Consider the following 55,251-nt stretch of genomic DNA (forward strand, 5'->3'; position numbering starts at 1 on the left):
GCCGGGGCCCGCACCTTGGGTGCGGGCCCCGGCTCTCCGCCGTTCCCGGCCCGGTGCACCCCGCCGACTCGGCGCCGACGGGCCCGGCTCCCCGCCGCCCGCCCGGTGAGTCCGGACGGCGCCGCCGTCGCACCGCCCCGCAGCCCGGTCCCCTTTCCGGCACCGGGCTCCATCCGTTTTCCGCCGGCACGTTCCTGCGTTTTCCCGTTCGTTTGTCTCGGTCAGGGAAATCCTCGATGCGCGCCGTTTCGAGGAGGTTCCGCATGAACCGCGTCACCCGTACGAACGACCGCCGCTCCGTCACCGGAAAGAACGCTTCCGCCGGCTCGGGCCGGAGCGGTGGATTCCGCTCACGGGCCCCCGGCCGCTCCGGCGTCTCCGGGCGTTCGAACGGCTACGGGCGCCGGCCCGCCGCGCCGCAGGGGGAGTTCGCGCCGCCGGTCACCGTCACCCCCGCCCTGCCCGCGGTCGCCTCGTTCGCCGAACTGGACATGCCGGCCGCGCTGCTGAGGACGCTCGCCAAGCTGGGCATGAACGAGCCGTTCCCGATCCAGGCGGCCACGCTGCCGAACTCGCTGGCCGGCCGGGACGTCCTGGGCCGGGGGCGCACCGGCTCGGGCAAGACCCTCGCCTTCGGGCTGGCCCTGCTCGCCCGCCTCGCCGGACAGCGCGCCGAACCGCGCCGCCCCCTGGCCCTGGTCCTCGTGCCCACCCGGGAGCTGGCCCAGCAGGTCACCGACGCGCTCACCCCGTACGCCCGGTCGCTGTCCCTGCGAATGGCCACCGTGGTCGGCGGCATGTCCATCGGCCGCCAGGCGAGCGCCCTGCGCTCCGGGGCCGAGGTCGTGGTCGCCACACCGGGACGTCTCAAGGACCTCATCGACCGCGGCGACTGCCGGCTGGACCGGATCGGGGCCACCGTGCTGGACGAGGCCGACCAGATGGCCGACATGGGCTTCATGCCGCAGGTCACCGCTCTGCTGGACCAGGTGCGCCCCGACGGCCAGCGCATGCTGTTCTCGGCCACCCTGGACCGCAACGTCGACCTCCTGGTCCGCCGCTACCTGACCGATCCTGTGGTCCACTCGGTCGACCCCTCGGCGGGCGCGGTCACCACGATGGAGCACCACACCTTGCACGTCCACGGCGCCGACAAGCACGCCGTCACCACCGAGATCGCCGCCCGCGACGGCAGGGTGATCATGTTCCTCGACACCAAGCACGCCGTGGACCGGCTCACCCGGCACCTGCTGAACAGCGGTGTGCGCGCCGCCGCCCTGCACGGCGGCAAATCCCAGCCCCAGCGCACCCGCACCCTCGCCCAGTTCAAGACGGGCGACGTCACCGCGCTGGTGGCCACCAACGTCGCGGCCCGCGGCATCCACGTCGACAACCTGGACCTGGTGGTCAACGTCGACCCGCCCAGCGACCACAAGGACTACCTGCACCGCGGCGGCCGCACCGCCCGCGCGGGCGAGTCCGGCAGCGTCGTCACCCTGGTCACCCCCGACCAGCGCCGGGACATGGACCGCCTGATGGTCTGCGCCGGCATCGTCCCGCACACCGCCCGCGTCCGTTCCGGAGAGGCCGAACTGAGCCGCATCACCGGCGCCCAGGCCCCTTCCGGCATCCCCGTGACCATCGCCGCGCCGGTGCCGGAGCGCGCCGGGCGCGGCGGGACCCCGCAGCGCCGCCGCCGGAACCGCGGGCGCTGAGCGTCCGGCAGCCGTCGCCGGGCCCGGGTCACTCGCGCGCGACCCGGTCGCCCCTCATGGCGGCCTCGCGCTGTTCGAGGGCGGTGTGGCAGGCGCAGGCGCAGACCAGGTACACCAGGCCCTCGACGGGGCGGACCGGCGGCCGGCCCTCGCCGCACTCGGCGCAGCCGCCGAAGCGGCAGGCCGCCGAGTAGTAGTTCTCGGCCGTGCGCGGCCTCATGTCCGCTCCCGGGGCCCGGCGGGAGGACGGTCGCGCCGCCCGGGCGCGGAGCGGCGCCCGGCGGTCCGCCCGGCGCACTCGGGGCAGGCGACGACGGAGACGCCGGGACCGGAGTTCTGCACCATGAAGGCGATCTCCACCGTCGCCGCACGCCCGTCGTCGTGGGCGCAGTACGCGGCACGGACGCTGCCGGCGCCGCTCACACCGCCACCCGCCCGCCGTGGGCGGCCGGCGCCCGGCGGCGCTCGGCCTGCTCCCACTGGACGATGAACGGCCGCACCAACGGCAGTTCGTCCGCCTCCGCCGCGACCAGTTCGCACAGCACGGCCCGGCCGGTGCGCACGATCCTCCGTCCCGGCGCCGGGCGCGGCCCCGGTGCGCACGGTCCGGCGGCCCGGCGGTGACGGCCGCACGGCGGCCACAGCCGGGCCAGAAGGGCAGCGAGTATCCTCGCCATGTCGGTCACTCCTTCGCAGTGATCGGCCACGACCCCCGGACAGTTGCCGCTGTCGCGGGGGTTTCTCGCTGCCCAAGCATACGCGCATTCGCGTATTCGCGGTCGCACGATTTCGCGCACACGCATACGTTCGATCCATGGATCTTGATCGGGGCAAGCCCGTGTGGCCGCAGGTGGCCGACGAACTGCGCCGCCGCAGCGATGCCGGTGCCTACGCGCCCGGCTCGCGCTTCCCCGCCGTGGTGGAGCTCGCCTCCGAGTTCGACGTGGCCGCGTCCACCGTCCAGAAGGCGGTGGCCGCGCTCCGCGGGGAAGGCAGACTCCGTACCGTGCTGGGCCAGGGCTCCTTCGTCACCGGGCCGGACGAGCGGCCGTGAACCCCGGCCCGGGCCGGGTGCCCCGGGGCCGCTTCGGGCGGGCGACGTGCGGACGTCGCCCGCTTTCGCGTCCCGGTGACGGTTTCGGCCATTCGATCACCGGCCGGGAATCCGCCCCGCCGCCCCCGCACCCCGCCGCACCGGCGGGGTGCGGCGGTTTCACACCCGCCCCCGTGATGTCCGGATGCGCTCGACCGAACGGGGAACGCACTTGGAAAGGAACCGGAGAAACCCTAGGTTAGGTTCCCCTAAGTTGACGGACTCCCGGCAGGATGGTCCGCACGACGTGCACCCGGAAGGAGGGCCGTGAGCGCTTCCGCCGACGGGTGACGACCGCCCGGACGACCGACCGCACCGCTCCTCCCCCTGCTCGCCCGTCTCCCGAGGTAGGGCCCGTGTCCATCGTTCTGCCGCCGTCCGCCTATCCGCGCTCCGCCTATCCGCCCGACGTCGTCCCCGCCAGGGTCCGGCACCGTCTGCTGGAGCTGGCGGAGGGGCCGGAGCCCGTCTCCGCCTACGTGTACGACGGGGAGGTCGCCGCCGGGCGCGCACGCGAACTGCGCGAGGCGCTGCCGGAGTGGGCGGCCGTCCACTACGCGGTGAAGGCCAACTCCTTCCCCGGTGTCGTCAGGGCGCTGGCGCCGTACGTGGACGGGTTCGAGGTCGCGTCGCGGGCCGAGCTGGAGCTGGCACTGGCCGCCCTGCGGGAGAGGGACCGGGAGGACGTCCCCGTCGTCGCCGCCGGACCGGCCAAGTCCGTGCCCGTGCTGACCGCCCTGGTGCGCGCCGGGGTGGAGGCGATCAACGCCGAGAGCGCGCTGGAGCTGCACCGCATCAGCCGGATCGCCGTCGCCGAAGGCACAACCGCCCGCGTGGCGCTGCGCGTCAACCCCGCCGGCATCCCCGTCACCGGCTCGCTCCGCATGGGCGGCGAGCCCTCGCAGTTCGGCGTCCCCGAGCCCGACGTGCCCGCCGTGCTGGCCGAGGCGCTGCGGCTGCCGGGTGTGGAGGTGACCGGGTTCCACATCCACGCCGCCTCCAACAACCTCGACGCCGACTCCCAGGCCGCCTACCTGCGCTGGTGCGTGGAGTGGAGTGCGCGGACGGCCCGTGCGGCGGGGTTCGCCCTGCGCCACGTGGACGTCGGCGGCGGCATCGGCGTGGCGTTCGAGGAGCTCGCGGGCGAGAAGCCGTTCGACGTGGCCCGCTTCGGCGAGCTGGCCGCGCGGGTGGAGCCGCCGCCCGGGGTGAAGGTCGTCCTGGAGCCGGGCCGCTTCCTGGTGGCCGACTGCGGCTGGTACGCGGCCGAGGTGACCGACGTCAAGCACAGCTACGGCTCCGCCTTCGCCGTGCTGCGCGGCGGCATCAACCACTTCCAGCTCCCCACCTCCTGGGACCTGGTGCACAACGTCGCCGTCCTGCCCGTGGACCGCTGGCCCGAGGGCCTGCCCCGGCCCGAGGCGGCCGGTGCGCGCGTGACGGTCGTCGGCGAGCTGTGCACCCCCGAGGACACGCTGCTGCGCGATGTCCGGGTGGACCGAGTCCGCGCGGGCGATCTGGTCGTTTTCCCCTACGCGGGCTCCTACGGCTGGGAGTTCGCGATGCACAGCTTCCTCGGCCACCCCGTCGCGGAACGCCACCTGCTCTGACCGTCCCGGCACGGCCCCGGCCCTGCCGCCGCACTGCTGACGGAGCGTCACCACATGACCGTGTCCACCACACCACCCGTTCCGGCCGCCCCCGCGGAGGCCGGGACCGACGCCGGGGCCGTCCTGCGGCGCCAGCGGGAACGGGAGTCCTCGGCCCGCACCTACGCCCGCTCCTTCCCGATCGTCCCCGTCCGCGCGCACGGCATGACGGTCGAGGGCGCCGACGGCCGCCGCTACCTCGACTGCCTGGCCGGCGCGGGCACCCTCGCCCTGGGGCACAACCACCCGGTGGTGACGGAGGCGGTGCGCCGCACCGTGGACGGCGGCGCGCCGCTGCACGTGCTGGACCTGGCCACACCGCAGAAGGACGAGTTCACCGACGCCCTGTTCGCCTCCCTGCCGCCCGCCTTCGCCGACCGGGCCCGGATCCACTTCTGCGGCCCCGCCGGGACGGACGCGGTGGAGGCGGCGCTGAAGCTGATGCGCACGGCCACCGGACGGCACGGCCTGCTGGCGTTCACCGGCGCGTACCACGGCATGACGGCGGGCGCGCTGGCCGTCTCCGGACGCGCGGGGGCGGTGCGGAGCCCGGCGCCGGGCGCGGGGGCCGGGGTGACGCGGCTGCCGTACCCGTACTCCTACCGCTGCCCGTTCGGGGTGGGCGGGGAGCGGGGGGCCGCGCTGTCGGCCGCGTACGCCGAGCGGCTGCTGGACGATCCGGACGGCGGTGTGGAACCGCCCGCCGCGATGATCGTGGAGGCGGTGCAGGGCGAGGGCGGCGTGGTGCCCGCCCCGGACGGCTGGCTGCGGGAGATGCGGCGGATCACCGCCGAGCGCGGGATCCCGCTGGTGGTGGACGAGGTGCAGACCGGGGTGGGGCGCACGGGCGCGTTCTGGGCGGTCGAGCACAGCGGGATCGTGCCGGACGCGATGGTGGTCTCCAAGGCGGTCGGCGGCAGTCTGCCGCTGGCGGCGGTCGTGTACCGCGAGGAGTACGACGTCTGGCCGCCCGGCGCGCACACCGGCACCTTCCGCGGCAACACCCTGGCCATGGCGGCCGGGGCGGCCACCTTGCGGTTCGTCGCCCGCGAGGGGCTGGCGCGGCGGGCCGCCGAGGTCGGGGCGCGGATGACGGCCCGGCTGGAGGCGCTGGCCGCCGAGGTCCCCGCGGTCGGCGACGTACGGGGGCGGGGGCTGATGATCGGCGTGGAGCTGGTGGACCCGGCGGGCGAGCCCGACGCGTGCGGCGCCCTGCCCGCCGCGCCGCACACAGCGGCGCGGGTGCGGGCGGCGTGCCTGGAGCGGGGGCTGATCGTGGAGCTGGGCGGGCGGCACGGCGCGACGGTGCGGCTGCTGCCGCCGCTGGTGATCACCGACGCGGAGGCCGGGGCGGTGCTGGACCGGCTGGCGGACGCGGTCGCCGAGGCGGCGGGCCGCGGGGACCGGGCCGCCGGCGCGCAGTCCGGTGCCCGGCCGGGTTCGGGGCGTTCCGCGTGACGGGCCGGGTCCGGGCGGCGGACGCGGCGGACGCCGCCGACGGAGCGCCCGGCGTCCCGCCGGCGCGCGGCCGGGCGTGTGCCGACGCGCGCGGTGGGGCGCGTGCCGATGCTTTGCGCGCCGCCGTCGACACGGTGGCCGAGACGCTCGCCGCGGGCCTGCCGCCGGCCGGCGGCGCCTCGGACGCCGCCACCGCCCTGTCGGGGTCCACGGCCGGCCCCGGGGCTCTGGAGCCGCTGGTGCGCGCCGTGCTCGCCGCCCTCGGCGAGGGCGCGGCGCGGCGCGGCGGGCCCGTTCCCGCGGGCCCGCCCGGCGCGCTGGCCGAGCGCGTCGCCGCCGAGTACGCGGCGGCCCGCGGCGACGGCGCGCTGGCCCGGCTGACGTCCCTGCTGGCGTACGGCAGCGCCGATCCGGCCGATCCGCTGTGCGCCGCGCACCTGCACTGCCCGCCGCTGGCCGTGGCCGTCGCCGCCGACCTGGCCGTCTCCGCCCTCAACCCGTCCCAGGACTCCTGGGACCAGGCCCCGGCGGCCACCACCCTGGAGACGCTGCTGCTGGACGAGATGGCCGCTCTGGTGGGCTACGGCGACGGTGCCGCCGGGGTGCTGACCTCCGGCGGCACCGAGTCCAACCTGATGGGCCTGATGCTGGCGCGCGACCGGGTGCTGGGGCGCGCGTCAGGGCATCAGGTCGAGCTGAGGGGCGTGCCCCGCCACGGCCCGCGCCCCCGTGTGTTCACCTCCGCCGCCGCGCACTTCTCCGTCCAGCGCGCCGCCGCCCTGCTGGGCCTGGGCGAGGACGCGGTGGTGCCCGTCGCCGTCGACCGGGACCTGCGCATGGACCCGGACGCCCTGGCCGAGGCCCTGGACCGCTGCGCGGACGCCGGCGGGCTGCCGGTCGCCGTCGTCGCCACCGCCGGGACCACCGACACCGGCGTGGTCGACCCGCTGCGCGCCTGCGCCGACCTGGCCGCCGAGCACGGCGCCTGGCTCCACGTGGACGCGGCCTACGGCGGCGGCGCGCTGCTGTCGGACCGCCTCGCCCCCCTGCTGGACGGCCTCGCGCTCGCCGACTCCGTCTCCCTGGACTGGCACAAGCTGGGCTGGCAGCCGGCGGCGGCCGGCGTGTTCCTCGTCCGCCGCGCGGAGACGTACGCCTCCCTGGCCCGGCGCGCGGTCTACCTCAACCCGTCCGACGACGAGGAGGCCGGTTACCCCAGCCTGCTCGGCCTGTCGCTGCGCACCACCCGCCGCGCGGACGCCTTCTCCGTCGCCGTCACGCTGCGGACGCTGGGCCGCGAGGGCCTGGGGCGCCTGGTGGACGCCTGCCACGACCTGGCGCGGGCCGGGGCGGAGGCCGTGCGCGCCCACCCCCGGCTGGAGCTGTACTCCGAACCGGAGTTGACGGCCTTCCTCTTCCGCTACCTGCCCGCGCGCGGCCCGTACGACCCGGCGCGGGCGGACCGGATCAACGCCTCCCTGCGGCGCAGGCTGCTGCGCGGCGGGCGGGCCGTCGTCGGCCGCACCGAGCTGCCGGGCACGGGACCGGGCCGGGTGCGGCTGAAGCTCACCCTCCTCAATCCGCACGCGACGCCCGCCGACGTCGAGCACCTGCTGCGCGCCGTCGCCGAGGCGGGCCGGGCCGAGGAGGCGGCGGAAGAGGCGGCGGAGAAGAAGGCGGAGAAGGCGGAGAGAGCCGCAGGAAGCGGACGGGAGGCGCCGTGAACCCGGGACCGCGGGACGGGGACCCGCTCGACCACCCCGACGCCCGGCGCGCCGCCGACGCCGCCGCGACGGAGCGGCTGGTGCGCGCGTACGTCCGCGACACCGGCACCGAGGTCCCGGCCGCCGGGCGCTCGCTGCACCTGGTCCTGCCCGTCAGCCGGACGACGCTGCGGGTGCCGGTGCGGTACCGCTCGGCCACCGGGTGGCACCGCTTCGGCCCGGCGCGCGTGGTCACCTCCGAGCGGGGCGGCAGCCTCCCCGCGGACACGGCGCTGGTGGCGGCGGTGCTGGTGCGGGAGGCCACGCTGGGCCGGGGCCTGCCGCCCCACACGGGCACCGACGCGGTGGGACGGGTGCTGGACTCCGCCCGCCGCACCGCCGTCCACCTCGCCCGGCGCCGGGAGGAGCCGCCCGGCGCGGCGGGCCCGACGCCGTTCCTGGAGGCCGAGCAGGCGCTGCTGCTGGGCCACCCCTTCCACCCGGCCCCCAAGAGCCGCGAGGGCGCCTCCGACGCCGAGCTGGAGCTCTGGTCGCCGGAGGTGCGGGGCTCCTTCCCGCTGCACTGGTTCGCCGCGCACCCGGACGTGGTGGTCGGCGAGAGCGCCGACGGCCGTCCGGTGGCCGGGCTGCTGCGCGCCCTCGCCGCGGGGCCCGGGGGCCCGGACGTCCCCGACGGCATGGTCCCGGTGCCCGCCCACCCCTGGCAGGCGCGCGAGGCCGCCGGACGCCCGGAGGTCGCCGCCCTGCTGGACGCCGGGCTGCTGCGCCCGCTGGGCCCGGCCGGTCCCGCCTGGTGGCCGACGTCCTCGGTGCGGACGGTGCACCGGCCGGACGCGGGGGCGATGCTGAAGCTGTCGCTGGGGATGCGGATCACCAACTCCCGCCGCAACAACCTCCGCGGCGAGCTGCGGCTGGGGGTGCGGGCCGCCCGGCTGCTGGCGGCCGGGCCGGACGGTCCGGCGGCGTGGCTGCGCGCCGAGCACCCGGAGTTCGGCATCCTGCGGGACCCCGCCTGGGTGTCGGTGGACCCCGGCGGCTCCCCGGACGGTCCCGAGACGGGGCTGGAGACCGCCGTCCGCGACAACCCCTTCCGGGGCGGGGCCGGCGACGCCCGGTGCGTGGCCGGGCTGCTCTCCGAGCGCACCGGGCCCGGCGACGGCTCCCCTCCCGCGCACCGGGCGGCGCTGTGCGAGGCGGTGGAGCGCACCGCCCGCGCCCACGGGACACCGGTCGCCGAGGCGTCCGCGCGGTGGCTGGCCCGCTACCTGGAGGTGCTGGCCGTCCCGCTGGTCCGGCTCCAGGCCCGCTACGGCGTCGCCCTGGAGCCGCACCACCAGAACACCCTGGTCGCGCTGGACCGCGACGGGCTGCCCGCCGCCGGCTGGTACCGCGACAGTCAGGGCTACTACGTGGCCGCCTCCCGCGCCGGGGAGCTGGAGCGGCTGCTGCCCGGCGCGGCCGAGGGCGTGGAGCTGGTCTTCGACGACGCCTTCGTCGACGAGCGGGTCGCCTACTACCTGGGCGTGGCCAACCTCCTGGGCCTGGTCGGCGCCTTCGGGGCGTACGGACTGGCCGACGAGGAGGAGCTGCTGCGGGTGCTGCGCGGCGCGCTGGAGCGGCTGCGCGCCGCCGAGCCCGGCGCCAAGGGCCTGCTGGAGCTGCTGCTGGACGCGCCGGTGCTGCGCTGCAAGGGCAACTTCCTGACCTGCGTGGACGGCCTCGACGAGCTGGTCGGCGATGTCCACACCCAGTCCGTCTACGTCGACCTTCCCAATCCCCTCGCGGAGGTGCACCGGTGACCCACCATCCCCCTTCCGTGCCCGGGCGGGCGTCCGGCGGCGCGTCGGGCGGCGGCCCGTCCGGGAAGGCGTCCGGCGGCGTGTACGACCTCGTGGGCGTCGGCATCGGCCCGTTCAACCTGTCGCTGGCCGCCCTCTGCGACGGCGTGCCGGGGCTGCGCACCCTCTTCCTGGAGCGCGGGCCCGCCTTCTCCTGGCACCCGGGCCTGCTGCTGGAGGGGACGGTCCTCCAGGTGCCGTTCCTGGCGGACCTGGTGACGATGGCCGACCCGACCAGCCCCTGGTCGTTCCTGAACTACCTGCGCGAGCACGAGCGGCTGTTCCCGTTCTTCTTCTCCGAGCGCTTCCACATCCCGCGCCGCGAGTACGACCACTACTGCCGCTGGGTCGCCGAGCACCTGCCGTCGTGCCGCTTCGACGCCGAGGTGACGGCCGTGGAGTGGGACGCGGCCGAGGAGGCGTTCGCCGTCCGGCACCGTCCGGCCGGCGGCAGGGGCGGCCGGCGCGTCCTGGCCCGGCAGGTCGTCCTGGGCGTCGGCACGGCCCCGGTGGTGCCCGAGCCGCTGCGCCCCCTGCTGGGCGGGGGGCGGTCCGGGCCCGTCCTGCACAGCTCCGACTACCGCGCCCACCGCGCCGCCCTGGCCGCGCTGGACGACGTCACCGTGGTCGGGGCGGGCCAGTCCGGCGCCGAGGTGGTGCTGGACCTGCTGCGGCACCAGGACGGCCAGGGGCGCGGCGGCCCGTACGTGCGCTGGCTGGCGCGCACCCCGGCGTTCGCGCCCATGGAGTACTCCAAGATCGGCCTGGAGCACTTCACGCCCGACTACGTCGACTACTTCCGCGCCCTGCCCGAGGCCACGCGCGACCGGCTGGTGCGCGAGCAGTGGCAGCTCTACAAGGGCGTCAGCGAGGAGACGCTCGCCGACATCCACGACGAGCTGTACGAGCGGACGATCGGCGGCGGACGGCCGCGCGCGGACCTCCACCCCGGCGTGGAGGTGGTCGCCGCGCGCCCCGACAGCGGCACCGGCGGCACCGGCGGTTACGTCCTGTCCTGCCGCCACGCCGGGCAGGGCGCCGCGTTCGAGGTCCGCACCTCGGCGGTGGTGGCCGCCACCGGGTACGCGCCCGTGCGCCCGGCCTTCCTGGAGCCGCTGGAGAAGCTGGTCGACTGGGACGAGCGGGGCCGCTACCGCGTCGACGGCTCCTACCGCGTCGCCCTCGACCCGTCCGTCACCGGCGCGCTGTACGTGCAGAACGCCGAGATGCACACCCACGGCGTGGGCGCGCCCGACCTCACCCTGGGCGCCTGGCGCGCCGCGGTGATCCTCAACGCCGCCGCGGGCCGCACCGTCCTGCCCGTCCCCCGGCGGGCGGCCTGGACGACCTTCGGGGTGCCCGGGCAGCGGCCCGGGGAGACATCCGGGCCCGGGGAGGCCGGGACGACCGGGGAGGCCGCCCGATGACCGCGCCCATATCCCGCGGAGCCTGGGCGGAGGCGGGGCGCAGGCTGCTGGCCAAGGCCGTCGAGGAGTTCGCGTACGAGGAGCTGCTCGTCCCCGAGCCCGATCCCGGGTCCGGGTCCGCTCCCGATTCCGGGTCCGGGGCCGGGTCCGATCGCGGATCCGGGCACGGGAGCGGGCGCGCCCCGGGGGCCTGGCGCCTGGACCTGGGGGAGGGCGTGCGCTGGACGTTCCGCGCCTCCCGCGGCACCTTCGGCACCTGGCGCCTGGTTCCCGGCACCCTCCGCCGCTCCCCGGAGCCCGCCCCCGGCGAGGAGGCCGGGCCCGAGCGGCTGCTGCTCGACGCCCGCCGGGTGCTCGGCTGGGACGGCCCCACCACGGCCGAGGTGCTGCGCGAGCTGACCGCCACCCGCCTCGCCCAGGCCGGGACCATCGCCCGCGACCTGCCCGCCGCCGCCCTCGCCGACCTGGACCACCTGGAGCTGGAGGCCCACCAGGACGGCCACCCCTGCATGCTGCTCAACAAGGGGCGGCTGGGCTTCTCCGCCTCCGACGCCGCCGCCTACGCCCCCGAGTCCGCCGGGGAGGTGCGGCTGCGCTGGGCCGCGGTGCACCGGGACCTGGCCGCGTACGCGGGCATGCCCGGCCTGGACGCCGCGGCCCTGCTGGCCGAGGAGCTGGACGGCGCCGTGCGCGGGCGCTTCGCCGCCGCCCTGGGGGACGCCTGCGCCGGCGGTCCCCGCGCGCCGGAGGAGTACGTCTGGCTGCCGGTCCACCCCTTCCACTGGGACGAGGCCGTGGTCCCCCTCTTCGCCCCCTACCTCGCCGACGGGCGAATCGTTTCCCTGGGCGAGGGCCCGGACCGCTACCGCCCCCTCCAGTCCGTGCGCACCCTGGCCAACCTCGACCGCCCCGACCGCCGCAACGTCAAGGTGCCCCTGCTGATCCGCAACACCCTGGTGTGGCGGGGGCTGTCCACCGCGCCGACGACGGCCGCGCCCGACGTCAGCGCCTGGCTCCACGCGGTCCGCGACGCCGACCCGTACCTGCGGGACGAGCTGCGCTTCCACCCGCTGGGCGAGGTGGCGTCCGTCGCCGTCCACCACCCGCTGTACGAGTCGGTGCACGACGCCCCGTACCGCTACCACGAGCTGCTGGGCGCGGTGTGGCGCGAACCGGTGACGGGGGTGCTGCGCCCGGGGGAGCGGGCCCGCACCATGGCGGCCCTGCTGAAGACCGGCTCGGACGGGCGGGCGCTGGCGGCCGAACTGGTGGCGCGCTCCGGGCTGGCGCCGCGCGCCTGGCTGGCCCGCTTCCTGGCCGCCCTGCTGCCGGGGCTGCTGCACTACCTCTACCGGTACGGCGTCGCCTACTGCCCGCACGGCGAGAACACCGTCGTCCTCTTCGGCGCCGACGAGGTGCCCGTGGGCGTGGCGCTCAAGGACTTCGCCGAGGACGTCAACCTGCTGCCCGGGCGGCGGCCCGAGTACGCCGGGCTGCCGGAGCGCGCCGACGCCGTGCTGCTGCGCTGGCCCGCGCACGAGCTGGCGCACTCGCTGCTGAGCGCCGTGTTCGCCGGGCACTTCCGCTTCTTCGCGCCCCTGGTGGAGGAGCACCTGGGCGTGCCCGAGCGGGAGTTCTGGGCGCTGGTGCGCACCGAGATCGACCGCTACCACGCCCGCTTCCCCGAACTGGCCGACCGCTTCGAGGAGTTCGGACTGCTCGCGCCCGTCTTCGACCGGGTGGCCCTCAACCGCGAGCAGCTCCTGGGCGGGGCGTTCCACGACCGGGCCGAGCGCGACGAGGGATTCGACGTCGTCCACGGCACCGTCCCCAACCCGCTGGCCGACGCGGCCCCCGCACCGGCACCCGCCGCCCGCCCCGCACCGGAGGAGCCCTCATGACGACCGCCGACCCGTACGCACCGCTGCGCGCCGAGGCCGAGGCGGGACGCCTGGAGGAGGTGGTCGTCGCCGTCCCCGACCTCCAGGGGCGGCTGATGGGCAGCCGCCTGTCCGTCCCCCACTTCCTGGACGAGGCCGCGCGCCGGGGCTTCGGCGCCTGCGTGTACCTGCTGGCCGCCGACGTGGAGATGGACACCGGGCCCGGTTACGCCATCGACGCCTGGGGCAGCGGCTTCGGCGACTTCGTGCTGCGCCCCGACCCCGCCACCCTGCGCACCCGCCTGCCCTGGGACGACGGCACCGCCCTCGTCCTCGCCGACGCCGTCTGGCCCGGCGGGGAGCCGGTCCCCGTCGCCCCCCGGCACCTCCTGCGCACCCAGCTCGACCGGCTGGCCGAACGCGGGCTGACCGCGTACGCCGGCACCGAGCTGGAGTTCATCGTCTTCGCCGCCTCCTACCGCGAGGCGTGGGAGCGCCGCTACGCCGGTCTGCGCCCCGCCGCCCGCTACAACACCGACTACTCCCTCCAGGGCCTGGAGGAGGTGGAGCCCGTGGTGCGCCGCATCCGCCGCGAGATGGCGCGCGCCGGGCTGGAGATGGAGACGGCCCGCGGGGAGTGCCACGCGGGCCAGTACGAGATCGTCTTCCGCTACGCGGAGGCGATGGCCACCTGCGACAACCACGTCTTCTTCAAGAACGGCGCCAAGCAGGTGGCCGCCGCCGAGGGCGCGGCGCTGACCTTCATGCCGAAGTTCGACGAGGGCGAGGGCAACTCCTGCCACGTGCACCTCTCCCTGCGCGGCCGGGACGGCGCGCCCGTCCTGGCCGACCCGGACGCCGGCGACGGCATGTCGGAGCTGATGCGGCACTTCACCGCCGGGCAGCTCGCCTGCCTGCCCGACCTGACCCTGCTGATGGCGCCGAACGTCAACTCCTACAAGCGCCTCCAGCCCGGCGCGTTCGCCCCGACGGGCATCGCCTGGGGACGCGACAACCGCACCTGCCCGATACGGGTGGTGGGCGCGGGCCCCTCCCTGCGCATCGAGCACCGCGTCCCGGGCGGCGACGCCAACCCGTACCTGGCCGTGGCCGCCGTGGTGGCCGCGGGGCTGTACGGCGTCGACAACCGGCTGCCCCTCCCCGCGCCGCACACCGGCAACGCCCTCGCCGACGACTCCGTCCCCCGGCTGCCCGCCACCCTCGCCGAGGCCCTCCACCGCTGGGAGACCAGCGAGATCGCGGCCGAGCTCTTCGGCGGGGAGGTCGTCGGCCACTACGCCCGCGCGGCCCGCGCGGAGCTGGCGGCCTTCGAGCGCGCGGTCACGGACTGGGAGCGGATGCGGGGCTTCGAGCGGCTGTGACCCGCGTCCCGGTGCCCGGCGCACCGCCCCCTCCCGGTCCGCGGGGGCGAACCCGTCACCCCCGCCGGACGCCGGGGGCGGGATCCCGCCCGATGCGGCGCAGGGCGAGCAGTCCGCCGACGCCGGGCACCAGGGCGTACCACCGCGCGCTCGCGTCGGCGGCGGTCGTGGCCTGCCAGGCGGCCGCGATCGCCGCGAGGTAGGCGGTGCCGTGCAGCGGGCCGGCGAGCGAGGCGACCGCCTCGGCGTGCACGGTGAGGAGGTTGAGCAGCAGGAGGGCCAGGGAGACCGCCTCGGTGCCGGCGGCGATCCGCAGGGCGCGCACGCCGGTCACGCTCCCGTGGTGGAGCCGGGCCGGACGATCATCAGCACGACGACGACCGCCCACAGCAGGTTGAAGACGCCGGTGAGCATGGCCAGCCGGGCCGCCGCCGACCGCGTCCCCCCGGCGGCATCCCCGCCGCCGCCGGCCTCGCCGCCGGCCCCGGTGCCGGGGGCGGTCACCGCCGCCTCGATCATCCGCCGCTGGCCGGGCACGATGGCCAGCACCAGCAGGGCCGCGGCGAGCGCCGTCAGGGCCATCGACACGACCAGCCAGGCGTCGGTGAGGACGCCGAGCTGCGCGCCCGTGGCGATCCCGAAGACCGGGACGGCGACGCCGACGACGGCGTAACCGCGGCAGATCCGGTGCAGGACGGCGGCGACCCCGGCGTCCCGCTCCCGCGGTCCCCCGCCTCCGGAGGCCGCCTGCCGGGCGTGGCGCGGGAAGAGCGAGGCGGCCACGGCGATCGGGCCGACCACCAGGATCGCCGCGAGGACGTGCACGGACAGCAGGAGCTTGGTCATCGCGGACCTCCGCACCGACGGTGAATACATTGGCTGCCAATAGATAGCATGCCTACAGCCACATTGTGTAGGCTGCCTACCCATGAAGGCGGACGCGGTACGGGGACACCTCGACGGACTGCTGCTGGCCGTGCTCGAACCGGGGCCGCTGCACGGCTACGCGATCATCACGGCCGTCCAGCGGCGCAGCGGCGGCGCGCTCGAACTGCGCACGGGCACGGTCTATCCCGCGCTCAACCGGCTGGAGCGGCTCGGGCTGCTGCGCAGCTCCTGGGAGTCCGTCGGGGAGCGGAGGCGGCGCTGCTACGAACTCACCGACGCCGGGCGCCGCGCCCTGGCCGGCGAGCGGACGGCCTGGCGGGAGTTCACCGCGGCCATCGGCTCCGTCCTGGAACCCGCCGCACGTCCGGGGCCCGCCGCATGAGCGCCGCCGCCCGGCGGGCCCGCGCCGCGCAGGAGCCCTCCTCCGCGGCGGAGCACGGGCCGGCCGAGGAGCACGGGCCGGCCGAGGAGCACGGGCCGGCCGAGGAGCACGGGTCGGTCGAGGAGTACGGGTCGGTCGAGGAGTACGCCGAGGCCCTGGCGGCCGCCCTGCGCGGCCCGGCCCGGGCGAAGGCCCGCATGGTCGCGGAGATGCGCGACGGCCTCGCGGACACGGTGGCCGCCTGCGCCGGCACGGGGCTGTCCCCCGGCCGGGCCCTCGAGCGGGCCGTGCGCGAGTTCGGCACCGTCGCCGAGCTGGCACCGGCCTGCCAGCGGGAGCTGACCGTCGCCCAGGTCCGGCACACCTCCCGGGCCGTCGCCCTCACCATCCCCGTCCTGGCCGTCTGCTGGTACCTGCTGCTGACCGCCGCCCACGGCACCGGCCGGGCGCCGGGCGCGGCCCAGTGGCTGGCCGCGCCCTTCGCGGGCGCCGCGACCGCCGCCGCCCTGCTCGCCACGGTGGCGCTGGCGGTCACCGGGCCCCTCGCCCGCAGACTGCCCACACCGCGCCGGCTGCCCCTGGCGGTCGCGTGGGCCGGGACCGTCGCCGGCGTCTCCGTGGCCCTCGCCACGCTCACGCTCGCCGCGGCCTCCCCCCTGGCCACGCACGGGCCGCTGGCCGCGTTCGCCGGTGCGTTCACGGTCGTGTCGCACGTGGCGGTGGCGTCGTCGTCCCGCGCCTGCCGCGCCTGCGCCCGCGCCTGACGGCCCGGGGCCGTGCGGCGCGCCGCGCGGCCCCGCTCCGGCGGCCCTGTCAGTGGCGCCCGCTAGCTTTCCGGCCATGCGGAGCCGGGCCGGCCGGGCCCCGGCTCCGCATGGCCGCGGCCGTCCGCCGCCGGGCGCCCCCGTCCCGCGGCCGTCCGCCGAACGCCCGGCACCGCCTCCACCCCGAAGGGACGCAACCCGTGCGGAAGCTCAAGCTCCAGGTCCAGGTCAGCATCGACGGCTACATGGCCGGTCCGGGTGGTGCGATGGACTGGCTGACGTTCCCGTGGAGCGACGACCTCGACGCCCACGTCGACGCGCTCACCGAGCCGGTCGACTGCATCCTGCTGGGACGCAGGCTCGCCGAGGGGTTCATCCCGGCCTGGGCGGCCGGGCCCGAGGGCGAGGACCAGGCGTCCATCGACTTCATGAACGACACGCCCAAGGTCGTCGTCTCCGACTCCCTCACCGAGTCGCCCTGGGAGAACACCACCGTCGCCGGCGGCGACCTCGCCGAGACCGTGCGCGGGCTCAAGGAGCGGCCGGGCGGCGACATCATCACCTACGGCGGCAGCACGCTCGTCGGGAACCTGGTCGCCGGGGAGCTGCTGGACGAGCTCCACCTGTTCGTCAACCCGGTGGCGCTCGGCTCCGGGCTGCCCGTGTTCCCCGACACCGGTGCCCACCGGAGGTTCCGCCTGGTCGACACGCGGCCGTTCGACTGCGGGATCGTCGCCCTGCACTTCGAGCCGCGGCGTTCCTGAGCCGGCTGCCCGGCCCGCGCCCCCGCTCGGCGGGGCCCGCACGCGGTGGGCCCCGCCGGAACGCCCGGCCGTCACCCCCCGGCGGCCCCGCGGGCGCGGCGGCCCCGGTCGAGGGCGAGGGCCGCGCACACCGCGGCCGCCGCCGTGAGCAGCGCCAGGGCCGGGTTGACGAAGGCCGGGACGCGGTCGAGGACCGTCCCGTCCTCCCAGACGCACACCGAGCCGAGCGGGAGCAGGCTGTCCTCGGCACCGGTGAGCCGGGGGATGCCGGCGCCGTCGGGGAAGCGGAACCGCTCGTAGGTGCAGGTGTGGTAGGCGCTCTCCAGCCGGAGCACGGTGAACAGGCCGACGGTGTAGCAGGCCGCGGCCGCCGCGAGGAGGGCGAACGCGCCGGCGGCCCAGGCGCTCCCGCGGTCCCCCCTCCTCCCCCGCCGCGCGAGCCGCGCGACCGGGACGGAGAGCGCCAGGACGGCGGGCGGGCCGGCGAGGAGGAGCAGCCAGTGCAGCGGGCCCTGCCCGGTGTCGGTGGCGATCAGCACGGTCGGGGCGCTCCTGGGCGGGCTGTGGCGGTGCGGCCGTCGCACGCGCGGCCACCCTATCGAGCACCCGTCCGGCCGTCCTCCGGCCGACCGCCGTGGTTCCGGGCCGTCTTGAGCTCCCGGGTTCGAGGCGGCCCGCCGGGCGGTGCGGGCCCGCCGAACCCGGTGCATCCGGCAGCTCGTGGGCGCGCGCCCGAGCGCGGGAGCCGGCACGCGCGCGGTTTCGAGCTCGTCTGCCGACCCGTCCTCAGATCCGTTCGTAACTTTTCCGCTCACCGGCAGATATGCACGGCGGACGGCGATGGCCCGTCCACGACCGGCAAGGAGGGGAGCACGATGAACGCGAGGGGACGGGCCCTGGTGCGGACGGGCGCGGTGGCGGCGGCCGCGGTCGGCGCGGTCCTGGCGGGCGGCGGGGCGGCGTGGGCCGATGAGACCCACCACGGCTCGCACAACGGGCCGACCGTCGCGCTGATCTCGACGGGTCAGATCGACGATCCCATGGAGGACGTGCTGGAGCACGCGGCCCTCTTCCAGCGCGACCACCACACCGGCTGAGGCGGCGCACGGAGCACCGGCCCCGGTGCGAGGGAGCCGGTCCCGCCCGGCGGGTTCGGACGGAGCCGGGCGGGACGGCCGCACCGGGGCCGGCCGGGACCGGGAACGCACCGCCCCCGGTCCCACGGCCCCACGGGGCGGGGCGGGTCCGCCCCGGAACGGCCGGAGGCCCGGCGGGGAGGCGCGGCTCACAAGCCGCCTCCCCGCCGGGCCGTCGCCGTCCGGGCCCGGGGGCCCGGACGGCGGGAGGCTGCGGGCGGCCGCCGCGTCCGGCGGCGGCCCGGGGCGCCTGCGGCGCCCGTCAGGCGTGGGCCTTGGCGCGCTCCAGGGCTGCGATACCCACCGCGGCCAGCGCCACCTGGATCAGGATCTGCAGCCAGTCGACGCCGTTGGTGCCGGCGACACCGAGCCCCGCGGCGATGAACGTACCGATCAGGGCCGCGGCGATACCGACCACGATCGTCCACAGGACACCGATGCGCTGACGTCCGGGAAGCACCAGCCGGCCCAGGACGCCGATGACGACACCCACGACGATCGCGGTGAGAATGCCGGTAATCTCCATGACTTCACCTTTTCGGGTCGTTTGCTTGAGGCTCCTCCTTCCCGCTTCGGACGGGTACACACAAGGGACATGTCAAGAGGGCCCCCGGCCGGAGGCGGCCCCGGCGGCGGGGCGGCCCGGCCCCGGACGCGTGGGCACCCCGCCCGTCCGGTCCGGACGGGCGGGGTGCACGCTCACGGGCGGCTCCGCCGGGCGGCGGGGGTGTCAGACGCCGATGTTGCGTCCGTCCCGGCGCCAGACCGCCACGACCGACGGGCGGACGGCCTTGCCCTGTCCGTCGGGCCAGGCGGAGGCCGGCTTCTCGTAGCTGGCGCCGTCCACCTCGCCCGGGTGCTGGACGGCGACGAGGACGCGGCGGTCCTGCACGAGCGGGCCGCAGGTCTCGGCGCCGGTGGGCACCGTCAGGAACTGCCGCACCTCACCGCGCCGCTCGCCCGCCGTGGCGACGCCGAAGAGGCCGTCGTGCGTGCCCAGCGCGTTGCCGTCGGTGGAGATCCACAGGTTGCCGTAGTCGTCGAAGGTGAGGTTGTCGGGGCAGGAGATGGGGCTGACCTGGTCCTTGGGGAAGCCGCCGAAGTAGGTGGCGGGGTCCTCCGGGTCGCCGCAGACGAGGAACAGCCGCCAGGCGAAGCCGTCGGCCGCCGGGTCGTCCCAGTGCTCGGCCAGCTCCAGCACGTGGCCGTGCTTGTTGCCGTTGCGCGGGTTGGCCTCGTCGGCGCCGGCCTTGCCGGCCGCGCCGCGCTGGGTGTTGTTGGTCAGCGCGACGTAGACGCGGCCGGTGCGCGGGCTGGGCTCGACGTCCTCGGGGCGGTCCATCTTGGTGGCGCCCACCTTGTCGGCGGCGATCCGGGTGTGGACGTAGACCTCCTCGGCGGTCATGCCGGGCACGTGCGAGGTGTCGCCGGTGGCCAGCGGGATCCACACGCCGGATCCGTCGAACTCGCCGTCGTTCGGGAGCTTCCCGCTGCCGTCGATCTGGGCGGCCGGGCTGTCGCCGGTCAGCTTGGCGACGTAGAGGGTGCCCTCGTCCAGCAGCGTGAGGTTGTGCTCGCGGGCGCGCCGGCTGTCGCCCTTCATCATCGCCTTCGACGAGACGAACTTGTACAGGTAGTCGAAGCGCTCGTCGTCGCCCATGTAGACGACCGGGCGGCCGTCGGCGGTCAGGCGCGGCTGGGCGGCCTCGTGCTTGAAGCGGCCGAGCGCGGTGCGCTTGCGCGGCACGGAGTCGGGGTCGTACGGGTCGACCTCGACGATCCAGCCGAAACGGTTCGCCTCGTTGGGCTCCTTGGCCAGGTCGAAGCGCTCGTCGAACCGCTCCCACTTGCGCTCCGTGGCGCCGCCGGTCATGCCGTAGCGGGCGAGCTTCGCCCTGGTGTCGGCGTCGGTGACGGAGGCGGCGTTCGCGAAGTACTGGTTGAAGTTCTCCTCGGCGGACAGGGCCGTGCCCCAGGGGGTGGAGCCGCCCGCGCAGTTGTTGAGGGTGCCCAGCACCCTGGTGCCGGTGGGGTCGGCGGAGGTCTTCAGCAGGTCGCTGCCGGCGGCCGGACCGGTGAGGCGGAACTCGGTGGTCGCGGTGAAGCGCCGGTTGAGGTGGTGGCGGGGGACGGCCGTGAGCTTCCCGGTGCGGCGGTCCTCCTCGACCACGACGACGGACAGCCCGTGCGCGGCCCAGGCGATCTCGACCTGCTCGCGGGTGGGGTTGGCCGGGTCGTACCCGGGGAACATCAGCTGCTCGTCGGTGTACTCGTGGTTGGCGAAGAGCACCTGGCGGCCGCGCTCGCCCTTCAGCGGCAGCAGGACGAGGAAGTCGTTGTTGTAGCCGAACTGCCCGGCCTGCGCCTTGGCGCTCTGCTTCTCCGGGTCGAAGGCGGGGGCGCCGCGCAGGATCGGGTCGCCCCAGCGGATGACGATGTTCTGCTCGTAGCCGGCGGGCACGGTGACCTTGTCGGCGGTGTTCGGGGCGACGGGCGCGAAGCGCAGGCCGCGGGCGCCGTCGAGGGGCCTGCTCTTCTCCCAGCCCTTCCCCGCCGCGGCGGCGGCGGGGGCGGCCCCGGCTCCGGGCGCCTGGCCGAGCCCGGCCGCCCCGACCGCGGCGGCGGCACCGACGACCGCGCCGGCGCGCAGCATCGAACGCCGGGAGAGGGCACCGGCGATGACGTCGCCGGCGTACTCGTTGCCGCTGGTGTTGGGCACCTCATGGAAGCAGGCGTCGCCGCAGCGGTAGCGGCAGGTCAGGGCGGCTCTACCGCCAGGGTGCGAACCGATCAGCGGCAGCAGTTTGCGCATGGTCCCCTCCGGATGTCCCGTGTTCGTGCAGGTGAGGACGGTATGCGCGTGGGTGTGACGGGGGGCGACCATGCGGTGAACACAGGTTTAACCCGACCCGTGGGGATGGTTGAAGACCTCAACCATCCTCACCGTGCGGAGGGGCGCGGGCGCGCTCGGTCGCCCCGGCGGAGCTCCTCGGGAAGGACGCGCCGGGCGCCGCGGGAGGGACGCGCCGGGCGCTGCGTCCGGGGCCTCCCGCGGGCGTCGTCCGGACGGGCCGGGCGGTCCCGGACCGTTAGGATTTCCCCATGGCGGCCACTGGAAAAGAGCAGCAGGGGTCCAAGGCGTTCTACGTCACGACCCCCATCTACTACGTCAACGACGCTCCGCACCTGGGCCACGCCTACACGACCGTCGCAGGCGACGTGCTCACGCGCTGGCACCGCCAGCGCGGCGAGAAGGTGTGGTACCTCACCGGCACGGACGAGCACGGTCAGAAGATCATGCGCACCGCCGAAGCCAACGGGGTCTCCCCCCAGGAGTGGTGCGACCGGCTCGTGGAGGAGGCGTGGAAGCCCCTCTGGGAGCACCTGGAAATCGCCAACGACGACTTCATCCGCACCACGCAGGAGCGGCACACCGCCCGCGTCCAGGAGTTCGTCCAGGACCTGTACGACAAGGGCGAGATCTACCAGGGCGGGTACGAGGGCCCGTACTGCGTGGGCTGCGAGGAGTACAAGTCCGCCGGCGACCTGCTGGACGGCGAGGGCGAGTACGCCGGGCAGAAGCTGTGCCCCGTCCACAAGAAGCCCGTGGAGATCCTGAAGGAGGAGAACTACTTCTTCAAGCTCTCCGAGTACGGGCCGAGGCTGCTGGAGCACTACGAGAGGAACCCGGACTTCATCCAGCCCGAGTCGGCGCGCAACGAGGTCGTGAACTTCGTCCGCCAGGGCCTGGAGGACCTGTCGATCTCCCGCTCCAGCTTCGACTGGGGCGTGAAGATCCCCTGGGACGACAAGCACGTCATCTACGTGTGGGTCGACGCCCTCCTCAACTACGCCACCGCCGTCGGCTACGGCGCCGACCAGGCGAAGTTCGAGCAGACCTTCCCGGCGGACGTCCACCTGGTGGGCAAGGACATCCTCCGCTTCCACGCGGTGATCTGGCCCGCGATGCTGATGGCCCAGGGCCTGCCGCTGCCGGGGAAGGTCGCCGCGCACGGCTGGCTGATGGTCGGCGGCGAGAAGATGAGCAAGTCCAACCTGACCGGCATCAAGCCGCAGGACCTCACCTCGCACTTCGGCGTGGACGCCTACCGCTGGTACTTCCTGCGCGGCATCCAGTTCGGCCAGGACGGCTCCTTCTCCTGGGAGGACTTCTCCGCCCGCTACACCAGCGAGCTGGCCAACGACTACGGCAACCTCGCCTCGCGCGTGGCCGCCATGGTGAACAAGTACTTCGACGGCCTGCTGCCGGAGTCGAAGGCGGAGGGCGACGCCGAGCAGCCGATCAGGGACGGTCTGGCGAGGGCCGTGGCCGAGGCCGACCGGCGCATCGGCGAGGAGCTGGACTTCGCGGGCGGCATCGCGGCCGTCTTCGACTTCATCAAGCTGGTCAACGGCTACCTCACCGAGCAGGAGCCGTGGAAGGTCGCCAAGGACACCTCGCCCGAGGCCCAGGAGCGGCTGGCCACGATCCTCTACACCGCCGCCGAGGCGCTGCGCGCCTGCGCGGTGCTGCTCAACCCGGTGATGCCGCGCACCTCCGGCCTGCTGTGGGAGTCGCTGGGTGCGGAGCCCGCCCTGGGCGCCCTGGCCGACCAGCGCGTCCAGGACGCCGGCCGCTGGGGGCAGCTCCCGGCGGGCACCACGGTGACCAAGGGCGCGGTGCTCTTCCCGCGCCTGGAGGAGCCGAAGAACGCCTGACGCGCTCCACCCCGCGCCTCCGCCCGCCCGGCCCCCGCTCGTCCCGCTCCGACGGGACGGCCGGGGGCCGGGGCGTGCGGGCGGCGGCAGCCGGTCCCCGGTGCCGCCGCTCCCCTCACAGCTCCCAGGTGTGCGTCCGGCCGCCGGGCTCGGCGTACGCGAGGGTCTGCGCCCGCGGCGTGACGCGGACGGTGAACCACTCGCGGCGGGGCCGGTTCAGGGCCCGCCACCGCTCGTGGGCGCGCTCGACCGGTGCCCACAGGTCCCGTGGCCCGGAGGTGACGACCGCCGCGCCGGGCCGCCGGCCGTGGTCGGTCACCCGCGCGCGGGAGCCGTCCCCGGGGTCGTGCAGCGTGGTGACGTGCCGGCCGTCGTCGGTGCGGTGGTAGCCGCGTTCGACGGCCGGACCCAGGTGGAGCTGGGCGAAGAAGGAGAACGTCCAGTCGTCCAGCGCGCCGCCGGACAGCGGCGAGTCGCGGCGCCGCCCGTCCGGCGGGCCGGAGGGCGCCGCCGCCGGACGGGGGCCGGACAGCAGCGGCATGAAGGCCGCCGGGGTGTGGAGCACGTGCCCGGCGGCGGTTCCGTCCGGGAGCTTCGTCAGCCGGACCAGCATCCCGCCGGCCAGTGTCCCCTTGAGGGGGACGACCAGCAGGCCGCCCGTCATGCACTGGTCAAGCCAGGAGTCGGGGACGCGCCGCACCGAGCAGGTGGCGATGACGCGGTCGAACGGCGCGTGTCCGGGCGCGCCCGCCGCCCCGTCGGCCGTCCGCACCACCGGCGACAGCCCCAGGGCGCCCAACCGCTCCTCGGCCGCGGCGGTCAGACGCGCGGAGACGTCCACGGTCACCACGTTCTCCGCCCCGGCGAGCCGGCACAGCAGCGCCGCGTTGTACCCCGTCCCCGTTCCGATCTCCAGCACCCGTGCGCCCGGTTCGACGTCCAGGGCGTCGAGCATGTCGGCCATCAGGCTCGGGGCGGTCGAGGAGGAGGTGGGGACGCCGGTGACGGCCTCCGTCCCGGCGTCCTCCGCGTGCACCCCGTCCACCTCGGTGATCAGGGAGTCGTCCGCGTACACCCGGGCCGCCCACTCCCGGGGGTCCCCGTCCGGCCGGCGCCAGGGCACGAAGCGCTCCCCGTCCCTGCGGTAGAACACCGGCACGAACGGATGGCGCGGCACGTTCAGGAACGCCTCGGCGAGCCGGGAGGAGAGGACCACCCCGCCCTCGTCCATCCGCCGCACCAGCTCGACCCTCGCCTCGATGAGGTATCCGTCGTCCTCGCCCCCGTCCGAGTTCACATCCCTTTCCCTTCCAGCCAGTCGGCGACGGCGGCCGTGATCGGCAGGCCGGTCGCCTGCTCCACGAACCCGAACTGCCCGCTCGGGTTCACCTCCAGGAAGCACCATTCCCCGTCGGGCGTGACGACGAAGTCGAACGCGCCGTAGGGCAGCCCCAGGACGTCCATCGTCCGGCGTACTCCGGCGGCGACGGACGCCGGCGGGTCGCACACCCGGTATCTGTGGCCGGCGTAGTCGCTGCGCCAGTCCACGTGCCCGGCCGCCGAGTCCGTGTGGATCTCGGTGGCGAAGATCCGCCCGCCGACGGCCGTCAGCCGCACCTCGTACGCCTTGGGCACCCACTCCTGGAACAGGTGCGCCGTGGTGGCCACGTCCGGATGCGACAGGTCCTCGGCGCCGACGATGCTGGTGTACGCCGCCACCGACTCCCCGCCGACCGTCCCGCGCACGGGCGCGAACGGCTTGAACACCAGCGGACCGCCGACCGCGTCGCCGAACTCCCGCGCCGCGTCCGGATCGTTGGTGATCAGCGTGCGCGGCACGGTCAGTCCGGACTCGGCCGCGACGCGCAGTTGCAGCGGCTTGTACTCGGCGTCGGCGGCCCGGCCCGGCGGCGGGAGCCACCGGACCGGCAGCGCCGCCAGCAGCCCGCCGAAGCCGCGCCGGGCCTCCCGCTCCGCCACCCTGCGCGCGTGCGGTGACATGCCGCCGGGGAAGCGGGGACGGGTGGGCCTGCGGTAGTAGACGCTCCGCACGGACCGCAGCTCCAGCGTCCGGCGCTCCGTGCGGAGCGTGCCGCCCCACTCCGTCCCCTCGAACCTCGCGGCGAGCGCCAGCCGCAGCGGGAAGCCCGCCAGGTCGGTGCGGAAGACGGGCACGGAGCGCCGGTTCAGCTCCTCGACCACCAGGTCGGCGGTGGGGTCGAAGCTGCCCGCCAGGACGAGGACCGTTCCGGCCGCGGTCATCGGTGATCCGTCATCGGTCGCCCCTCATCGGTCGTCCGCCACGGTCCGCCGGCCGTCAGTCGTCGCTCGGGCCCGGGTCGTCCGGCGCGTCCAGCTCGCCGGTGGGCTGCGTCGGCCCGTAGGTCTTCGGCGGGTTCTTGGTCATGAACACCCCCGGCGGGAGCCCCTGGTAGACGCCGGTCTGCGTCTCCTCGTCATACGTGATGTCCTCCGGCAGCACTCCGCCCGAGCCGGAGACGACGGTGAGGAACCGGAAGGCGAGCGGCGCCGGGCCCCGGTGGCCGGTCAGGTCCGGCAGGTCCGGGGCCGTGCCCCGGTCCAGCGGGAGCCTGTCCTCCGGTCTGTCCAGGGCCAGACCGCTCCCGGCGTTCTCGTCCAGAATTGTCGCGTTCATGACTCCCCCTTCTCCTCGGGGGGATGGCGCCCCTCGCGCCCGCCCGGTCGCCGGCCCCCGCTCGACGGAACGTCCCCGTGGGGAGTTTCTCCGTCCCGTGGCGGCCGTAAGCCGGTTTTCCGGCCATGCTGCGCCCCGCCGCTCCGCCCAGCGACCGGGCGGAGATCCGGTAGCGCAGACCGTCGCCGTCGGGGGCGGTGAGGACGTAGAGGCCGCCGTCCTCCAGGGCCCGCAGGGCGTCGCGGTGCGCGATCCCGTCCAGCGGCCAGCGGCGCAGGAGCGCGGCGGCGTCCGGTCCGGTGCCGCCGTACGGGCGGAGCAGCCCGGAGGGCGCCCAACGGGTGTGGGGCGGTGGGTCGATGCGGTCGGCCAGGCGCGGGGCCTGGGCGCGTATCCAGCGCAGGGCGCGGCGGGGGCTGCGGGTCCGGTACCCGCCGATCAGCCACTCCCGGCGGGTGCCCTCCTCCACGACGGTGGCCTCGCACCACACGCCGCCGGGCGCGGAGGCGGCGCGGGCGGAGGCGAGGACGAAGCCGATCAGGGCCGCGCTGACGGCCGTGATCAGTCCGCCCAGGCACACGGCGGTGAAGTCCACGGCGCTCACGTCCCCTCGCGCGCGGCGCGCAGCTCGAACCAGACCCGTTTCCCGGCCGGCTCCGCCCCGCCCGTCCAGCTCACGCCCCAGGCGTGACTGAGGGACTCGACCAGGTACAACCCGCGTCCGCAGGTGTCGTCCGCACCCGCGCGGCGCGGGCGCGGGACGCCGCGCTGGTCGCCGTCCCAGACGGAGACGGTCACGCCCAGGCGCGTGACGGCGGCCTCCACCGACAGGTGCGGCACGCCGGTGTGCACGACCACGTTCGTCACCACATCGCTGACCAGCGTGCGGGCGGTGTCCAGCAGTCCGTGGTGCCCGGCGGCCCACAGCCAGGCCGCGACCGCCTCGCGGGCCACTCTGGGGGTGGTCGGTATGGCGGGAGCGGTCAGCCGGTAGCGGGTGGTGGGGCTGTTCGACGTGGTCACGTTCATCCGTGCCTCCTGCGCGGTTCGTCTACGGGGTACCGGGCACGCGCGCCCACCACCGTGGCTCGGTCACCCACTCCCGCGTCGCTTCGGTCTGCGGGCAGGGGAGGGCAACTGCACTGCGGGTTCACCGGTGTTCACGCTGCGCTACCGGAGACCATAGGGCAGTAGGGATAAACATGACTACCGATTCAGAAGGATCCATGTGGATCCTCATGGACCGTGTCACCCGGAAGAGGGCAGACTGTCGCCATGCCACCGAGGACAGTGACGACCGCCCGCCAGCGGCGACTTGGCACGGAGCTGCGGAAGATGAGAGAGGCGGCCGGGTACAACGCGCGCGAGGCCGCCGCGCTCCTCGGCATCGACCACACGAAGATCAGCCAGGTCGAGACCGCCCGCTTCGGGGTCAGCGCGGACCGGGTGCGCACCCTCGCGAGCGCCTACAAGTGCCGGGACCAGGCGTACGTGGACGCACTCGTCGCCATGGCCGCGGATCGCACCAAGGGGTGGTGGGAGGAGTACCGGGGCGTCCTCCACCCTGGATTCCTCGATGTCGCAGAACTGGAACACCACTCCACGTACCTGCACACGTACCAGATCGCGCATGTCCCGGGCATCGCGCAGACAGAGGCGTACGCGCATGCGGTCTTCAAGTTCGGCGCCCCTCACCGAATGTCCAAGAGGGAGACCGAAGCCCGAGTCGAGCACCGTGTCCAGCGCGTGAAGATCCTCGATCGGGACAGTTCTTTCGAGTACAAGGCCCTGGTTCACGAAGCCGCGCTGCGCATGAGGTTCGGCGGCCGGGATGTGACCCGCGCACAGCTTGAACACCTCCTTGAGCTGACCGACCGCACCAACTTCACCCTGCGGGTGGTGCCCTTCGAAGCGGACGGGTTCGCCGGTGCGGGGCAAGCCGTGCTGTACGCGGGTGGCCCGGTTCCCCAACTCGACACGGTGCATCTGGACTCGATGCTCGGGCCCGTCTTCCTCGACACGGAGGAGCACCTGGAGGTGTACCGAAACATGTTCTCCAAGATGGAGAAACGCTCCCTGGGGATCAGGAGCTCGCGAGACTTCGTCAGGAACGTCATCCGAGAACTCTGAAAGGACTGAGCGTGCCGAAAAGCGAGTGGCAGAAGTCTTCTTTCTGCGGCGGGAACGGCGGAAACAACTGCGTCGAGGTCGCCCGGGACGGCGATCGCGTCCTCATACGCGAGAGCGACAGACCCGATGAAGTCGTCGTCACCACGCCCGCGAAGCTCGACGCCTTCCTCAAGGGCGTCAAGGCCGGCGAGTTCGACCACCTCGTCGATCGCTGAGGCCGGTCCCGCGCGTCGCGGCAATCCGGTGACGTCCGCAGGCGGACGAGGAAACAGGACACAAGGTGTCGGGTTTCAGACCGAGCATGGTGCCCCGGCCGGCGCCGACTGCGGGCGCCGACCGGTTTCCCACGGACGGACAAGGACACCCATGCGCGAAACACCGGAAGAACTCGCAGCGCTCCAGGACCTCCTGGACGCCTCGCTCTCCCGCTCCACCCCGCACCTCCGCTCGATCATCACCACCCGGAGCACCCTGACCGCGGAGCAGCTCACCCAGGTCCTCACCGGCATGTGCACCCTCGCCGTGTCCACCGTGACGGCGAAGGGCGAACCGCGGATCAGCGGTGCGGACGGGCACTTCCTGCACGGGAAGTGGCACTTCGGCACGGCACGCGGTGCCGCCAAGGCCCGCCACCTCGCCGCGCGGCCCGCCGCCAGCGTCGCGCACCTGCGCGGTGAGGACCTGGGCGTGTTCACGCACGGCACGGTGGAGACCCTCAACCCCCGAGGCGGCGAGCCGGCCGCGGACTGGCCCGACCTGCTCGCGTACTTCAAGGACTTCTACGGCGAGGACGCCTTCGACTGGGACAACGACGTGGTCTACTACCGGCTGCGTCCGCACTGGATGACCGTCTACGCCCCCGACCTCGCGAAGCTCACCGCGGCCGACCGGTCCTGATCCGCGGCGCGGGCCGCGCCGCCCCGGCTCGGGCGGTGACGTCCGCCCGGTGGTCCCCGGCCCGCCGCGCGGGGCGGGCCGGGACGGGCCTCAGGCCGCGGCCGTCCCCTCCGCCTCCCCCAGCGCGCACCGGATGAGGGTGTCGGCGGCGGCGCGGGCGTGCGTGGCGGCGCCGGGGTCGTGCGCTATGGCGGCCGTGGTCTGGGCGCCCTCGGCGAGGAGGACGAGCTGGGGGGCCAGGTGGTCGGGGCCCCCGGCGGCGCGGACGAGGTCGGCGACCTGGCGCCCGAAGGACGCCTTCTGCTCGCGGACGGCCTCGGCGACCCGGGCGCTGCCGCTGCCCAGCTCACCGAAGACGTTGATGAAGGCGCAGCCGCGGAAGTCGTCCTCGCGGAACCAGTCGGCCAGGAAGTCGAAGACGGCCAGCAGCCGCTCGCGCGGCGTCCCGGCGCCCTCGACGGCGCCGGCGATGCCGGCGTTCCACCGCTCCGTCCGGTGCCGCAGCACGGCGACGACCAGATCCTCCTTGGAGGGGAACAGCGCGTAGATGCGCTTGAGCGAGACGCCGGACCCGTCGCGGACGGCGTCCATGCCCACGGCCTGGACCCCCCGGGCGTAGAACAGCCGGTCGGCGGCGGCCACCACCCGTTCGCGTGCCGTCTCTGCGTCGATCACCACAACCTCCTTGCGCGGAGAACCATCGTTCTCTACTGTAGTCCACAGAGCAGGAGAACGACCGTTCTCCGCATCGGAGGGAGTGCTCCCATGGGCTACATCACCGTCGGCACCGAGAACAGCACCACCATCGAGCTGTACTACGAGGACCAGGGAGCCGGGCAGCCGGTCGTCCTCATCCACGGCTACCCCCTGGACGGGCACAGCTGGGAGCTGCAGACCCGCGAGCTGCTCGCCGCCGGCCACCGCGTCATCACCTACGACCGCCGCGGCTTCGGCCGGTCCGCCAAGACCGGCGGCGGCTACGACTACGACACCTTCGCCGCCGACCTGAACGCCCTCCTGGAGGCGCTGGACCTGCGCGACGTCGTCCTCGTCGGGTTCTCCATGGGCACCGGCGAACTGGCCCGCTACGTGAAGACCTACGGCCACGAGCGGATCGCCAAGCTGGCGTTCCTGGCGTCGCTGGAGCCGTTCCTGCTGCGGACCGACGACAACCCCGCCGGGGTCCCGCAGTCGGTGTTCGACGGCATCGTCGAGGCCGCCCGGAAGGACCGCTACGCCTGGTACACCCAGTTCTTCAAGGACTTCTACAACCTGGACGAGAACCTCGGCAGCCGGATCAGCCAGGAGGTCGTCACCGCCAACTGGAACACCGCGACCACCTCCGCCCCCGTCGCCGCGTACGCGGTGGTGCCCGCCTGGATCGAGGACTTCCGCGAGGACGTGGCCGCCGTCCGCGCCGCCGGCAAGCCGTCGCTGATCCTGCACGGCACCGCGGACAACATCCTGCCGGTCGACTCCACCGGGCGCCCCTTCCACGAGGCGTTCCCGGAGGCCGAGTACGTGGAGGTCGAGGGTGCGCCGCACGGCCTGCTGTGGACGCACGCCGCCGAGGTCAACGAGGCACTGCTGGCCTTCGTCGGCGCGTGACCGGACGACGCCTCCCGGCCGCGCCGGAGCACCGCCCCGCGGACCGGGAGGCATCGTCCGGCGGTTCCGGAGCACAAGCGGGTATATGGGACCGCCCCACTCCACCCCCGCGGACTTCGAAGCCATGTTCCACGCCTCGGCCTCGCCCCTCCTCGTCCTGGACACCCGCCTGGTGATCCGGGACGTCAACCGCGCCTACGCCGCCGTGACGCTCCGCGAGCGGGAGGAGCTGATCGGACGGCACATGTTCGACGCCTTCCCCGACAACCCCCACGACCCCGGGGCGGATGGCGTGCGCAACCTGGATGCCTCGTTCCGGCGCGTGCTGGAGGAGAGGGCGCCGGACACGATGGGGGTCCAGAGGTACGACATCCCCCACCCCGCCGCTCCGACCGGCTTCCGGGAGAAGTACTGGAGCCCCGTCAACAGCCCCGTCCTGGACCCCGGCGGCGAGGTCACCGCCCTGCTCCACCACGTCGAGGACGTCACCGGCTTCCACCGGGAGCTGGCCCGCGCCGAGCACGCCTTCCTGCGGACCGGCATCCCCGCCGCCCGCACCCCGGCCGTCCGGCGCGGGTACGCCCACCACCTGGCGCGGGCCGCCGAGGAGGCCCGGCGCCTGGAGGAGCTGCGCACGGAGGTGGACCAGCTCCGGCAGGCGCTGCGCTCGCGGGCGGTGATCGACCAGGCCGTCGGCATCGTCCAGGCCGAGCGGCGCTGCGCCCCCGAGGACGCCTTCCGGATCCTGGTGAACATCTCCCAGCACACCAACACCAAGCTCCGCGACATCGCCGCCGCCCTGGTGCGGCGTGCCGAGGACGCGCTGCCGGGGCCGCTGCTGCCGGACGTCCCCGCCGCCCGTCCCGCCCCGCGCCCGGACCGGACGGCCGCGGGGCCGGGCGGCGGGAGGCCGCGGGCCGAGGGGGCGGCGCCCGGGAAGCGGGGCTGACCGGGGGCCGGAGGGCCGCCCCCGGCCTCCGGACGGCCCGGTCCGCCCGGAGGCCGGACGGCGCCGGGGGCCGTCCGGGGAGGAATTCCGGCAGTGTGTCGATCCGGCCCGGTCCCGTACGTCGTCATGGCGTACGGAGGACCTGCCGTACGCCGGACGCACACACCGAGCACAGGGAGCCGGACCATGAAGTACATGCTGCTGATCCACAGCGGTGCCGCGGACGCCGACGGCGGCGCCGCCGGATGCGACGTCCAGGACTGGGCGGCCTACGACAAGGAGGTGCGGGACGCGGGGATCCTCGTCTCCGGCGAGTCGCTGGCCGACCTGGTCACCGCCACCACCGTCCGGGTCTCCCCGGCGGGCGAGCGCACGGTCACCGACGGGCCGTTCGCCGAGACCCGCGAACTCCTGGGCGGCTTCTACGTCATCGACGTGCCCGACCTGGACGCCGCGCTGGACTGGGCCGCCCGCTGCCCCGGCGCGCGCGGCGGCGGGGCGATCGTGGTCCGGCCCGTCGCCGACTTCCCCGACCCCGCCGCCTTCGGGGCCTGAGGACCGTGGGGACCTCCGTGGGCGCCTCCGTGGAGGCGGTGTTCCGCGAGGAGCGCGGCCGGCTGCTCGCCGCCCTCGTCCACCGCTTCGGCGACCTCGACCTCGCCGAGGAGGTCGCCTCCGAGGCGGTCGAGGCGGCGCTGACGCACTGGCCGGCCCAGGGAGTCCCGTCCCGGCCCGGCGCCTGGCTGCTGACGGTGGCCCGGCGCCGGGCGGTGGACCGGCTGCGCCGGGACCGGGCCTACGCCGCCCGGCTGGCGGTGCTGCGGGCGGAGGCGGAGCGGGCCGAGCCGGCACCGCCCGCCGACGCGGGCGCGGACGGGCCCGGCGACGGCCTGCCCGACGAGCGGCTGCGGCTCTTCTTCACCTGCGCCCACCCGGCCCTGGCCGCCGAGGACCGGCTGGCGCTCACCCTGCGCTGCCTGGCCGGACTGACCACCGCCGAGGTCGCACGGGCCCTCCTCGTCCCGACGGCGACCGCGGCCCAGCGGATCGTGCGGGCCAAGGGGAAGATCCGCCGGGCCCGCATCCCGTTCCGGGTGCCCGGCGCGGACGAGCTGCCCGAGCGCCTGCCGGGCGTGCTGCGGGTGCTCTACGCCCTCTTCACCGAGGGCTATACGGCCAGTTCGGGCTCCGAGCTGCAACGGGCCGCCCTGGCCGGGGAGGCGGTCCGGCTGGCCCGGATCCTGCACCGGCTGCTGCCCGCCGAGCGGGAGGCCACCGGGCTGCTGGCGCTGATGCTGCTGGTCCACGCGCGGCGCGACGCCCGCACCGGACCGGACGGCGGACTCGTACCGCTGACCGGACAGGACCGCGGCCGCTGGGACCGGGCGATGATCGGCGAGGGCCTCGCCCTGGTGCGCACCGCCCTGACCGGCGGCCCGCCGGGGCCCTACGGGGTGCAGGCCGCGATCGCCGCCCTGCACGACGAGGCGGCGGACGCCGCCGCCACCGACTGGCCGCAGATTGCCGCGCTCTACGACGTGCTGCTCGCCCTCGACCCGTCACCGGTGGTGGCGCTGAACCGGGCCGTGGCGGTGGCCATGCGCGACGGTCCCGGAGCGGGCCTGGCCCTGCTGGACGGACTGGCCGGTGAGCCGAGGCTGCGCGGCCACCACCCCTACCCGGCGGCCCGGGGCGAGCTGCTGCACCGGCTCGGCCGCTTCCCCGAAGCCGCCGGGGCCTACCGGGAGGCGCTGCGGCTGGCCGGGACCGAGCCCGAACGCGCCCACCTGCGGCGCCGCCTGGCCCAGGCCGAGGCCGGCGGCCCTCCGGACGGATGACGGCCCGGCCGTGGGGCGGCGGCGCCGCCCGGCGCGGCCGGGTCAGGGGGCGGTGACGGGGGCCGCCCGGCCGGTGTGCCGGAGGTAGCCGTACAGGGCGGCGGAGGCCGCGAGGCACCGGAGGCCGCGGCGGTTCACCTCCTCCTCGCGGGCGGCCAGTTCGTCGCGCACGCGCTCGGGGCTGCCGGTGGCGCGCAGCGCGTCGACGACGGGGCGGATGGCGTCCAGGCGGTGCCCGCCGCGCCGCAGGAGCGCCACGACGTGGGCCGCCCGCACCTCGGCCTCGCCGTACAGGCGGTAGCCCGTGCCCTCCTCCCTGGCCGGGCGCAGCAGGCCGCGCTCCTCCCACAGCCGGAGCACCGGCGGACGCACGCCCACGATCGCGGCGGCCCGGCCGATGCGCACGCCGCCGCGCCGCGGTGCGCCGGCCGGGCCGGGGCGGCGCGCCACGACCGACTCGACCGCCTCGCGCACCGCGGCGAGCCCGCTCCTCTCGCGGTGCAGCGCGGCATGGCCCGCGTCGAGGGCGGCCAGGGCGCCGTCCACGTCGCCGCCGTGGACGGCGCCCATGACGGCCCGCGCCGTCCGCCAGCCGTACCCGGCGGCGAGCGCGCGGGCGGTGGCGAGCGCCTCGGCGTGGACGCGGGTGAAGACGCGGTGGCCGCCGGGGGTGCGCTCGGCGGGCGGCAGGAGGCCCTCGTCCTCGTAGTTGCGGACCTGCTGGGCCGAGATCCCCGCCGTGCGCGCCAGCTCCGCCGCCCTCAGCCGCGCACCCGCTCCGTCCTCCACCGCCCGCCTCCGCCCCCGCTGCCCGCCCGTCGCTCGCACGGCTTCACCTCCATTTGAGGTTTTTCCGGTCCCGTGGGCAAGCCATCAGGAGTTCTGCGGTGAAAAAACCCAAGAAGGAGTTGAATGAAACAATTGAAGCACGAGGCCGGTGAGGCACCGGTCGCCCCACGGACGGAGGCCGAAGTGAAGTTCGTTCTCGAAGTCGACCTGGACGACACCGCGAGCGACGAGGAGGCCGCCCGCGAACTGGGCCGGATCCTGCGGTACTGGGGCGGCAACCTCCACCACTACGCGCTGGGGTCGGGGGCTGCCGCGGCCGTCCACGACTCGGGGTACCGCGAGGTCGGCCGGTGGAGCACCACCCCGGGCGCGGGGGGCTGACCGACCCCTCCCGGCGCCGGTCCGGCCGGCGTCGGGAGGACGTCCGGGGGCCGGGAAAGGGCCGCTGCCGGGCCTTTTGCCTTCCGTTCCGCCCTCCGCCTACACTCCTATGTGTACGAAACCGTTTCGTTCACGATGGAGCCACCAGGATGACCGACCGGCCGGCCGCCACCGCGTCCCCCTCCGGCTCCCCCGGCCGCCGCACCCGCCTCACCCCGGAGCGGGAGCAGGAACTCTTCCGGGCCGTGGTCGACCTGGTCCGCGAACAGGGCTACGAGGCGCTGACGATGGACGCGGTGGCCGCGCGCACCCGGTCCAGCAAGGCGACCCTGTACCGGCAGTGGGAGAGCAAGCCGAAGCTGGTCGCCACCGCGCTGCGGCACATGGCGAGGATCTCCCCCTCCTGCATCGACACCGGGTCCCTCGCCGAGGACCTGCGGCAGATCGCCCGGGAGGCCGCCAAGCACGCGGTCGAGGACAACGCCCTGCTGAGCGGCCTCGCCCACGCCGTCACCAAGGACCCCGAACTCCAGCAGGCCCTGTACGACCTCTACATCCGGCCCGAGTTGGAGACCCTCGACGCCACCATGCGCAGGGCCGTCGAGCGCGGGGAGCTGGACGCCGGCAACCCCGCCACCGAGTTCGTCGTGCACCTGCTGGTGGGGGCCCTGGGCGCCCGCCGGCTGGTGGAGAACAAGGACGCGGACGCCGAGTACCTGGAGCGCTACCTGCGGGCGATCGTCTTCCCCGCGCTCGGCATCTCCTGACCGGCGCCCCCGGCTCCGCGCCCCCCGAGAGCCATCCCGAAGAATCCCCGTCCACTCCGATCCAGGAGCCCTCACCATGGCCACGTTCCTGTACCGGCTCGGCCGCTTCGCCTTCCGGCGGCGCGGGCTGGTCGCCCTGCTGTGGGTGGTGGTGCTGGCAGTCGCGGGCGGTGCCGCCGCATCCGCCTCCTCGGCCGCCTCCGGCAACATCACCATCCCCGGCACCGAGGCGCAGAAGGCGTTCGAGCTGCTGGAGGATCGTTTCCCCGGCAGCAGCCCCGACGGCGCCACCGCCCGGGTGGTCTTCCAGGCCCCCGACGGCGAGAAGATCACCGACCCCGAGAACAGGGCGGCCGTCGGCGAGGTCGTCGCCGAACTGGCGAAGGGGGAGCAGGTCCAGCAGGCCGTCGACCCCTTCCGTGCCAAGGCGGTCAGCCCCGACGGCACCATCGCCTACTCCCAGGTCAGCTACGAGGCGTCCGGCTTCGAACTGACCGAGGAGACCCGCCAGGCGCTGAAGGACGCCGCCGAGAGCGGCCGCGAGGCCGGGCTGACGGTGGAGACCGGCGGCGACGCGCTGGCGGTGATCCCGCACACCGGTGCCACCGAGGTGATCGGCGTCGTCATCGCCGCGATCGTGCTGCTGGTCACCTTCGGCTCCCTGGTCGCCGCCGGGCTGCCGCTGATCACCGCCCTGGTCGGCGTCGGCATCAGCGCCGCGGTCATCACCGCCCTGACCGTCCCCCTCGACCTCAACACCACCACCCCGATCCTGGCCACGATGATCGGCCTGGCCGTCGGCATCGACTACGCGCTGTTCATCGTCTCCCGCTACCGCGCCGAACTGGCCGAGGGACGCGCGCCGCTGGACGCCGTCGGCCGCGCCACGGGCACCGCGGGCTCGGCGGTCGTCTTCGCCGGTCTGACCGTCGTCATCGCCCTGGTCGGCCTGTCGGTCGTCAACATCCCGATCCTGACCAAGATGGGCCTGGCCGCCGGCGGTGCCGTGGTGCTGGCCGTGCTGGTCGCCCTGACCCTGATACCGGCGCTGCTGGGCATGGCCGGGAAGAAGGTCCTGCCCCGCAGGCAGCGCACGGCCGAGGGTGCCGCCCCGGCCGCCGGCGCCAAGGAGGGCGCGGGCGTGCGCTGGGCGCGGTTCGTGCTGCGCCGCCCCGTCGCGGTGCTGCTGGTGAGCGTCGTCGGGCTCGGCCTGCTGGCCGTCCCCGCCAAGGACCTCCAGCTCAACCTGCCCGACGACGGGTCCCAGCCCACCAGCACCACCCAGCGCCGGGCCTACGACCTGATCGCCCAGGGCTTCGGCCCCGGCGCCAACGGCCCGCTGATCGTGACCGTCGACGCCCGGGACAGCGACGACCCGAAGGCCGCCGCCCAGACCACCTTCCAGACCCTCCGGGGCCTGGACGGCGTCGCCGCCGCCACCCCCGCCACGTTCAACGAGGCGGGCGACACCGCGATGATCAACGTCATCCCGAAGTCCGCGCCGAGCAGCGCCGGGACCGAGGACCTGGTCCACGACATCCGCGGCGAGGCCGGCGGCATAGCCGACTCCACCGGCGCCGAGGTCCTGGTCACCGGGCAGACCGCCATGGCCATCGACGTCTCGCAGAAGATGGACGACGCCCTGGCGCCCTACCTGGTCCTCGTGGTGGGCCTGGCCTTCCTGCTGCTGATCGTCGTCTTCCGCTCGATCCTCGTCCCCCTCAAGGCCGCGCTCGGCTTCCTGCTGTCGGTCGTCGCCGCGCTCGGCGCCGTCGTGGCGGTCTTCCAGTGGGGCTGGCTGGCGGACGTGTTCGGCGTGGAGCAGACCGGCCCGGTCATGAGCCTGATGCCGATCCTCATGGTCGGCCTGGTCTTCGGCCTGGCCATGGACTACGAGGTCTTCCTGGTCACCCGCATGCGCGAGGCCCACGTCCACGGCGAGAGCCCGCAGGAGTCGATCGTCACCGGCTTCGAGCTGGGCGCCCGGGTGGTCACCGCCGCCGCACTGATCATGATCAGCGTCTTCGCCGGGTTCATCGGCTCCTCCGAGTCGATGATCAAGATGATCGGCTTCGGCCTGGCGGTCGCCGTCCTCTTCGACGCCTTCGTCGTCCGCATGGCGGTCGTCCCGGCCGTCCTGGCCCTGCTGGGCAAGGCCGCCTGGTGGCTGCCGCGGTGGCTGGACAGGGTCCTGCCCAACGTGGACGTCGAGGGCGAGAAGCTCCAGCGCGAGCTGGCCGGCTCCGGCGACGGGGAGAAGACCCCGCAGACCGCCGGGAGCCGCTCCTGACCGCCTGACGGCGGGAGCAGCACGATCACGGGGCCGCCGCGGTGTGGAAGCGGAAAGCACGGCGGCCCCGGCCACGCCGGGCCCGTGGGGACGGGGAGCGGCGTGGCGCCGACGGGCCCGGCCCGCGGTGCCTCCCCGCGGGGGGCCGCGGACCGGGCCCGTGCGCGCCTGCGGGCCCCGCCCCGCCCCGGAGGAGCGAGCCGTGCGGACCGGCCCGCGGGCGGGTGCCCCTCAGGCGCCGAGGCGGCGGCGGGCGGTCTCGATGTGACCGAGGTACCGGTGGGTCGGTCGCACAGCCCGTCGATCGTCATCCGCAGGGCCCGCCCCGGCTCGGTGAGGGTGTACTCGACCCGCGGCGGCACGACGGGGTGCACCGTCCGCTCGACCGGGCCGTTGCGCTCCAGCATGCGCAGGTTCCGGGTGAGCGTCTTGCGGCTGATGCCCTCGACCTCGTTCCGCAGCTCGCCGAAGCGCAGGGTGCCCTCCCCCAGGGCCTCGATGATCAGCAGCGCCCACTCGTTGGCGACGTCCGAGAAGATCCCCCGCGCCAGGGAGTCCGCGCGCCGCAGGTCCGCTTCGTCGGGCGAGCCCGTGAACTGCTTGGTCACCACGAGGTTCCCCTGTCACCGAAAAGTGCGTTCTTCCACGTCGGCGGCCACTCTCCTACGGTTCCCGAGTAACCACTAGAGAGCGGGCATGCCGTGGTTCGGGAAAACGAACCCACGGCCGCCCACGGCGACGGAGGCAGGCAGCATGGCCATCACCCTGGTGAACCCCGACGGATTGCCCCAGATCGACGCCTACCGGCAGGTGTCGGTCGCGACCGGATCGAAGCTGGTCTTCGTCGCCGGGCAGGTCGCCTGGGACGCCGACGGGGTCACGGTCGGCGAGGCCGACCTCGCCGCCCAGGTCGAGCAGTGCTACCTCAACGTCGGCACCGCCCTGGCCGGAGTCGGCGGCTCCTTCGACGACGTGGCGAAACTGACCGTCCACGTCGTCGACTGGACCCCCGACAAGATGCCCCTGCTGATGGAGGGGATCGCCCGGGCGGCCGCGAAGCTGGGGGCCGCCCCGGTCCCGCCGGCCACGCTGCTGGGCGTCGCGGCACTGGACGTGCCCGAGCACCTGGTCGAGGTCGAGGCCGCCGCCGTCCTCGACTGAGCGGGCCGGCCCGCAGGACCCCGGCCGGCCCGCCCCGCGGCCGGTCAGGGGAGGCGGGCGGAGGGGAGGGAGGCGAGGATCGCATCCACCGTCTCCTCGGGGGTCTGGTCGGAGGTGTCCAGCCACAGGCCGAGGCGCGGGGTGTCCTCGCGCAGCGAGCGGCCCAGGGCCCCGGGGGACGGGTCGGGCAGCATCTCCTCGCGCCCCGAGACGATCATCCGGCGGAAGACGTCGCCCCGCACGTGCGCCGCCCGGGGCAGGCGCTCGGCCAGTGCCTGGGCGACGGTGGACTCGCCGGAGGCCATCACCCCGGTGACGAGCACCACGCAGGGGCCGGGCCCCGCACCCGTGCCGGACATGCCGTCTCCTCCCGTACGGACGCGGAACCGCCGCGCGGGAGGAGAGGCTCCTTGCGCCGGCGGGAGGGCCGCCGGGACCTTCCACCGGGCCCGGCGCGGGCCCCGCGCCGGGCGGTCACCGCTGGGCGCTGCGCTTGACCAGGTAGGCGGCGGTCAGGCAGGCGACCGCGATGGCGAGGAAGACCAGGGCTATGGTCAGGCCGCCCGGGAAGCCCTCCTCCGCGGCCAGGTTCACGAGCGCGCCGCCCTGCGCGGCGTCGGCGTACCAGCTCATGGCGGTTTCCTTTCTCTGCCGGAGTCGTGCGGACGCGGGGGCCGCGCGGGTGCGCGGCCCCCGCGGAGGTCGCGGGCCGCCCCGGTGCGGACGGGGCCGTCACAGGCGGCGCGGACGCGGCCGGTGACGTTCCGATTCCCCTCGGTACGGGGGTTTACGCAGGGCACGCGGCGCACCGGGCGCGGTCCGGGGCGGGGGAGCGGCGGTCGGTCGGGACCGGCTCAGAACGGCAGGCGCCGGCGGGCGCGGCGCCCCGCGGAACCGCTGCGGGAGACCGCGCGGGAGCTGCTGTGGAACGGCTTGCTCAGCCAGCGGCCCAGCGGCCCGGGGGCCTTGCCGCCGGCTCGGGCGCCCAGTCCCAGGGAGCGCTGCGTACCGCGCTCGGGGTGGCGGGAGAGGCGCGGCACCATAAAGGCCAGTACGGCCAGGACCACGCAGACGGCTATCACGCCGGCGACCATCATGGCGATTCCTCGTTCCGTGTCACGGCGGTCGTTCCTCCCATGTCGGCTCCTGTCGCCTGTTGTCGGATTCGCGACCGGCTCGGGCGTCCGTCGTCTGCCCCGGGTGGCGCCGCCCATCCCTCGCCGCCCCCGCGGGACCGCCGGTCCGTCCGCGCTGAACCGCGCCGGACCGGGCATACGGTTCGGGAAGGTTTTCGATTTCCGGCGGGGTCCGGACGGAGGGGGACCCGGTGGGAAGGGCGACGATGGACGGCACAGACGAGCGGATACGCGGCAGGGCGAGCGTGGCGGTGGGCGCACCGGAGGGCGGCGCGGCCGCGGCGACCGGCACGGAGGCTTCGGCCCCGGCCCTGTCCGGGAAGTCCGCCGAGGAACGCAAGCGGCGGTTGAGACGGCGCCTGGAGCGGCTGATCGGCATCGCCGCCACCGAGGGCAACGCCCTGGTCCGGCTCCGCAACGGCGACGAGATCTTCCCCGCGATGCTGGAGAGCATCCGGTCCGCCGAGCACACCGTCGACATGATGACGTTCGTGTACTGGCGCGGCGAGATCGCCCGCGAGTTCGCGCACGCGCTGGCGGACCGGGCCCGCGAGGGCGTCCGGGTGCGGCTGCTGCTGGACGGCTTCGGCAGCCGGCTCATCGAGAAGGACCTGCTGGGGCTGATGGACGAGGCCGGGGTGCAGGTCGCCTGGTTCCGCAAGCCGCTGTGGCTCTCCCCGCTGAAGCAGAACCACCGCTGCCACCGCAAGGTGCTGGTGGTGGACGAGACGGTCGCCTACACCGGGGGCGTGGGCATCGCCGAGGAGTGGTGCGGCGACGCCCGCGACGAGAAGGAGTGGCGCGACACCCACGTCCAGGTGCGCGGTCCGGCCGTGGACGGGATCGCCGCCGCGTTCGCGCAGAACTGGGCCGAGTGCTCCACCGTGCTCTTCGACGAGCGGGACCGCTTCGTCGAGCACGAGCCGCAGGGCGACGCGGTGGTGCAGGTGGTGCGCGGCTCGGCCAGCTTCGGCTGGCAGGACATGCAGACGCTGCTGCGGGTGGTGCTGGAGACGGCGCAGGAACGGGTGCGGCTGGCCACCGCCTACTTCGCCCCGGACCCGTACTTCATCGAGCTGATCTGCGCCACCGCGCGGCGCGGGGTGGAGGTGGAGCTCCTGCTGCCCGGCCCGTACACCGACCAGCGGGTGTGCCAGCTGGCCGGGCAGAGCCACTACGAGGAGCTGCTGGCGTCCGGGGTGCGGATCTGGCACTACCAGCCGACGATGATGCACGCCAAGATCGTCACGGTGGACGGGGTGGCCTCCCTGGTGGGCTCCACCAACCTCAACCGGCGCTCCATGGACCACGACGAGGAGGTGATGCTCGTCGTGGTGGACGAGGACTTCACCGCGCAGCTCGACCGCGACTTCGACGCCGACGTGCGCGACAGCGTCCGCATCACGGGCGTGCGCTGGCGGCGGCGCTCGCCGGCGCAGCGGCTCCGGGAGATGTCCGTCCTGCCCATCCGCCGCTTCCTGTGAGCGCCCCCGGCGCGGAACGCGCCGGGGGCGGGGACCGGCCGCCGGCCCCCGCCCCCGGTGCTTGCGGCTACGTGGCCTGCGGGGGCTTGCGCACCGACAGGTGCAGCTCCTTCAGCCGGGCCTCGCCGACCTCGCTGGGGGCGCCCATGAGCAGGTCCTGGGCGTTGCCGTTGAGCGGGAAGGCGATGGTCTCGCGGATGTTGGGCTCGTCGGCCAGCAGCATCACGATGCGGTCCACGCCCGGGGCGATGCCGCCGTGCGGCGGGGCGCCGAAGCGGAAGGCGCGGAGCATGCCGCCGAACTCCTGCTCGACCTCCTCGCGGCTGTAGCCGGCGATCTCGAAGGCCTTGTACATGATGTCCGGCTCGTGGTTCCGGATCGCGCCGGAGGACAGCTCGACACCGTTGCAGACGATGTCGTACTGCCAGGCCAGGACGTCCAGCGGGTCCTTGGTCTCCAGCGCCTCCAGGCCGCCCTGCGGCATGGAGAACGGGTTGTGGGAGAACTCGATCGCGCCGGTGTCCTCGTTCTTCTCGAACATCGGGAAGTCGACGATCCAGCAGAAGCGGAAGACGTTCTCCTCGAAGTGGCCGGTGCGGCGGCCGGCCTCGACGCGGACCGCGCCCATGATCCTGGAGACCTCGTCGAACTCGCCCGCGCCGAAGAAGACGGCGGTGCCGGGCCCGGCGTCCAGCCGCTCCAGCAGCGCGGCGGTGTCCTTCTCGGTGAGGAACTTGGCGATCGGGCCGGTGAGGGCGCCCTCGTCGCCGACGCGGATCCAGGCCAGGCCCTTGGCGCCCTGCAGGGCGGCGAACTCGCCCATCTGGTCGAAGAACTTGCGCGGCTGGTCGCCGGTGCCGGGCACGGCCAGGGCGCGGACGTGCTTGCCGGCGAACGCCTTGAAGCCGGAGCCGGCGAACACGTCGGAGACGTCGACCAGTTCCAGCGGGACGCGCAGGTCCGGCTTGTCGCTGCCGTACTTGAGCATCGCCTCGCGGAACGGGATCCGCGGGAAGGGCGAGGTGACGTGGCGGCCGCCGCCGAACTCCTCGAACAGCTCGGTCATCACCTTCTCGATGACGCCGAAGACGTCCTCCTGCTCGACGAAGCTCATCTCGACGTCGAGCTGGTAGAACTCGCCCGGCGAGCGGTCGGCGCGGGCGTCCTCGTCGCGGAAGCAGGGCGCGATCTGGAAGTAGCGGTCGAAGCCGGCGATCATCAGCAGCTGCTTGAACTGCTGCGGGGCCTGCGGCAGGGCGTAGAACTTCCCCGCGTGCAGCCGGGAGGGCACCAGGAAGTCGCGGGCGCCCTCGGGGGAGGTGGCCGACAGGATCGGGGTGGCCATCTCGTTGAAGCCGAGCGCGGTCATCTTCTGCCGGATGGCGGCGATCACGGCCGAGCGCAGCATGATGTTGCGGTGCATGCGCTCCTTGCGCAGGTCGAGGAAGCGGTACTCCAGGCGCCGCTCCTCGTTGACGCCGTCCTCGGTGTTGATGGTGAACGGCAGCGGGTCGGCACCGCCCAGCACCTCGACGCCGGAGACCTCGACCTCGATCTCGCCGGTGGGCAGCTCGGGGTTGACGTTCTCCTCGCCGCGGGCGACGACCCGGCCGTCGACCCGGACGACGGACTCCTTGGAGATCGAGCTCAGCGCCTCGTAGGGGGCGGTGTCCGGGCGGACGACGAGCTGGACGATCCCGTAGTGGTCCCGCAGATCGATGAAGAGGATGCCGCCCAGGTTCCGCCGATTGTGCAGCCAGCCGGAGAGGCGGACATCCGTGTCGATGTCCGCGGCACGGAGCTCGCCGCAGGTGTGGGACCGGTACCGATGCATCATGCGTCCAAGTCGTCAGGTTGTCGGGTCTCGTCGGGCCGCCTGTCGGCGCTCCGTCAACACGTCCGTCGGCGCGCCCGTCCGGGCGCCTGTCCGGGCCTGCGCCGGAGCCGCGCCGAGAGCCGCACCGGGGCGTCCGGGCCGCTCTCGGGGCGGGCACACGCGTCTCCACAGACTACCGCCCGGCCCCCTTCTGCTGGGTGCCCCACAGAATGTCCCCATACAGTGGAAAAGTGCACATCGAAGACATTCTGGCAGCCAACGGGGTCGGCCTGTGGAGCTGGGACAACACCGCGGGCCTGTGCACCCTGGACGCCATCGCGGCCCGGCTGCTGGGGCTGCCGCCCGAGGAGGCCACCCTCCCCGAGACCGCCCTGCGCACCCGCTACAACACGCTCGACTACGCCGAGCTGAGCAACGTCGCCGCCCTGGCCGTCACCGAGGGCACCGTGGCCGAGGCCCTGCTGCGGGTGGTGGACCGGGACGGCGGCGTCCTGCGGATCGTCCGCGTCCGGCTGGCCCTCGCCGAGCAGCCGCCCGAGCACCAGCCGGACCTGGCGAACTTCACGCTCCACGGCCTGATGGCCGAGGCGTCCTGGCCGGCCGGGGCGCCGTGGGAGCTCGCCGAGGTCCCCGCCGACGCCCCCCTGGAGGAGTACAGCGCCCCCCACCTCTCCCTCCCGGAGCGCCCGGGGGCTCCCCCCGCCGTGCTCTCCCCCTCGGGGCAGGCGCCGGTCGCCGACGACCGGCGCGGCTCCCGCGAGTCCTTCCTGCTGGACTTCGGCCGGACCCTGGCCGAGGCCCACACCACGCGGGAGGTGCTGCGGGTGCTCGGGGAGCTGTCGCCGCCCGGCCTGGCCCCCTCCTCCATGGTCGTGTACGGGGTGCGGGGCGACCGGCTGACGCCGATCGGCTTCTCCGGGGAGCACGAGCGCCACCGCACGCCCTTCGGCGAGATGACGCTGGAGAGCGAGTACCCCGGCAGCGTGGCGGCCCGCACCGGCCGGGCCGTCTACCTCTCCTCGTCCGACGAGTACCGCCGCCGCTTCCCCGCCGTGTGGCCCCTCGTCGAGAGCTACGGGCGCGGCGCCCGGGCGTACCTGCCGCTGATCGTGGCGGGACGGACCATCGGGACCTGGATGGTCGCCTTCCGGGGGCCGGTCGCCTTCGCCCCCGAGGAGCGGTACCTGCTGGTGACGGTGGCCAGGATGCTCGCGCAGGCGCTGTCGCGGGTGTACGTCCAGGAGGCCCGGCGGGAGCTGGCCGACAGCCTCCAGCGCGCCATGCGCCCCGCCCGCCGGACGGAGATCCCCGGGATGACGCTGGTCAGCCGGTACCTGCCGGTCGGCGGCGGGCTCCAGGTGGGCGGCGACTGGTACGACGTGATCCCGCTGCCGTCCGGCCGCACCGCGCTGGTCGTCGGCGACGTGCAGGGGCACGACGTGCGGGCGGCCGGGGTCATGACACGGCTGCGGATCGCGCTGCGCGCCTACGCCTCGGAGGGGCACCGGCCCGACGCGGTGCTCTCCCGGGCCAACCGCTTCCTGGACCGGCTGGACTCCGACGAGCTGTCCGGGTCCGGCGACGGCGAGGCCGCCCTCCTGGACGACCACCGGTTCGCCACCTGCCTGTACGTGGAGGCCGACCCCTCCACCGGGTCGATCCACATCGCGCGCGCCGGCCATCCCGACCCGGTGGTCCGGATGGCCGACGGGACGGTGCTGACCCTCGCCGCGACCGCCGGGCCGCCGCTGGGGGTGGAGCCGGAGTCGGACTACCCGATCACCCGCACCGCGCTGGGCCCGGGCGAGACGCTGCTGATGTGCACCGACGGGCTGATCGAGGCGGGCGGCCTGGACTACGACACCGGGTGGAAGCGGCTGCGGAAGGCCCTGGGCGAACGCTCCGACACCTCGCTGGAGGACCTCGCCGACGCCCTGATCCGCACCATGAACGGACCCCCCGCGCGCCGTGCGGCCGGCACCGGCGCCAGCGGCGGACCGCACGCCGGCGGGCGCGAGGACGACATCGCGCTGCTGCTCCTGGGCCGGGCCGCCCAGGGGCCGGCGCCCAGGCGGCCGCTGGCCCGGCGCCTGGTGCTGTCCCTGTCCCAGGCGGAGCAGGAGCGGGTCGCCGCGGCCCGCCACCAGTTGCGCGAGCTGCTGTACGACTGGGCGTCCGACGACCGCGTGGAAGGTGCCGTGCTGCTGCTGTCGGAGCTGCTGACGAACGCCCTGGTCCACACCGAGGGGGACGCCTCGCTGGTCGCCGAGCTGAGCGGGGAGCGCGGCGCGCGGCGGCTGCGCGTGGAGGTCGCCGACCCCAGCGACGAGCTGCCCCACCGCCGCGAACCCGGCGAGCTGGCCTCGCGCGGCCGGGGCCTGCTGCTCCTGGAGATGCTGGCGGACTCCTGGGGGGTGGCGCCGCGGGGCGAGGGGAAGAGCATCTGGTTCGAGCTCAAGGAGGGCTCGGCGCGGCCCGCGGGCGGCTGAGCCCGGACGGTGCGGGGGCGGTCGCGGTCCGGCCCGGGGGCTCCGGGCCGGACCGCGCGGGAGGGCCGGGGCCTACGCGCGGGTGGCCGGCACGCGCCCCAGCCGCCCCGCCTTGAAGTCCTCGAACGCCTGGACCAGTTCGGCGTGGCTGTTCATCACGAACGGGCCGTAGTGGGCCATCGGCTCGCGGATGGGCCGCCCGCCCAGCAGGACGACCTCCAGCTCGGGGGTGTGGGAGTCCTGCGCGTCGGCGGCGCGCAGCGTCAGCGAGCCCCCCCTGCCGTACACCGCCGCCTGGCCCAGCTCGACCGGACGGCGGTCGGGGCCGACCGTCCCGCGGCCGGCGAGCACGTAGGCGAGGGCGTTGAAGTCCTCGCGCCAGGGGAGGGTGAGTTCCGCCCCGGGGCTGACCGTCGCGTGGATCATGGTGATCGGGGTGTGGGTGACACCCGGCCCAAAGTGGCCCGCCAGGTCGCCGGCGATCAGCCTCAGCAGCGCGCCGCCGTCGGCGGAGGCGAGCAGCTTCACCCGGCCGCCGCCGATGTCCTGGTAGCGCGGGGGGCTCATCTTGTCCTTGGCCGGGAGGTTCACCCACAGCTGGAGCCCGTGGAAGAGGCCGCCGCTGACGACCAGCTCCTCCGGCGGTGCCTCGATGTGCAGCAGGCCGCTCCCGGCGGTCATCCACTGGGTGTCGCCGTCGTTGATGACGCCGCCCCCGCCGGCGGAGTCCTGGTGGACGAAGGAGCCGTCGATCAGGTAGGTGACGGTCTCGAAGCCGCGGTGCGGATGCCAGGGCGTGCCCTTCGGCTCTCCGGGCGCGTACTCCACCTCGCCCATCTGGTCCATCATGATGAACGGGTCGAGGTGGCGGTAGTCGATGCCCGCGAAGGCCCGGCGGACGGGGAAGCCCTCGCCCTCGAAGCCCTTGGGGGCGGTGCTCACCGTCAGGACGGGGCGGGGCGCGGTTCCGGCGGCCGGGGCGTCGACGCGCGGGAGCGCGAGCGGGTTCTCGGCGGTGATGGCGGGCAAGGGGACCTCCTCGGGAAACCGTGGCGGGTCCACAGTATTTCAATGTTCAACAAAAATCCAGGACAGCGCCCCCGATGGCCGGAAACCGCCCCCGCGGGGACCCCGCCCCCGGCGCGTACGGCCGGAGCGGGCGCCGGCCGTCAGCCGTACATGCGGCGCATCGCGAAGTCGACCATCTCCTCCACCGCCTTGGCGTCGAAGACGATCCGGTGGTCGCCCTCCATGTCCAGCACGAAGCCGTAGCCCGAGGGCAGCAGGTCGAGCACCTCGGCGCCGGTGATCACGAAGTACTTGGAGTCCTTGCCCGCGTACGCCCGCAGCTCCTTGAGCGTGGTGAACATCGGGATCACCGGCTGCTGGGTGTTGTGCAGCGCCAGGAAGCCCGGGGTGTCGCCGCGCGGGCAGTACACCTTCGAGGTGGCGAAGACCGCCTGGAAGTCCTCGGAGGTCATCGCTCCGGTGGTGAAGGCGCGCACGGCCTCGGCCAGGGACGGCGGCGACGGCTCCGGGTAGTGCTGCTGCTGGTGCCGGCCGTACCCGGGCGGCGGCTGCTGGGAGGCGTAGTGCTGCTGCCCCGCGTGCGCGCCGTGCCCCGGGTGGCCGGTGTGGCCGGTGTGGCCGCCGTGACCGGCGTGCTGCCCCGCGTTTCCGGTCTGGTCGTAGCCGTACATGCGGCAAAGCCTACTGAGTCGGGGGCCGTTCGCGCCCCGCGGCCGGGGCACCGCGCGCCCCCGCCGGCTGCCCCGGGAGGGCGTGGGGACTCCGTCACAGTCGGGCGGATCGGGGTTGATTCTTATTACCGACGGGTAGCATGATGAGAGCTACTTTCCGGTACGCGTATGCGAGGACTCTCCTCCCTATCCACTACGGAGCCGTCGCCATGGGGCACTACAAGTCGAATCTCCGCGACATCGAGTTCAACCTCTTCGAGGTGCTCGGCCGCGACACGGTGTACGGCACCGGCCCGTTCGCGGAGATGGACGTCGAGACCGCCAAGAGCGTCCTGGCCGAGGTGGCCCGCCTCTCGGAGAACGAGCTGGCCGCCTCCTTCGAGGACGCCGACCGCAACCCGCCGGTGTTCGACCCGGAGACCAACACCGCGCCGGTCCCGGCCTCCTTCAAGAAGAGCTACCAGGCGTACATGGACGCCGAGTGGTGGCGGCTGGGCATCCCGGAGGCCATCGGCGGCACCAACGCCCCGCGCTCCCTGCTGTGGGCCTTCGCCGAGACCATCCTGGGCTCCAACCCCGCCGTGTGGATGTACGCCTCCGGCCCCGCCTTCGCGGGCGTCCTCCACGAGGAGGGCACCGAGGAGCAGCAGAAGATCGCCCAGCTGATGGTGGACCGGCAGTGGGGCTCCACCATGGTGCTCACCGAGCCGGACGCGGGCTCCGACGTGGGCGCCGGCCGCACCAAGGCGATCAGGCAGGAGGACGGCTCCTGGCACATCGAGGGCGTCAAGCGCTTCATCACCTCGGGCGAGCACGACATGTCCGAGAACATCGTGCACTTCGTCCTCGCCCGCCCCGAGGGCCACGGCCCGGGCACCAAGGGCCTGTCCCTGTTCATCGTCCCCAAGTACGACTTCGACTGGTCCACCGGCGAGCTCGGCGAGCGCAACGGCGTCTACGCCACCAACGTCGAGCACAAGATGGGCCTGCGCGTCTCCAACACCTGCGAGATGACCTTCGGCGCCAACCGCCCCGCCAAGGGCTGGCTGCTGGGCGAGAAGCACGACGGCATCCGCCAGATGTTCAAGATCATCGAGTTCGCGCGGATGATGGTCGGCACGAAGGCCATCGCCACCCTGTCCACCGGCTACCTCAACGCGCTGGAGTACGCCAAGGAGCGCGTCCAGGGCGCCGACCTGGCCCAGTTCACGGACAAGACCGCCCCGCGCGTCACCATCACCCACCACCCCGACGTGCGCCGCTCCCTGATGACGCAGAAGGCGTACGCCGAGGGCATGCGCTCCCTGGTCCTGTACACCGCCGCCGTCCAGGACGAGGTCCAGGTCAAGGAGGCCTGCGGCGAGGACGCCTCCGCCGCCAAGCGCCTGAACGACCTGCTGCTGCCGATCGTCAAGGGCTACGGCTCGGAGAAGTCCTACGAGCAGCTCGCCCAGTCGCTGCAGACCTTCGGCGGCTCCGGCTACCTGCAGGAGTACCCGATCGAGCAGTACATCCGGGACGCCAAGATCGACACCCTCTACGAGGGCACCACGGCGATCCAGGGCCAGGACTACTTCTTCCGCAAGATCGTCCGCGACCAGGGCCAGGCGCTGACCGCCCTGTCGGAGGAGATCAAGAAGTTCCTGGCCGAGGCCGCCGGCGGCGAGGAGCTGGCCGCGGCCCGCGAGCAGCTCGCCAAGGCTGCGGCCGACCTGGAGGCCATCGTCGGCACCATGCTGACCGACCTGGCCGCCACCGAGAAGGACGTGAAGTCCATCTACAAGGTCGGCCTCAACACCACCCGCCTGCTGATGGCCTCCGGCGACGTCGTCGTCGGCTACCTGCTGCTGAAGGGCGCCGCCGTGGCCGCCGACAAGCTGCCGGGCGCCTCCGCCAAGGACAAGTCCTTCTACGCGGGCAAGATCGCCTCGGCGAAGTTCTTCGCGGCCAACGTCCTGCCGGGCGTCGCGGTGCAGCGGCAGATCGCCGAGGCCACCGACCTGTCCGTGATGGAGCTGGACGAGGCCGCGTTCTGACGGACCTCCGCCGGCGCCCCGGCCCCGGTCCCGTGAGCCGGGACCGGGGCCGGGGCACACCGCGAGGCAGGGCCCCGTTCCCAGGTCAGGGGGGAGCGGGGCCCCTCGCGTTCGTATGCTGGGCCCATGAGCACTCCCCGCCGCTTCGGCCGTGAGCACACCGACGACCTGGTGTCCTTCCTCCAGGCGTCCCCCACCCCCTACCACGCGGTCGCGAGCGCCGCGCAGCGGCTGGAGGAGGCGGGCTTCCGCCGGCTGTCCGAGGCCGACGCCTGGGAGGGCGGCAGCGGGGGCAGGTACGTGGTGCGCGGCGGCGCGATCATCGCCTGGTACGTGCCGGAGGGTGCCGGGCCGGCCACCCCCTTCCGGATCGTCGGGGCCCACACCGACTCCCCCAACCTGCGCGTCAAGCCCGTCCCCGACACCGGGGCGGCCGGCTGGCGGCAGATCGCCGTGGAGATCTACGGCGGCACCCTGCTCAACACCTGGCTCGACCGCGACCTGGGACTGGCCGGGCGGCTGGCGCTGCGCGACGGCTCCACCCGCCTGATCGGCGTCGACCGGCCGCTGCTGCGCGTCCCGCAGCTCGCCATCCACCTGGACCGGCAGGCCAACGACGGCCTGAAGCTGGACCGCCAGCGCCACATGACGCCCGTCTGGGGCCTGGGCGAGCCCCGCGAGGGGGACCTCGTGGGGTTCCTGGCGGAGGAGGCCGGGCTGGACGCCTCCGACATCGCCGGCTGGGACCTGATGGCCCACAGCGTGGAGCCGCCCGCCTACCTCGGCCGCGACCGCGAGCTGCTGGCCGGGCCGCGCATGGACAACCTGCTCTCCGTCCACGCGGGCACCGCCGCGCTGACCGCCGCGGCCGCGTACGACCGGGAGCGGGGCGGCGGGCTGCCGTACATCCCGGTGCTGGCCGCCTTCGACCACGAGGAGAACGGCAGCCAGTCCGACACCGGCGCCGAGGGCCCGCTGCTGGGCAACGTGCTGGAGCGCTCCGTCCTCACCCGCGGCGGCACCCACGAGGACCGCGCCCGCGCGTACGCCGGGACGGTCTGCCTCTCCTCGGACACCGGCCACGCCGTCCACCCCAACTACCCCGAGCGGCACGAGCCGGGCCACCACCCGATGCCCAACGGCGGGCCGATCCTCAAGGTCAACGTCAACCAGCGGTACGCCACCGACGGCGCCGGGCGCGCCGTCTTCGCGGCGGCCTGCGAGCGGGCCGGAGTGCCGTGGCAGTCGTTCGTCTCCCACAACGCGGTGCCCTGCGGGACGACGATCGGCCCCATCACCGCCGCGCGGCACGGCATCGCCACCGTGGACATCGGCGTGGCGATCCTGTCGATGCACTCCGCCCGCGAACTGTGCGGCGCCGACGACCCGTACCTGCTGGCCAACGTCCTGACCGCCTTCCTCGCCGGCTGAACGCCCCAACGCCGCGGCCCCCTGGGGAGCCGTCAGCGGCCCCGGGGCGCCCGGCCGTTCGGCCCGTGCCCGCGATTCCCCGCGGGTGCGGGCCGATTGCGGTGGAGGGCCGGGGGTAGGCGGGTGGTTGGACAAGCCCTCAACCAGCCGGACGGAGGCGGTTATTCATGGGCATGGCATTGACCATCGTGCTGATCGCGGTGGGGGCGATCCTGACCTTCGGGGTCAGCTGGGAGATCTCGGGGGTCAACCTCGACGTGATCGGCCTGATCCTCATGGCGGTCGGCTTCATCGGGCTGGCGTCGTACGTGAGCATCTTCAAGCGCCGCCGCGTGCAGCCCCCGAGCCCGGCGGCCCCCGTCGTCGAGGAGACCCACCGCCACGAGTGGCGCGGCTGACGGTGCGCGGCGGCGCAGGCCGCCGACCGCCGCCGGCCGCGTCCCCGGACTCCCCCGCGGCGCTCCCGGCCCGAACGGGCCCGCCCGGGGCGGTGGAAACGGTGCGGCCCGGTCCGGGCGGCAGGTCCCGGACCGGGCCGCGGCGCGTGCGCGGACGCACCCGCCCGCCGTCCTACGCCTGCTCGTCCATCCCCGCCAGGACCAGCGGCAGCCGGGAGGCGCCGCCGGGGACGACGCGCACCGGGACGCCCCAGTCCTGCTGGTGGACGTGGCAGGCCGGGTACTCGGTGGCCGGATCGTCGTCGCAGGAGGCGGCCATCGCCGAGACGTGCAGCACGCCCTCGGCCACGCCGCCGGCGAGCACCAGCTCCCGCTCCAGGTCCGTGCCCTGCCCGGCGCCGTCCGCCAGCAGCTCCGGCGGGGTGGCGCTGACCAGCAGCCGGGTGGAGGGTCCGTAGCGCTCGTCCAGCTTCTGGCCGGGCGGGGCCTGGAAGACGACGTCCAGCCGGAGCCTGCCCGGCGCCACCTCGGTGGCCTCGCGCCGCGTGCGGTGCGCGACCGCCTCGACGCGCACGGCCTCCTCCGGCAGCCGCAGCCGGGTCAGCCGGTGGCGGGCGGACTCCACCACCACGATGTCGTCGCCGACCAGGACGGCGTCGGACGGCTCGCGCAGGTCCGTGGCGAGGGTGGCGACCTCGTCGGCGGCCGGGTCGTAGCGGCGCAGGGCGTGGTTGTAGGTGTCGCACACCGCCACCGAACCGTCGGGCAACGCGGTGACGCCCAGCGGGTGCTGGAGCAGTGCCTGGTCCGCCGCCCCGTCGCGGTGGCCGAAGTCGAACAGGCCGGTGCCGACGGCCGTGCGCACGGCGAAGCCGCCGCCCTCTCCGTCGCCTCCGTCGCGTTCGACCCAGCGCAGGGACGAGGTCTCGGAGTCGGCCACCCACAGCCGCTCCCCGGCCGCCGCCAGCCCGGAGGGCTGCGCGAACCACGCCTCGCCGGCCGGGCCGTCGACCAGGCCCTCGTTGGTGGTGCCCGCCGCGACGGCCACCGTCCCCGCGGCCGGGTCGTAGGTCCACAGCTGGTGGACGCCGGCCATCGCGATCCAGAGGCGGTCCGCCCACCAGGCCACGTCCCACGGCGAGGAGAGGTCCACCTCGCGCGCCGGGCCGGAGGAGGGCGAGCCCTGCCACCACTGGCGGCCGGTCCCGGCGAGGGTGGTGACCTCACCGGTGGCCGGGTCCCAGGCCCGCAGCGCGTGGTTGACGGTGTCGGCCACGGCCACCCGCCCGTCGGGCAGCAGCGCCAGGCCCTGCGGCTCGCTGAACCGCGCCCCGGTGGCGGGGCCGTCCGCGAACCCGCGCTCGCCGTCGCCGATGCGCCGCACGACGGTCTCCCCGTCCGCCTCCAGCTCCACCAGCTGGTGCCGGGTGGTGTCGCTGACCAGCAGGCCGCCGGAGGGCAGCACGAGCGCCTTGCCGGGGAAGCGCAGGTCGGTCGGCTCCGGCTCCGGCGGCACGTAGGGGCCGTCGCCGCGCCGCAGGGTGCCCTTGGCGGCGTGCTCGGCCTCCAGCTCCTCCACCAGCCTTCCGATGGCGTGGACGTGGCCCTCGCCCGCGTGCTGGGCCACCACGTAGCCCTCGGGGTCGATGACGACGAGCGTGGGCCAGGCGCGGACCGCGTACTGCTTCCAGGTCGCCAGCTCGGGGTCGTCCAGGACGGGGTGGTGCACCCCGTACCGCTCGACGGCGTCGACGACGGCCCGGTGCTCGGCCTCGTGGACGAACTTCGGCGAGTGGACGCCGATCACCACCACAGTGTCGCGGTGCTTCTCCTCCAGCTCGCGCAGCTCGTCCAGGACGTGCAGGCAGTTGATGCAGCAGAAGGTCCAGAAGTCCAGGATGGTGATGCGTCCCCGCAGCTCGGCGAGGCTCAGCTCCTTGCCGCCGGTGTTGAGCCAGCCCCCCTTGCCCACCAGTTCGGGGGCGCGTACGCGGGCGCGTCGGGGGGCCGGGGAGTCCGGGGCAGGGGGTGGCGGAACGTTCATGCCCTCCAGTGTGTCAAGGCCGCGGACGATCTTCCGCGCGGACCTCCCCGCGGGCCGCCCGGAGGGCGTCCAGCGACCAGCGGCCGGGGCCGAGAGCGGCGATCAGCAGGAAGGACCAGCAGAACATCGCGGCGGGCTCGCCGCCGTTCTCCAGGGGGAAGAGGCCCGCGGGCTGGTGGACGACGAAGTAGGCGTAGGCCATCGACCCCGAGCAGAGGACGGCGGCGATCCGGGTGCCGAGCCCGACCGCCACGAGCACGCCGCCGGCGAGCTGGATGGCGGCCGCCCACCAGCCCGGCCACTGGCCGACCTCCGGGACGCGGCCGCCGTGCGGGCCGCCGAGCACGCCGAACAGGGTGGCGGCTCCGTGGCAGGCGAAGAGCAGCCCGACGACGGCGCGGAAGAGCGCCGCGACGTGCTCCCCCGCCTCCTCCAGCAGACGGGCGGAGGGCGCGGGGCGGGCGGGGGAGGCGGGGGCCGTGCCGGTGTTCTCTCGCATGGTGCGCTCCTGGGGGGTGGGGGTCCGCGAGCTTCCGGGCATGCGACGACGCGCGGGGCGCGTTGGTCTAGACCTGACGCACCGTAGCGGCACACCGACCAGTCGTCTAGACCATTCGCGCGTCCGTTCCCGGCGTCCGCCCGGCCGGCCCGCCGACGGCCCCCCGGCGGCTACGGCTCCCCGGCCAGCTGCGGGAGCGCGACCCGCGCCACGACCGGGAGGTGGTCGCTGCCGGTGGCGGGCAGGGTGCGCAGGCGGACGACCGTCGCGCCGCGGGCGAGGACGTGGTCGATCCGGGCGGCGGGGAAGGACGCCGGCCAGCTGAAGGAGAAGCCGTCCGCGGCACCCGCGTCCGGCGCGCCGAGGCGGTCCAGGACGGGGGCGAGGCCGCGGTCGTCCAGGGTGCCGTTGAGGTCGCCGAGCACGAGCACCCGGGGCAGGGCCTCCGCCCGCAGGGCGGCGCCCAGCAGGCGGGCGCTCCCGTCCCGCCGCTCCGTGTCGAAGCCGGTCGCGCGGAGGCGGACCGAGGGCAGGTGGACGACGTGGACGGCGATGTCCCCGTGCGGGGTGCGGGCGGTGGCGCGCAGACCCCGGCTCCACCCGGGACCGACGCCCTCGGGCCGGATGTCCAGCGGGCGGACGTCCGTCAGCGGATACCGCGACCACAGACCGACGGTGCCCACGACCGCCCGGTGGGGGAGGCTCGGGGACAGTTCCGCCTCGTAGGCCGGGCGGGCGCCGGGCACCACCTCCTCCAGCGCGACCAGATCGGCCCCGGCCCCGGCCAGGGCGCGGGCGGCGGCGCGCGGGTCGGGGTTGACGTCGCTAACGTTGTGCTGGACGACCGTGAGGACGGCCGCCCCGGGCGCCGGCTCCGGACCGCCGGGCAGCAGGACGCCGTGGAAGAGGCCCAGCCAGGCGGCCGACGGCAGCAGCAGCGCCACCCGTGCGAGGACCGAGCGGCGCAGCAGCGCCACGGCCGACAGGACGAGGACGGCCGGGCCCGTCCACGGCAGGAAGGTCTCCAGCAGGCTGCCGAGGCCCAGGGCGCCGGGGACGAGGGAGTGCAGCGCCGGCAGGGCGGCGGCCACCACGGCGAGCGCGGCGGTGGTCCGCCCGCGCGTCCGGGCGGTCCGTCCGCCGGCCTCCTCGTCCCCCCGCCGCCGCAGGGCCGCGAGGGCCCGCCCCACCCGTGTCACGTGCTTCCTCTCCCCCACTCCGCCCCGCGGCGGTTCAGACGTTCCTGGGGTCGAACGGATCGTGCTCACTGATCAGCTTGTCGATCCGGGCCTTGTCCACCCGGCTGGTCACCTCCTGCAGTTCCTGCCGGTCCCGCACGCACTTGGCCAGTGTGAAGGCCGAGGAGACCAGGAAGAGGACGCCCAGCGCCAGGAACCCCCGCTCCCACGCGCCCACCGGCAGGTAGGCGACGCCGAGGGCCACGGCGAGCAGGGAGAGCCCGAACGAGAGGACCGCCTGCACGAAGAACGCGGCCGTCACGGGCCGCTGCACCGGTGGTGTGGTCATGCCCACAGCGTGGCGCGGGCCACGGGGGCGTGCATGAGTACGGCTACCCGAGTACCGCGGCGGCGGACGCGGACGCCGCCCGGGGCCGGTCCGGCCCCGGCCGGGGTCAGCGCAGCACGCGGTCCCGCAGGACGGGGAAGTCCGCGCGGACCTTCTCCACGTACGCCGGGTCCAGCTCGGCGGTGACGACCCGCTCCCCGGCGTCCTCCGCCTCGGCCAGCGTCTCGCCCCACGGGTCGACGATCACGCTGCGGCCCGCCTGGGGGACGTCCGCGTGGGTCCCGGCGGTGCCGCAGGCCAGGACGTACGCCTGGTTCTCCACCGCGCGGGCGCGGGCCAGCAGGCTCCAGTGGGCGGCGCGGCGCGCGGGCCAGCCCGCGCAGAC

55 protein-coding genes and 1 pseudogene (1 of these 56 only partly in view) are annotated in these 55,251 nt (G+C 74.8%); 30 read left to right on the forward strand and 26 right to left on the reverse strand.

Annotated elements, in window-relative coordinates; all coding sequences use genetic code 11:
- Positions 1–263 precede the first annotated feature (263 nt).
- Complete coding sequence (locus ACFSJS_RS04125; protein WP_380896814.1) at positions 264–1,715, forward strand: DEAD/DEAH box helicase; 1,452 nt, start codon at positions 264–266, stop codon at positions 1,713–1,715.
- A gap of 28 nt (positions 1,716–1,743) precedes the next feature.
- Here ACFSJS_RS04125 and ACFSJS_RS04130 read toward each other — a convergent pair whose 3' ends face one another.
- Genes ACFSJS_RS04130 through ACFSJS_RS04140 form a run of 3 tightly spaced genes read right to left on the reverse strand, consistent with a single transcriptional unit; the run spans position 1,744 to position 2,278 of the window.
- Positions 1,744–1,935 carry a hypothetical protein gene (locus ACFSJS_RS04130; RefSeq protein ID WP_380896816.1) on the reverse strand — a complete coding sequence of 64 codons (192 nt, stop codon included), beginning with the start codon at positions 1,933–1,935 and terminating at the stop codon, positions 1,744–1,746.
- Positions 1,932–2,138 carry a hypothetical protein gene (locus ACFSJS_RS04135; protein ID WP_380896818.1) on the reverse strand — a complete coding sequence of 69 codons (207 nt, stop codon included), beginning with the start codon at positions 2,136–2,138 and terminating at the stop codon, positions 1,932–1,934. Before ACFSJS_RS04135 ends, ACFSJS_RS04130 begins: the two co-directional genes overlap by 4 nt.
- Complete coding sequence (locus ACFSJS_RS04140; RefSeq protein WP_380896820.1) at positions 2,135–2,278, reverse strand: hypothetical protein; 144 nt, start codon at positions 2,276–2,278, stop codon at positions 2,135–2,137. Before ACFSJS_RS04140 ends, ACFSJS_RS04135 begins: the two co-directional genes overlap by 4 nt.
- Positions 2,279–2,529: 251 nt before the next feature.
- Between ACFSJS_RS04140 and ACFSJS_RS04145 the strand changes: the two genes are divergently transcribed.
- The 8 genes from ACFSJS_RS04145 to ACFSJS_RS04180 all read left to right on the forward strand — a co-directional run bounded on the left by ACFSJS_RS04145 (position 2,530) and on the right by ACFSJS_RS04180 (position 14,166).
- Entirely contained in the window at positions 2,530–2,769 is a 240-nt protein-coding gene (locus ACFSJS_RS04145; protein WP_380896822.1) for a GntR family transcriptional regulator, read from the forward strand.
- Between the two features lie 395 nt (positions 2,770–3,164).
- Positions 3,165–4,418, forward strand: coding sequence for a type III PLP-dependent enzyme domain-containing protein (locus ACFSJS_RS04150; RefSeq protein ID WP_380896824.1), 1,254 nt, complete (start codon positions 3,165–3,167; stop codon positions 4,416–4,418).
- A 54-nt stretch (positions 4,419–4,472) separates the two neighbouring features.
- The gene (locus ACFSJS_RS04155) at positions 4,473–5,915 is read left to right on the forward strand and encodes a diaminobutyrate--2-oxoglutarate transaminase family protein (RefSeq protein WP_380896826.1); all 1,443 of its coding nucleotides are present in this window, start codon (positions 4,473–4,475) and stop codon (positions 5,913–5,915) included.
- A 134-nt stretch (positions 5,916–6,049) separates the two neighbouring features.
- On the forward strand, positions 6,050–7,639 hold the full coding sequence (locus ACFSJS_RS04160; RefSeq protein WP_380896829.1) for a pyridoxal phosphate-dependent decarboxylase family protein: 1,590 nt from the start codon (positions 6,050–6,052) through the stop codon (positions 7,637–7,639).
- The gene (locus tag ACFSJS_RS04165; protein WP_380896832.1) at positions 7,636–9,438 is read left to right on the forward strand and encodes an IucA/IucC family protein; all 1,803 of its coding nucleotides are present in this window, start codon (positions 7,636–7,638) and stop codon (positions 9,436–9,438) included. Before ACFSJS_RS04160 ends, ACFSJS_RS04165 begins: the two co-directional genes overlap by 4 nt.
- An 80-nt stretch (positions 9,439–9,518) precedes the next feature.
- Complete coding sequence (locus tag ACFSJS_RS04170; protein WP_380896835.1) at positions 9,519–10,904, forward strand: lysine N(6)-hydroxylase/L-ornithine N(5)-oxygenase family protein; 1,386 nt, start codon at positions 9,519–9,521, stop codon at positions 10,902–10,904.
- Positions 10,901–12,805: an IucA/IucC family protein gene (locus ACFSJS_RS04175; protein WP_380896837.1), complete on the forward strand. Its 1,905-nt coding sequence runs from the start codon at positions 10,901–10,903 to the stop codon at positions 12,803–12,805. The genes ACFSJS_RS04170 and ACFSJS_RS04175 overlap by 4 nt, the downstream gene beginning before the upstream one ends.
- A complete protein-coding gene (locus ACFSJS_RS04180) occupies positions 12,802–14,166 on the forward strand; it encodes a glutamine synthetase family protein (protein WP_380896840.1) in 1,365 nt (454 codons plus the stop codon). Before ACFSJS_RS04175 ends, ACFSJS_RS04180 begins: the two co-directional genes overlap by 4 nt.
- Positions 14,167–14,221: 55 nt before the next feature.
- Here ACFSJS_RS04180 and ACFSJS_RS04185 read toward each other — a convergent pair whose 3' ends face one another.
- Both ACFSJS_RS04185 and ACFSJS_RS04190 read right to left on the reverse strand, forming a co-directional pair.
- On the reverse strand, positions 14,222–14,500 hold the full coding sequence (locus ACFSJS_RS04185) for a hypothetical protein (RefSeq protein ID WP_380896842.1): 279 nt from the start codon (positions 14,498–14,500) through the stop codon (positions 14,222–14,224).
- Entirely contained in the window at positions 14,497–15,012 is a 516-nt protein-coding gene (locus tag ACFSJS_RS04190; protein WP_380896844.1) for a hypothetical protein, read from the reverse strand. The genes ACFSJS_RS04185 and ACFSJS_RS04190 overlap by 4 nt, the downstream gene beginning before the upstream one ends.
- An 82-nt stretch (positions 15,013–15,094) precedes the next feature.
- Between ACFSJS_RS04190 and ACFSJS_RS04195 the strand changes: the two genes are divergently transcribed.
- From ACFSJS_RS04195 to ACFSJS_RS04205, 3 genes are all read left to right on the forward strand, one after another.
- On the forward strand, positions 15,095–15,436 hold the full coding sequence (locus tag ACFSJS_RS04195) for a PadR family transcriptional regulator (protein WP_380896846.1): 342 nt from the start codon (positions 15,095–15,097) through the stop codon (positions 15,434–15,436).
- Positions 15,433–16,200, forward strand: a complete 768-nt coding sequence (locus tag ACFSJS_RS04200; RefSeq protein WP_380896848.1) for a permease prefix domain 1-containing protein — start codon at positions 15,433–15,435, stop codon at positions 16,198–16,200. Before ACFSJS_RS04195 ends, ACFSJS_RS04200 begins: the two co-directional genes overlap by 4 nt.
- 200 nt (positions 16,201–16,400) lie before the next feature.
- Complete coding sequence (locus ACFSJS_RS04205) at positions 16,401–16,964, forward strand: dihydrofolate reductase family protein (RefSeq protein WP_380896850.1); 564 nt, start codon at positions 16,401–16,403, stop codon at positions 16,962–16,964.
- A 71-nt stretch (positions 16,965–17,035) separates the two neighbouring features.
- Here ACFSJS_RS04205 and ACFSJS_RS04210 read toward each other — a convergent pair whose 3' ends face one another.
- On the reverse strand, positions 17,036–17,503 hold the full coding sequence (locus ACFSJS_RS04210; protein ID WP_380896852.1) for a hypothetical protein: 468 nt from the start codon (positions 17,501–17,503) through the stop codon (positions 17,036–17,038).
- A 336-nt stretch (positions 17,504–17,839) separates the two neighbouring features.
- On the opposite strand from ACFSJS_RS04210, the gene ACFSJS_RS04215 reads away from it, so the two are divergent.
- Positions 17,840–18,061, forward strand: a complete 222-nt coding sequence (locus ACFSJS_RS04215) for a hypothetical protein (protein WP_380896854.1) — start codon at positions 17,840–17,842, stop codon at positions 18,059–18,061.
- A gap of 301 nt (positions 18,062–18,362) precedes the next feature.
- On the opposite strand, the gene ACFSJS_RS04220 is transcribed toward ACFSJS_RS04215, so the two are convergent.
- Positions 18,363–18,626 (reverse strand): GlsB/YeaQ/YmgE family stress response membrane protein, encoded by a 264-nt coding sequence (locus ACFSJS_RS04220; RefSeq protein ID WP_380896857.1) that lies wholly within the window; start codon positions 18,624–18,626, stop codon positions 18,363–18,365.
- A gap of 204 nt (positions 18,627–18,830) precedes the next feature.
- Positions 18,831–20,912, reverse strand: coding sequence for a PhoX family protein (locus tag ACFSJS_RS04225; RefSeq protein WP_380896859.1), 2,082 nt, complete (start codon positions 20,910–20,912; stop codon positions 18,831–18,833).
- A gap of 290 nt (positions 20,913–21,202) precedes the next feature.
- On the opposite strand from ACFSJS_RS04225, the gene metG reads away from it, so the two are divergent.
- The gene (gene metG / locus ACFSJS_RS04230; protein WP_380896861.1) at positions 21,203–22,819 is read left to right on the forward strand and encodes a methionine--tRNA ligase; all 1,617 of its coding nucleotides are present in this window, start codon (positions 21,203–21,205) and stop codon (positions 22,817–22,819) included.
- 115 nt (positions 22,820–22,934) lie between these two features.
- Here metG and ACFSJS_RS04235 read toward each other — a convergent pair whose 3' ends face one another.
- The 4 genes from ACFSJS_RS04235 to ACFSJS_RS04250 form a co-directional block, all read right to left on the reverse strand.
- Positions 22,935–24,116, reverse strand: coding sequence for a methyltransferase domain-containing protein (locus ACFSJS_RS04235; RefSeq protein WP_380896863.1), 1,182 nt, complete (start codon positions 24,114–24,116; stop codon positions 22,935–22,937).
- Positions 24,113–25,081 (reverse strand): ATP-grasp ribosomal peptide maturase, encoded by a 969-nt coding sequence (gene tgmB / locus ACFSJS_RS04240; protein ID WP_380896865.1) that lies wholly within the window; start codon positions 25,079–25,081, stop codon positions 24,113–24,115. The genes ACFSJS_RS04235 and tgmB overlap by 4 nt, the downstream gene beginning before the upstream one ends.
- Positions 25,082–25,136: 55 nt before the next feature.
- Positions 25,137–25,475 carry a hypothetical protein gene (locus ACFSJS_RS04245; RefSeq protein WP_380896867.1) on the reverse strand — a complete coding sequence of 113 codons (339 nt, stop codon included), beginning with the start codon at positions 25,473–25,475 and terminating at the stop codon, positions 25,137–25,139.
- Positions 25,476–26,075: 600 nt separating this feature from the next.
- Positions 26,076–26,504, reverse strand: a complete 429-nt coding sequence (locus ACFSJS_RS04250; protein WP_380896870.1) for an ATP-binding protein — start codon at positions 26,502–26,504, stop codon at positions 26,076–26,078.
- Positions 26,505–26,750: 246 nt separating this feature from the next.
- Between ACFSJS_RS04250 and ACFSJS_RS04255 the strand changes: the two genes are divergently transcribed.
- From ACFSJS_RS04255 to ACFSJS_RS04265, 3 genes are all read left to right on the forward strand, one after another.
- Positions 26,751–27,605 carry a helix-turn-helix domain-containing protein gene (locus ACFSJS_RS04255; RefSeq protein WP_380896872.1) on the forward strand — a complete coding sequence of 285 codons (855 nt, stop codon included), beginning with the start codon at positions 26,751–26,753 and terminating at the stop codon, positions 27,603–27,605.
- A gap of 11 nt (positions 27,606–27,616) precedes the next feature.
- Positions 27,617–27,820, forward strand: a complete 204-nt coding sequence (locus ACFSJS_RS04260) for a DUF397 domain-containing protein (RefSeq protein ID WP_380896875.1) — start codon at positions 27,617–27,619, stop codon at positions 27,818–27,820.
- Between the two features lie 151 nt (positions 27,821–27,971).
- Positions 27,972–28,502 (forward strand): pyridoxamine 5'-phosphate oxidase family protein, encoded by a 531-nt coding sequence (locus ACFSJS_RS04265; protein ID WP_380896878.1) that lies wholly within the window; start codon positions 27,972–27,974, stop codon positions 28,500–28,502.
- 90 nt (positions 28,503–28,592) lie between these two features.
- On the opposite strand, the gene ACFSJS_RS04270 is transcribed toward ACFSJS_RS04265, so the two are convergent.
- Entirely contained in the window at positions 28,593–29,177 is a 585-nt protein-coding gene (locus tag ACFSJS_RS04270) for a TetR/AcrR family transcriptional regulator (RefSeq protein ID WP_380896881.1), read from the reverse strand.
- Positions 29,178–29,267: 90 nt separating this feature from the next.
- On the opposite strand from ACFSJS_RS04270, the gene ACFSJS_RS04275 reads away from it, so the two are divergent.
- From ACFSJS_RS04275 to ACFSJS_RS04290, 4 genes are all read left to right on the forward strand, one after another.
- Positions 29,268–30,110, forward strand: coding sequence for an alpha/beta fold hydrolase (locus ACFSJS_RS04275; RefSeq protein WP_380896884.1), 843 nt, complete (start codon positions 29,268–29,270; stop codon positions 30,108–30,110).
- 85 nt (positions 30,111–30,195) lie between these two features.
- Complete coding sequence (locus tag ACFSJS_RS04280) at positions 30,196–31,059, forward strand: ANTAR domain-containing protein (RefSeq protein WP_380896886.1); 864 nt, start codon at positions 30,196–30,198, stop codon at positions 31,057–31,059.
- Between the two features lie 186 nt (positions 31,060–31,245).
- A complete protein-coding gene (locus tag ACFSJS_RS04285) occupies positions 31,246–31,614 on the forward strand; it encodes a YciI family protein (RefSeq protein WP_380896888.1) in 369 nt (122 codons plus the stop codon).
- A 5-nt stretch (positions 31,615–31,619) separates the two neighbouring features.
- Positions 31,620–32,897: an RNA polymerase sigma factor gene (locus tag ACFSJS_RS04290; protein WP_380896890.1), complete on the forward strand. Its 1,278-nt coding sequence runs from the start codon at positions 31,620–31,622 to the stop codon at positions 32,895–32,897.
- Between the two features lie 42 nt (positions 32,898–32,939).
- Here the strand turns inward: ACFSJS_RS04290 and ACFSJS_RS04295 are convergent, their stop codons facing one another.
- The gene (locus tag ACFSJS_RS04295) at positions 32,940–33,725 is read right to left on the reverse strand and encodes a MerR family transcriptional regulator (RefSeq protein WP_380896893.1); all 786 of its coding nucleotides are present in this window, start codon (positions 33,723–33,725) and stop codon (positions 32,940–32,942) included.
- 144 nt (positions 33,726–33,869) lie between these two features.
- On the opposite strand from ACFSJS_RS04295, the gene ACFSJS_RS04300 reads away from it, so the two are divergent.
- The 3 genes from ACFSJS_RS04300 to ACFSJS_RS04310 all read left to right on the forward strand — a co-directional run bounded on the left by ACFSJS_RS04300 (position 33,870) and on the right by ACFSJS_RS04310 (position 37,124).
- The gene (locus tag ACFSJS_RS04300; protein ID WP_380897572.1) at positions 33,870–34,067 is read left to right on the forward strand and encodes a hypothetical protein; all 198 of its coding nucleotides are present in this window, start codon (positions 33,870–33,872) and stop codon (positions 34,065–34,067) included.
- Between the two features lie 149 nt (positions 34,068–34,216).
- Positions 34,217–34,834 carry a TetR/AcrR family transcriptional regulator gene (locus ACFSJS_RS04305; RefSeq protein ID WP_380896896.1) on the forward strand — a complete coding sequence of 206 codons (618 nt, stop codon included), beginning with the start codon at positions 34,217–34,219 and terminating at the stop codon, positions 34,832–34,834.
- Positions 34,835–34,910: 76 nt separating this feature from the next.
- Positions 34,911–37,124 carry an MMPL family transporter gene (locus ACFSJS_RS04310; RefSeq protein ID WP_380896898.1) on the forward strand — a complete coding sequence of 738 codons (2,214 nt, stop codon included), beginning with the start codon at positions 34,911–34,913 and terminating at the stop codon, positions 37,122–37,124.
- A gap of 231 nt (positions 37,125–37,355) precedes the next feature.
- Here ACFSJS_RS04310 and ACFSJS_RS04315 read toward each other — a convergent pair.
- Positions 37,356–37,735 (reverse strand): annotated as a pseudogene (locus ACFSJS_RS04315) (winged helix-turn-helix transcriptional regulator).
- Positions 37,736–37,877: 142 nt separating this feature from the next.
- Between ACFSJS_RS04315 and ACFSJS_RS04320 the strand changes: the two are divergent.
- A complete protein-coding gene (locus tag ACFSJS_RS04320; RefSeq protein ID WP_380896900.1) occupies positions 37,878–38,285 on the forward strand; it encodes a RidA family protein in 408 nt (135 codons plus the stop codon).
- 44 nt (positions 38,286–38,329) lie between these two features.
- Here the strand turns inward: ACFSJS_RS04320 and ACFSJS_RS04325 are convergent, their stop codons facing one another.
- The 3 genes from ACFSJS_RS04325 to ACFSJS_RS04335 form a co-directional block, all read right to left on the reverse strand.
- Positions 38,330–38,644 carry a hypothetical protein gene (locus tag ACFSJS_RS04325; protein WP_380896902.1) on the reverse strand — a complete coding sequence of 105 codons (315 nt, stop codon included), beginning with the start codon at positions 38,642–38,644 and terminating at the stop codon, positions 38,330–38,332.
- A gap of 115 nt (positions 38,645–38,759) precedes the next feature.
- Positions 38,760–38,918: a hypothetical protein gene (locus ACFSJS_RS04330; protein WP_380896905.1), complete on the reverse strand. Its 159-nt coding sequence runs from the start codon at positions 38,916–38,918 to the stop codon at positions 38,760–38,762.
- A 221-nt stretch (positions 38,919–39,139) separates the two neighbouring features.
- Positions 39,140–39,382, reverse strand: coding sequence for a DUF6411 family protein (locus tag ACFSJS_RS04335; RefSeq protein WP_380896907.1), 243 nt, complete (start codon positions 39,380–39,382; stop codon positions 39,140–39,142).
- A 245-nt stretch (positions 39,383–39,627) separates the two neighbouring features.
- Between ACFSJS_RS04335 and ACFSJS_RS04340 the strand changes: the two genes are divergently transcribed.
- Positions 39,628–40,905 (forward strand): phospholipase D-like domain-containing protein, encoded by a 1,278-nt coding sequence (locus ACFSJS_RS04340; RefSeq protein ID WP_380896910.1) that lies wholly within the window; start codon positions 39,628–39,630, stop codon positions 40,903–40,905.
- Between the two features lie 67 nt (positions 40,906–40,972).
- Here the strand turns inward: ACFSJS_RS04340 and aspS are convergent, their stop codons facing one another.
- Positions 40,973–42,739 carry an aspartate--tRNA ligase gene (gene aspS, locus ACFSJS_RS04345; RefSeq protein ID WP_380897574.1) on the reverse strand — a complete coding sequence of 589 codons (1,767 nt, stop codon included), beginning with the start codon at positions 42,737–42,739 and terminating at the stop codon, positions 40,973–40,975.
- Between the two features lie 233 nt (positions 42,740–42,972).
- On the opposite strand from aspS, the gene ACFSJS_RS04350 reads away from it, so the two are divergent.
- Positions 42,973–45,231, forward strand: a complete 2,259-nt coding sequence (locus ACFSJS_RS04350; RefSeq protein ID WP_380896913.1) for an ATP-binding SpoIIE family protein phosphatase — start codon at positions 42,973–42,975, stop codon at positions 45,229–45,231.
- A 72-nt stretch (positions 45,232–45,303) separates the two neighbouring features.
- Here the strand turns inward: ACFSJS_RS04350 and ACFSJS_RS04355 are convergent, their stop codons facing one another.
- On the reverse strand, positions 45,304–46,260 hold the full coding sequence (locus tag ACFSJS_RS04355) for a pirin family protein (protein ID WP_380896915.1): 957 nt from the start codon (positions 46,258–46,260) through the stop codon (positions 45,304–45,306).
- 140 nt (positions 46,261–46,400) lie between these two features.
- Positions 46,401–46,931 (reverse strand): SseB family protein, encoded by a 531-nt coding sequence (locus ACFSJS_RS04360; RefSeq protein WP_380896918.1) that lies wholly within the window; start codon positions 46,929–46,931, stop codon positions 46,401–46,403.
- Positions 46,932–47,140: 209 nt separating this feature from the next.
- Here ACFSJS_RS04360 and ACFSJS_RS04365 point away from each other — a divergent pair, with 209 nt between their 5' ends.
- The 3 genes from ACFSJS_RS04365 (at position 47,141) to ACFSJS_RS04375 (ending at position 50,796) form a co-directional block, all read left to right on the forward strand.
- Positions 47,141–48,967 (forward strand): acyl-CoA dehydrogenase, encoded by a 1,827-nt coding sequence (locus tag ACFSJS_RS04365; RefSeq protein WP_380896920.1) that lies wholly within the window; start codon positions 47,141–47,143, stop codon positions 48,965–48,967.
- Positions 48,968–49,093: 126 nt separating this feature from the next.
- Positions 49,094–50,398, forward strand: coding sequence for a M18 family aminopeptidase (locus ACFSJS_RS04370; protein WP_380896922.1), 1,305 nt, complete (start codon positions 49,094–49,096; stop codon positions 50,396–50,398).
- 167 nt (positions 50,399–50,565) lie between these two features.
- A complete protein-coding gene (locus ACFSJS_RS04375) occupies positions 50,566–50,796 on the forward strand; it encodes a DUF6458 family protein (protein WP_380896923.1) in 231 nt (76 codons plus the stop codon).
- A 172-nt stretch (positions 50,797–50,968) separates the two neighbouring features.
- Here ACFSJS_RS04375 and ACFSJS_RS04380 read toward each other — a convergent pair whose 3' ends face one another.
- The 5 genes from ACFSJS_RS04380 to ACFSJS_RS04400 all read right to left on the reverse strand — a co-directional run.
- A complete protein-coding gene (locus ACFSJS_RS04380) occupies positions 50,969–52,840 on the reverse strand; it encodes an NHL domain-containing thioredoxin family protein (protein ID WP_380896925.1) in 1,872 nt (623 codons plus the stop codon).
- A gap of 13 nt (positions 52,841–52,853) precedes the next feature.
- The gene (locus tag ACFSJS_RS04385) at positions 52,854–53,339 is read right to left on the reverse strand and encodes a DoxX family protein (RefSeq protein WP_380896927.1); all 486 of its coding nucleotides are present in this window, start codon (positions 53,337–53,339) and stop codon (positions 52,854–52,856) included.
- Between the two features lie 170 nt (positions 53,340–53,509).
- Positions 53,510–54,538, reverse strand: a complete 1,029-nt coding sequence (locus tag ACFSJS_RS04390; protein ID WP_380896929.1) for an endonuclease/exonuclease/phosphatase family protein — start codon at positions 54,536–54,538, stop codon at positions 53,510–53,512.
- Between the two features lie 34 nt (positions 54,539–54,572).
- Complete coding sequence (locus tag ACFSJS_RS04395; RefSeq protein WP_380896931.1) at positions 54,573–54,866, reverse strand: YiaA/YiaB family inner membrane protein; 294 nt, start codon at positions 54,864–54,866, stop codon at positions 54,573–54,575.
- A gap of 106 nt (positions 54,867–54,972) precedes the next feature.
- Positions 54,973–55,251, reverse strand: the final stretch of a protein-coding gene (locus ACFSJS_RS04400; RefSeq protein WP_380897576.1) for a carbon-nitrogen family hydrolase. It continues 519 nt past the right edge of the window; 279 of the gene's 798 nt are visible here — the last part of the coding sequence; the start codon falls outside the window, past its right edge; the stop codon is at positions 54,973–54,975.

Origin of the sequence: Streptomyces desertarenae (assembly GCF_042681365.1) — a bacterium.
Classification (GTDB): Bacteria; Actinomycetota; Actinomycetes; order Streptomycetales; family Streptomycetaceae; genus Streptomyces; species Streptomyces desertarenae.

Coding starts and splice junctions, on each gene's coding strand:
- ACFSJS_RS04125 (WP_380896814.1), top strand. CDS start 264: ATGAACCGCGTCACCCGTACGAACGACCGCCGCTCCGTCACCGGAAAG.
- ACFSJS_RS04130 (WP_380896816.1), bottom strand. CDS start 1,935: ATGAGGCCGCGCACGGCCGAGAACTACTACTCGGCGGCCTGCCGCTTC.
- ACFSJS_RS04145 (WP_380896822.1), top strand. CDS start 2,530: ATGGATCTTGATCGGGGCAAGCCCGTGTGGCCGCAGGTGGCCGACGAA.
- ACFSJS_RS04155 (WP_380896826.1), top strand. CDS start 4,473: ATGACCGTGTCCACCACACCACCCGTTCCGGCCGCCCCCGCGGAGGCC.
- ACFSJS_RS04175 (WP_380896837.1), top strand. CDS start 10,901: ATGACCGCGCCCATATCCCGCGGAGCCTGGGCGGAGGCGGGGCGCAGG.
- ACFSJS_RS04180 (WP_380896840.1), top strand. CDS start 12,802: ATGACGACCGCCGACCCGTACGCACCGCTGCGCGCCGAGGCCGAGGCG.
- ACFSJS_RS04190 (WP_380896844.1), bottom strand. CDS start 15,012: ATGACCAAGCTCCTGCTGTCCGTGCACGTCCTCGCGGCGATCCTGGTG.
- ACFSJS_RS04195 (WP_380896846.1), top strand. CDS start 15,095: ATGAAGGCGGACGCGGTACGGGGACACCTCGACGGACTGCTGCTGGCC.
- ACFSJS_RS04200 (WP_380896848.1), top strand. CDS start 15,433: ATGAGCGCCGCCGCCCGGCGGGCCCGCGCCGCGCAGGAGCCCTCCTCC.
- ACFSJS_RS04215 (WP_380896854.1), top strand. CDS start 17,840: ATGAACGCGAGGGGACGGGCCCTGGTGCGGACGGGCGCGGTGGCGGCG.
- ACFSJS_RS04220 (WP_380896857.1), bottom strand. CDS start 18,626: ATGGAGATTACCGGCATTCTCACCGCGATCGTCGTGGGTGTCGTCATC.
- ACFSJS_RS04225 (WP_380896859.1), bottom strand. CDS start 20,912: ATGCGCAAACTGCTGCCGCTGATCGGTTCGCACCCTGGCGGTAGAGCC.
- metG (WP_380896861.1), top strand. CDS start 21,203: ATGGCGGCCACTGGAAAAGAGCAGCAGGGGTCCAAGGCGTTCTACGTC.
- tgmB (WP_380896865.1), bottom strand. CDS start 25,081: ATGACCGCGGCCGGAACGGTCCTCGTCCTGGCGGGCAGCTTCGACCCC.
- ACFSJS_RS04245 (WP_380896867.1), bottom strand. CDS start 25,475: ATGAACGCGACAATTCTGGACGAGAACGCCGGGAGCGGTCTGGCCCTG.
- ACFSJS_RS04250 (WP_380896870.1), bottom strand. CDS start 26,504: ATGAACGTGACCACGTCGAACAGCCCCACCACCCGCTACCGGCTGACC.
- ACFSJS_RS04255 (WP_380896872.1), top strand. CDS start 26,751: ATGCCACCGAGGACAGTGACGACCGCCCGCCAGCGGCGACTTGGCACG.
- ACFSJS_RS04265 (WP_380896878.1), top strand. CDS start 27,972: ATGCGCGAAACACCGGAAGAACTCGCAGCGCTCCAGGACCTCCTGGAC.
- ACFSJS_RS04275 (WP_380896884.1), top strand. CDS start 29,268: ATGGGCTACATCACCGTCGGCACCGAGAACAGCACCACCATCGAGCTG.
- ACFSJS_RS04280 (WP_380896886.1), top strand. CDS start 30,196: ATGGGACCGCCCCACTCCACCCCCGCGGACTTCGAAGCCATGTTCCAC.
- ACFSJS_RS04285 (WP_380896888.1), top strand. CDS start 31,246: ATGAAGTACATGCTGCTGATCCACAGCGGTGCCGCGGACGCCGACGGC.
- ACFSJS_RS04305 (WP_380896896.1), top strand. CDS start 34,217: ATGACCGACCGGCCGGCCGCCACCGCGTCCCCCTCCGGCTCCCCCGGC.
- ACFSJS_RS04310 (WP_380896898.1), top strand. CDS start 34,911: ATGGCCACGTTCCTGTACCGGCTCGGCCGCTTCGCCTTCCGGCGGCGC.
- ACFSJS_RS04320 (WP_380896900.1), top strand. CDS start 37,878: ATGGCCATCACCCTGGTGAACCCCGACGGATTGCCCCAGATCGACGCC.
- ACFSJS_RS04325 (WP_380896902.1), bottom strand. CDS start 38,644: ATGTCCGGCACGGGTGCGGGGCCCGGCCCCTGCGTGGTGCTCGTCACC.
- ACFSJS_RS04330 (WP_380896905.1), bottom strand. CDS start 38,918: ATGAGCTGGTACGCCGACGCCGCGCAGGGCGGCGCGCTCGTGAACCTG.
- ACFSJS_RS04335 (WP_380896907.1), bottom strand. CDS start 39,382: ATGATGGTCGCCGGCGTGATAGCCGTCTGCGTGGTCCTGGCCGTACTG.
- ACFSJS_RS04340 (WP_380896910.1), top strand. CDS start 39,628: ATGGACGGCACAGACGAGCGGATACGCGGCAGGGCGAGCGTGGCGGTG.
- aspS (WP_380897574.1), bottom strand. CDS start 42,739: ATGCATCGGTACCGGTCCCACACCTGCGGCGAGCTCCGTGCCGCGGAC.
- ACFSJS_RS04360 (WP_380896918.1), bottom strand. CDS start 46,931: ATGTACGGCTACGACCAGACCGGAAACGCGGGGCAGCACGCCGGTCAC.
- ACFSJS_RS04365 (WP_380896920.1), top strand. CDS start 47,141: ATGGGGCACTACAAGTCGAATCTCCGCGACATCGAGTTCAACCTCTTC.
- ACFSJS_RS04370 (WP_380896922.1), top strand. CDS start 49,094: ATGAGCACTCCCCGCCGCTTCGGCCGTGAGCACACCGACGACCTGGTG.
- ACFSJS_RS04375 (WP_380896923.1), top strand. CDS start 50,566: ATGGGCATGGCATTGACCATCGTGCTGATCGCGGTGGGGGCGATCCTG.
- ACFSJS_RS04380 (WP_380896925.1), bottom strand. CDS start 52,840: ATGAACGTTCCGCCACCCCCTGCCCCGGACTCCCCGGCCCCCCGACGC.
- ACFSJS_RS04385 (WP_380896927.1), bottom strand. CDS start 53,339: ATGCGAGAGAACACCGGCACGGCCCCCGCCTCCCCCGCCCGCCCCGCG.
- ACFSJS_RS04395 (WP_380896931.1), bottom strand. CDS start 54,866: ATGACCACACCACCGGTGCAGCGGCCCGTGACGGCCGCGTTCTTCGTG.